The 48102-nt window shown below is 60.3% G+C and carries 47 protein-coding genes (1 of these 47 cut by a window edge); 27 read left to right on the forward strand and 20 right to left on the reverse strand.

Translation table 11 applies throughout. The features are described 5' to 3' along the window. A protein-coding gene (locus tag Q0859_RS17985; protein WP_299153808.1) for an error-prone DNA polymerase crosses the window boundary here: on the forward strand, window positions 1–748 show its 3' portion. Its footprint begins 2555 nt before the window's first position; 748 of the gene's 3303 nt are visible here — the last part of the coding sequence; the start codon falls outside the window, past its left edge; the stop codon is at window positions 746–748. Here the strand turns inward: Q0859_RS17985 and Q0859_RS17990 are convergent. Both Q0859_RS17990 and Q0859_RS17995 read right to left on the reverse strand, forming a co-directional pair. Beyond that, window positions 720–2186, reverse strand: a complete 1467-nt coding sequence (locus tag Q0859_RS17990; protein WP_299153810.1) for a UdgX family uracil-DNA binding protein — start codon at window positions 2184–2186, stop codon at window positions 720–722. The genes Q0859_RS17985 and Q0859_RS17990 overlap by 29 nt on opposite strands. Further along, the gene (locus Q0859_RS17995; RefSeq protein ID WP_299153812.1) at window positions 2186–3421 is read right to left on the reverse strand and encodes a putative DNA modification/repair radical SAM protein; all 1236 of its coding nucleotides are present in this window, start codon (window positions 3419–3421) and stop codon (window positions 2186–2188) included. Before Q0859_RS17995 ends, Q0859_RS17990 begins: the two co-directional genes overlap by 1 nt. Window positions 3422–3549: 128 nt before the next feature. Between Q0859_RS17995 and Q0859_RS18000 the strand changes: the two genes are divergently transcribed. Genes Q0859_RS18000 through Q0859_RS18020 form a run of 5 tightly spaced genes read left to right on the forward strand, consistent with a single transcriptional unit; the run spans window position 3550 to window position 9501 of the window. Continuing rightward, complete coding sequence (locus Q0859_RS18000; RefSeq protein ID WP_299153814.1) at window positions 3550–4881, forward strand: AarF/ABC1/UbiB kinase family protein; 1332 nt, start codon at window positions 3550–3552, stop codon at window positions 4879–4881. Continuing rightward, the gene (locus tag Q0859_RS18005) at window positions 4878–5549 is read left to right on the forward strand and encodes an ABC transporter ATP-binding protein (protein ID WP_299153816.1); all 672 of its coding nucleotides are present in this window, start codon (window positions 4878–4880) and stop codon (window positions 5547–5549) included. The genes Q0859_RS18000 and Q0859_RS18005 overlap by 4 nt, the downstream gene beginning before the upstream one ends. After that, window positions 5546–7924 (forward strand): ABC transporter permease, encoded by a 2379-nt coding sequence (locus tag Q0859_RS18010; RefSeq protein ID WP_299153817.1) that lies wholly within the window; start codon window positions 5546–5548, stop codon window positions 7922–7924. The genes Q0859_RS18005 and Q0859_RS18010 overlap by 4 nt, the downstream gene beginning before the upstream one ends. Next, entirely contained in the window at window positions 7914–8954 is a 1041-nt protein-coding gene (locus tag Q0859_RS18015; protein ID WP_299153818.1) for a lipocalin-like domain-containing protein, read from the forward strand. Before Q0859_RS18010 ends, Q0859_RS18015 begins: the two co-directional genes overlap by 11 nt. Beyond that, window positions 8947–9501, forward strand: a complete 555-nt coding sequence (locus Q0859_RS18020) for a pyridoxamine 5'-phosphate oxidase family protein (RefSeq protein ID WP_299153819.1) — start codon at window positions 8947–8949, stop codon at window positions 9499–9501. The genes Q0859_RS18015 and Q0859_RS18020 overlap by 8 nt, the downstream gene beginning before the upstream one ends. Window positions 9502–9578: 77 nt before the next feature. Here the strand turns inward: Q0859_RS18020 and pobA are convergent, their stop codons facing one another. The 5 genes from pobA to Q0859_RS18045 form a co-directional block, all read right to left on the reverse strand. After that, a complete protein-coding gene (gene pobA, locus Q0859_RS18025; protein WP_299153820.1) occupies window positions 9579–10748 on the reverse strand; it encodes a 4-hydroxybenzoate 3-monooxygenase in 1170 nt (389 codons plus the stop codon). Between the two features lie 50 nt (window positions 10749–10798). Continuing rightward, a complete protein-coding gene (locus tag Q0859_RS18030; protein ID WP_299153881.1) occupies window positions 10799–11464 on the reverse strand; it encodes a TetR/AcrR family transcriptional regulator in 666 nt (221 codons plus the stop codon). After that, entirely contained in the window at window positions 11461–12990 is a 1530-nt protein-coding gene (locus Q0859_RS18035; RefSeq protein ID WP_299153822.1) for a trimethylamine methyltransferase family protein, read from the reverse strand. The genes Q0859_RS18030 and Q0859_RS18035 overlap by 4 nt, the downstream gene beginning before the upstream one ends. Next, the gene (locus tag Q0859_RS18040) at window positions 12987–15389 is read right to left on the reverse strand and encodes an FAD-dependent oxidoreductase (RefSeq protein ID WP_299153824.1); all 2403 of its coding nucleotides are present in this window, start codon (window positions 15387–15389) and stop codon (window positions 12987–12989) included. The genes Q0859_RS18035 and Q0859_RS18040 overlap by 4 nt, the downstream gene beginning before the upstream one ends. A 103-nt stretch (window positions 15390–15492) precedes the next feature. Beyond that, window positions 15493–16191, reverse strand: a complete 699-nt coding sequence (locus Q0859_RS18045) for an IclR family transcriptional regulator (protein WP_299153826.1) — start codon at window positions 16189–16191, stop codon at window positions 15493–15495. Window positions 16192–16371: 180 nt separating this feature from the next. On the opposite strand from Q0859_RS18045, the gene Q0859_RS18050 reads away from it, so the two are divergent. The 10 genes from Q0859_RS18050 (at window position 16372) to Q0859_RS18095 (ending at window position 24940) form a co-directional block, all read left to right on the forward strand. Beyond that, window positions 16372–17211, forward strand: a complete 840-nt coding sequence (locus tag Q0859_RS18050) for a cyclase family protein (protein ID WP_299153827.1) — start codon at window positions 16372–16374, stop codon at window positions 17209–17211. Further along, window positions 17211–17561, forward strand: coding sequence for a cupin domain-containing protein (locus tag Q0859_RS18055; protein ID WP_299153831.1), 351 nt, complete (start codon window positions 17211–17213; stop codon window positions 17559–17561). Before Q0859_RS18050 ends, Q0859_RS18055 begins: the two co-directional genes overlap by 1 nt. Beyond that, window positions 17558–18343, forward strand: a complete 786-nt coding sequence (locus tag Q0859_RS18060; protein WP_299153847.1) for an SDR family oxidoreductase — start codon at window positions 17558–17560, stop codon at window positions 18341–18343. Before Q0859_RS18055 ends, Q0859_RS18060 begins: the two co-directional genes overlap by 4 nt. Next, a complete protein-coding gene (locus Q0859_RS18065) occupies window positions 18343–19287 on the forward strand; it encodes a 3-hydroxyacyl-CoA dehydrogenase family protein (RefSeq protein ID WP_299153849.1) in 945 nt (314 codons plus the stop codon). Before Q0859_RS18060 ends, Q0859_RS18065 begins: the two co-directional genes overlap by 1 nt. Before the next feature lie 139 nt (window positions 19288–19426). Then, window positions 19427–20698, forward strand: a complete 1272-nt coding sequence (locus Q0859_RS18070; protein ID WP_299153851.1) for an ABC transporter substrate-binding protein — start codon at window positions 19427–19429, stop codon at window positions 20696–20698. A 6-nt stretch (window positions 20699–20704) separates the two neighbouring features. Continuing rightward, a complete protein-coding gene (locus Q0859_RS18075; RefSeq protein WP_299153853.1) occupies window positions 20705–21433 on the forward strand; it encodes an ABC transporter ATP-binding protein in 729 nt (242 codons plus the stop codon). Further along, window positions 21426–22136, forward strand: a complete 711-nt coding sequence (locus Q0859_RS18080) for an ABC transporter ATP-binding protein (RefSeq protein WP_299153855.1) — start codon at window positions 21426–21428, stop codon at window positions 22134–22136. The genes Q0859_RS18075 and Q0859_RS18080 overlap by 8 nt, the downstream gene beginning before the upstream one ends. Next, a complete protein-coding gene (locus tag Q0859_RS18085; RefSeq protein WP_366523224.1) occupies window positions 22133–22999 on the forward strand; it encodes a branched-chain amino acid ABC transporter permease in 867 nt (288 codons plus the stop codon). Before Q0859_RS18080 ends, Q0859_RS18085 begins: the two co-directional genes overlap by 4 nt. Further along, on the forward strand, window positions 22996–24006 hold the full coding sequence (locus Q0859_RS18090; protein ID WP_299153856.1) for a branched-chain amino acid ABC transporter permease: 1011 nt from the start codon (window positions 22996–22998) through the stop codon (window positions 24004–24006). The genes Q0859_RS18085 and Q0859_RS18090 overlap by 4 nt, the downstream gene beginning before the upstream one ends. A gap of 4 nt (window positions 24007–24010) precedes the next feature. Next, on the forward strand, window positions 24011–24940 hold the full coding sequence (locus Q0859_RS18095; RefSeq protein ID WP_299153857.1) for a 3-keto-5-aminohexanoate cleavage protein: 930 nt from the start codon (window positions 24011–24013) through the stop codon (window positions 24938–24940). A 1-nt stretch (window position 24941) separates the two neighbouring features. On the opposite strand, the gene Q0859_RS18100 is transcribed toward Q0859_RS18095, so the two are convergent. From Q0859_RS18100 to leuC, 6 genes are all read right to left on the reverse strand, one after another. Beyond that, window positions 24942–25913, reverse strand: a complete 972-nt coding sequence (locus tag Q0859_RS18100) for a DMT family transporter (RefSeq protein ID WP_299153858.1) — start codon at window positions 25911–25913, stop codon at window positions 24942–24944. A gap of 17 nt (window positions 25914–25930) precedes the next feature. Further along, entirely contained in the window at window positions 25931–27037 is a 1107-nt protein-coding gene (gene leuB / locus Q0859_RS18105; RefSeq protein WP_299153859.1) for a 3-isopropylmalate dehydrogenase, read from the reverse strand. A gap of 33 nt (window positions 27038–27070) precedes the next feature. Next, window positions 27071–28075, reverse strand: a complete 1005-nt coding sequence (locus tag Q0859_RS18110; RefSeq protein ID WP_299153884.1) for an endonuclease/exonuclease/phosphatase family protein — start codon at window positions 28073–28075, stop codon at window positions 27071–27073. A gap of 29 nt (window positions 28076–28104) precedes the next feature. Then, window positions 28105–28941 (reverse strand): hypothetical protein, encoded by an 837-nt coding sequence (locus Q0859_RS18115; protein WP_299153860.1) that lies wholly within the window; start codon window positions 28939–28941, stop codon window positions 28105–28107. Between the two features lie 293 nt (window positions 28942–29234). Continuing rightward, window positions 29235–29840, reverse strand: a complete 606-nt coding sequence (gene leuD / locus Q0859_RS18120; protein ID WP_299153861.1) for a 3-isopropylmalate dehydratase small subunit — start codon at window positions 29838–29840, stop codon at window positions 29235–29237. A 247-nt stretch (window positions 29841–30087) separates the two neighbouring features. Then, entirely contained in the window at window positions 30088–31494 is a 1407-nt protein-coding gene (gene leuC, locus Q0859_RS18125) for a 3-isopropylmalate dehydratase large subunit (RefSeq protein ID WP_299153862.1), read from the reverse strand. Between the two features lie 399 nt (window positions 31495–31893). On the opposite strand from leuC, the gene Q0859_RS18130 reads away from it, so the two are divergent. From Q0859_RS18130 to rlmH, 3 genes are all read left to right on the forward strand, one after another. Continuing rightward, window positions 31894–33174 (forward strand): mechanosensitive ion channel domain-containing protein, encoded by a 1281-nt coding sequence (locus Q0859_RS18130; RefSeq protein WP_299153886.1) that lies wholly within the window; start codon window positions 31894–31896, stop codon window positions 33172–33174. A gap of 195 nt (window positions 33175–33369) precedes the next feature. Beyond that, complete coding sequence (rsfS, locus tag Q0859_RS18135; RefSeq protein ID WP_299153887.1) at window positions 33370–33729, forward strand: ribosome silencing factor; 360 nt, start codon at window positions 33370–33372, stop codon at window positions 33727–33729. Window positions 33730–33740: 11 nt separating this feature from the next. Further along, window positions 33741–34211 (forward strand): 23S rRNA (pseudouridine(1915)-N(3))-methyltransferase RlmH, encoded by a 471-nt coding sequence (rlmH, locus tag Q0859_RS18140; RefSeq protein WP_299153863.1) that lies wholly within the window; start codon window positions 33741–33743, stop codon window positions 34209–34211. 126 nt (window positions 34212–34337) lie between these two features. On the opposite strand, the gene Q0859_RS18145 is transcribed toward rlmH, so the two are convergent. Both Q0859_RS18145 and Q0859_RS18150 read right to left on the reverse strand, forming a co-directional pair. Next, the gene (locus Q0859_RS18145) at window positions 34338–34694 is read right to left on the reverse strand and encodes a hypothetical protein (protein ID WP_299153864.1); all 357 of its coding nucleotides are present in this window, start codon (window positions 34692–34694) and stop codon (window positions 34338–34340) included. Between the two features lie 37 nt (window positions 34695–34731). After that, the gene (locus tag Q0859_RS18150) at window positions 34732–35430 is read right to left on the reverse strand and encodes a DUF599 domain-containing protein (protein ID WP_299153865.1); all 699 of its coding nucleotides are present in this window, start codon (window positions 35428–35430) and stop codon (window positions 34732–34734) included. 84 nt (window positions 35431–35514) lie between these two features. Between Q0859_RS18150 and Q0859_RS18155 the strand changes: the two genes are divergently transcribed. From Q0859_RS18155 to Q0859_RS18180, 6 genes are all read left to right on the forward strand, one after another. Next, window positions 35515–36963: an FAD-linked oxidase C-terminal domain-containing protein gene (locus Q0859_RS18155; protein ID WP_299153866.1), complete on the forward strand. Its 1449-nt coding sequence runs from the start codon at window positions 35515–35517 to the stop codon at window positions 36961–36963. Between the two features lie 39 nt (window positions 36964–37002). After that, entirely contained in the window at window positions 37003–38121 is a 1119-nt protein-coding gene (glcE, locus tag Q0859_RS18160; RefSeq protein ID WP_299153867.1) for a glycolate oxidase subunit GlcE, read from the forward strand. A 1-nt stretch (window position 38122) separates the two neighbouring features. Further along, complete coding sequence (gene glcF, locus Q0859_RS18165) at window positions 38123–39436, forward strand: glycolate oxidase subunit GlcF (RefSeq protein ID WP_299153868.1); 1314 nt, start codon at window positions 38123–38125, stop codon at window positions 39434–39436. A 90-nt stretch (window positions 39437–39526) separates the two neighbouring features. Continuing rightward, the gene (locus tag Q0859_RS18170; protein ID WP_299153869.1) at window positions 39527–40309 is read left to right on the forward strand and encodes a trypsin-like serine protease; all 783 of its coding nucleotides are present in this window, start codon (window positions 39527–39529) and stop codon (window positions 40307–40309) included. Further along, window positions 40306–41109, forward strand: coding sequence for a trypsin-like peptidase domain-containing protein (locus Q0859_RS18175; RefSeq protein WP_299153870.1), 804 nt, complete (start codon window positions 40306–40308; stop codon window positions 41107–41109). The genes Q0859_RS18170 and Q0859_RS18175 overlap by 4 nt, the downstream gene beginning before the upstream one ends. A gap of 133 nt (window positions 41110–41242) precedes the next feature. Beyond that, entirely contained in the window at window positions 41243–41707 is a 465-nt protein-coding gene (locus Q0859_RS18180) for an Hsp20 family protein (RefSeq protein WP_299153871.1), read from the forward strand. A 120-nt stretch (window positions 41708–41827) separates the two neighbouring features. Here Q0859_RS18180 and Q0859_RS18185 read toward each other — a convergent pair whose 3' ends face one another. Genes Q0859_RS18185 through Q0859_RS18195 form a run of 3 tightly spaced genes read right to left on the reverse strand, consistent with a single transcriptional unit; the run spans window position 41828 to window position 45091 of the window. Beyond that, window positions 41828–42796, reverse strand: coding sequence for a threonine dehydratase (locus Q0859_RS18185; RefSeq protein ID WP_299153872.1), 969 nt, complete (start codon window positions 42794–42796; stop codon window positions 41828–41830). 19 nt (window positions 42797–42815) lie between these two features. After that, entirely contained in the window at window positions 42816–43616 is an 801-nt protein-coding gene (locus Q0859_RS18190; protein WP_299153873.1) for an endonuclease/exonuclease/phosphatase family protein, read from the reverse strand. Then, entirely contained in the window at window positions 43616–45091 is a 1476-nt protein-coding gene (locus Q0859_RS18195) for an NAD-dependent succinate-semialdehyde dehydrogenase (protein WP_299153874.1), read from the reverse strand. Before Q0859_RS18195 ends, Q0859_RS18190 begins: the two co-directional genes overlap by 1 nt. Window positions 45092–45179: 88 nt before the next feature. Between Q0859_RS18195 and Q0859_RS18200 the strand changes: the two genes are divergently transcribed. Next, window positions 45180–45962 (forward strand): alpha/beta hydrolase, encoded by a 783-nt coding sequence (locus tag Q0859_RS18200; RefSeq protein WP_299153889.1) that lies wholly within the window; start codon window positions 45180–45182, stop codon window positions 45960–45962. A gap of 100 nt (window positions 45963–46062) precedes the next feature. Continuing rightward, complete coding sequence (locus tag Q0859_RS18205) at window positions 46063–47271, forward strand: aminopeptidase P family protein (protein ID WP_299153875.1); 1209 nt, start codon at window positions 46063–46065, stop codon at window positions 47269–47271. A 39-nt stretch (window positions 47272–47310) separates the two neighbouring features. Here Q0859_RS18205 and Q0859_RS18210 read toward each other — a convergent pair whose 3' ends face one another. Both Q0859_RS18210 and Q0859_RS18215 read right to left on the reverse strand, forming a co-directional pair. Continuing rightward, on the reverse strand, window positions 47311–47538 hold the full coding sequence (locus Q0859_RS18210; RefSeq protein ID WP_299153891.1) for a hypothetical protein: 228 nt from the start codon (window positions 47536–47538) through the stop codon (window positions 47311–47313). Next, a complete protein-coding gene (locus tag Q0859_RS18215) occupies window positions 47451–47840 on the reverse strand; it encodes an MFS transporter (RefSeq protein ID WP_366523225.1) in 390 nt (129 codons plus the stop codon). Before Q0859_RS18215 ends, Q0859_RS18210 begins: the two co-directional genes overlap by 88 nt. Between the last annotated feature and the right edge of the window lie 262 nt (window positions 47841–48102).

Below are 48102 nucleotides of genomic sequence, written 5' to 3' on the forward strand. Positions count from 1 at the left end.
CATGGAGGCGCGGCTGACCCCCTATACCGATCTGGCAGACCTGAAAAAGCGTGCTCGTCTTGATGTCGGCACCTTGCGCAAACTGGCGGCGGCGGATGCCGTGCGCTCCATGGATCTGGATCGGCGGCAGGCGCTTTGGGATGCCCGTGCGTTGCGGGATGCGCCGGCATTGCCCCTATTTCAGGAAAACAGGGATGAGGGGCGCGAAGTGCAGTTTAACCTGCCGCAGATGCCCATGTGTGAACATGTCATTGCGGATTATCAAACCACACGGCTGTCCTTGAAAAAGCATCCAATGTCGTTTCTGCGTACAAGCATGACACGGCAGGGCTATCGCTCGACCGGGGCTCTCAATACGATGCGCAATGGCCAGTTGATCAAGCTGGCTGGGATTGTACTGATCCGCCAGCGCCCCGGCAGCGCCAAGGGGGTCTGCTTTATTACGCTTGAGGACGAGGTCGGCGTTGCCAATCTGGTCGTCTGGCCAAAAGTGATGGAGGCGTTTCGCAAGGTCATCATGCGCGCGCGGATCATTGATGTCACAGGTATGGTGCAGCGCAGCGATGATGTCATCCATGTTGTGGCCCATCATCTGTCCGATCGCAGCGATGCGCTTGATCGGTTGGCAAATGATGTGATGACCCCTCCGCTTGCCCGCGCCGATGAAGTCAGGAAAGCCCTCCCCAACGGCACCCACGGCCATCCGCGCAATGTGCGCGTCATCCCGAAATCGCGGGACTTTCATTAGAGGACACGGCACCGCCCGAGACGATCCGGCCCGCCAGCCCGAGATCCGCTTGAAAATCGTGCATGGCTGTTTGGGCAACCTCGGTCGGTTGTGCGCGCAGGATATAGGCAGGGTGAAATGTGATCAGCACTTTGCCCCCATGCAGCCCATCCTCGATCCTGCCGCGCCTGTTCACAATCGCTTGCCCGGACCCGGTTGTTGCCAACGCCGCCGTTGCGCCCATCGCGACGATCAGTTTGGGGGCAACCTGTTTGATCTCTGCGCTCAGCCACCATGCGCACCGGTCGATTTCAGATCGTGAGGGCCGCTGATGGATGCGCCTTTTGCCACGCGCCGTGAACTTGAAATGCTTGACTGCATTGGTGAGGTAAAGCGCCTCGTGCGTCAGACCTGCATGGGCCGCGGCCTGGTCGAAAAGCTGCCCGGCCGGTCCGATAAAGGGACGCCCGGCCAGATCCTCCTGATCGCCCGGTTGTTCCCCGACAATCATCAGGTCCGCATCCGCCGGGCCGCTGCCGGGCACCGCCTGGGTCGCCCTCTTGTGAAGATCGCAGCGTGTGCAGCCCTCAAGCGCGTCGCGTATGGCGCAGGCGGACCCAGTCCATTCAGAGACATTGCGCATCTGCATGGCTTGCGCTCCGGCGGCGTGCGCGGGTGGCAGGGTCGGGGCGGCCTCTGCCATGGCGCGTGCACGGGCAGGTGCCGTGGCGATCAGTTCGGGAATGGCGACCGCCTCGGGCATGTTTTTCCAGTATTTCTTGGGCATTTCCGACTGCATCGCCACCACTTTCAGCCGGGCGGGGTTAAAGATGTTGCGGAAATAGGTGACCCACAGCTCTTCGTGGGCATCATCGGGTAGGTCGGGGGCGTCGGTGCCGTCCTCCAGCCGCAACAGGCCATTTTCGAAATGGGCGCTGACATCAGGGGTCAGGATACGCCAATCCATATCGCCAAAGCGGCGGCAAAAGAACTGCGCGGTCGGCTCAACTGTGTGATGGGTCGGTTCAAACCACGCGGCAAAGGATCGCCGCGGCGCTATCGGGTCCCCGATCTCGCGAAATCGGACAAAGGCTTTCATCTTGTGCTGACAGCGGTGCACGCCTTTTTCCAGGCTGCGCAGCTTTGCAACTTCGGCGTCCCCCCGATCAGACATCAGCCAAGGCGCGCTTTGGACCCGCCACAGCAGTGCATAGAGCCGCGCAAAGCGCTGAGGGTCGGAATGCCAGACCACGCTGTTGGCCAATGCCACAAAGCTGCGCGGCACGGTGATGTCGCTGCGATTCCGAACTGGTGTGGGTGGGTTCGCAAACAACTCGGGCGGGGTATCATTGTCGCCCCAAATGACGTCGCTGGGCGGCACCTGTTCCCCCAACAACGCGCGCGCCGCATCGCGCCACGCCAACGCAGTGCCGATTTTGGGCAAAGCGACGTGTCGCATTACAGCAACGTCAATTGCTGGGGTGGGGGCGCGAACCGGGCGCGCAAATCCGCGCTGTCCGTCAACCCGCCGGGGGTCCATCCAAGGGCTGTGATGAACGCGCGCGCCTTTGTCATCGATCCGCCCATGCGGGCCAGATCCTCATAGCGCAACGTGCGATGCCGCCGTGTGCTGAGGATCCGTTGCACCGATTTGACGCCAAAGCCGGGGACCCGCAGCAACATGTCCTTGCTCGCAGTGTTCACATCCAGCGGAAACAGGCCGCGATGCTGCAAAGCCCACGCCAGTTTAGGGTCAATATCAAGGTCCAGGTTCCCGTCCGGGGTTACACCCGTAATTTCGTTCAGGTCGAACCCATAGAACCGCAACAGCCAGTCCGCCTGATAGAGCCGATGTTCCCTCTGCAACGGCGGGCGGATCAGCGGCAGCTTGCTGGAACTGTCTGGGATCGGCGAAAAGGCCGAGTAATAGACCCGCTTCAGCTTGTAACTGGAATAAAGCCGGGTGGATTGCGACAGCACCGCCGCATCGTTTGACGCATCCGCCCCCACAATCACCTGAGTGGATTGCCCTGCGGGGGCAAACCGGGGCGGGCGTTTGCCGGTGTGAGACCTGTCCTTGGCTACCTCTTTGCGCATGCGGACGTTGGCCATTGCCTTGCGGATTTGCGCGGGGTTCTTTTCCGGCGCGAAATTCTTGACCGACACATCCGTGGGGAGTTCGACGTTGATTGACAGCCGATCTGCCAGCAATCCCGCTTCTTCGATCAATTCGGGGGCCGCATCGGGGATCGTCTTGAGGTGAATATAGCCGCGAAAGTTTTCCTCATGGCGCAGCTTGCGTGCAATGCGCACCATGTCCGACATTGTCCGATCTGGCGACTGTATGATCCCGGACGACAGGAACAGCCCTTCAATGTAATTGCGGCGGTAGAAATTGATTGTCAGATCCACGACCTCGTCCACCGAAAACCGTGCGCGTGGTACGTTTGAGGACACCCGATTGACGCAATAGCTACAGTCATAGATGCAAAAATTTGTCATCAATATCTTGAGCAGGCTGATGCAGCGCCCATCCGGGGCATAGGCGTGACAAATCCCTGATCCCTCGTTCGACCCCAATCCCTTACCATCGCGTGAATCGTGTTTGGTCGACCCTGATGAGGCGCAAGAGGCGTCGTATTTGGCCGCATCACTGAGGATCGCGAGTTTGGAGTCGAGAGAGTGTCGGGGCATAATGTTCATGGTATGTTCTAATTCGCAGTGATGCAAGCAGATGTGATGCCGCGCTGGCCATGTATCGGCGAATTGATTTTATGCATCCGACACTTAGCTTACGAGGGAGCCGAGGGCATGAAACACTGATGAGCCAAAATAACCCCATATCGCGCCCGCTGGCGGTGCCGACAGGTCGCGTGTCGCGCATGATGCGCATGGGTGTGCTCGCCGCGGATGTGGCCGGACGCATGGCTGTTGACGGTGCGCGCCAGTGGGGCAAGGGCAGTCGCCCGACACCGCGCGAGTTGTTTATGACTCCGGGCAACCTGCGCCGCATGACGGATGAGTTGGCGCGCATGCGTGGGGCGGCGATGAAGGTCGGTCAGCTTGTCTCGATGGATGCTGGCGATGTGTTGCCCCCCGAACTGGCCGAGGTTATGGCCCGCCTGCGCGCCGATGCTGATTTCATGCCGCCCAAACAGTTGCGCGATGTGCTGGATACGGAGTGGGGTGCCGGCTGGCGTCAGCGCTTTGCCCAGTTTGATGTGCGCCCCATTGCGGCGGCCTCTATCGGGCAGGTTCACAGGGCGTGTTTGCCTGATGGCACCAAACTGGCGATCAAGGTGCAATATCCCGGCATCGCGCGCAGTATTGACAGTGACGTGTCAAACATTGGCAGTCTGATCCGCATGTCACGGCTGTTGCCCGAGGGCTTTGAATTGCGTCCCTATCTGGATGAGGCGCGCGCGCAACTGAAGGAAGAAGCGGATTACAACGCCGAGGCCGCTCATCTTGCGACCTTTGGCCGATTGCTGAAAGATGATGCGGATTTTATCGTGCCCGCGCTCCATGCGCCGCTGACCACGCGAAAAGTGCTCGCAATGACATACGTGAAGTCTGACAAGATCGAAACGGTCGCTGAGCAACCTCAGGATGTGCGTGACGGGGTGATGTATGTGCTGTGTATGTTGATGTTGCGAGAGTTGTTTGAGTTCGGCGTGATGCAGACCGATCCCAACTTTGCCAATTATCGCTTTGATCCGGACACGGGGCGGATCGCCTTGTTGGATTTTGGCGCGACGCGCCGCGTGCCTGCGGCCTTGCAGACCCATATGCGTGCACTCTTGCAGGCCGGGTTGGCAGATCAACGCACCGAGGTTGGCCATATCGTGATGCAGATGGGATTGGTGCCGGATACCGTCGAGGCCCCGTTTCGCGACCGCATCCTTGATATGATCATGCTTGTCTTTGATGAAATCCGGGTCGCGCCCCTGCTGGACCTTGGCACATCGGATTTGTCCCGGCGGTTGCAGCGCGAAGGTGAGGCGCTGGCCGCTGCCGGTTTTGTGCCGCCTCCGGTGCCCATGGATTTGCTCTATATCCAACGCAAGGTCGCGGGCATGTTTCTGCTGGCGACCCGTCTGAAGGCTCGTGTGCCCGTGACAGAGTTGATCGCGACGGGGTTGAACCGCGTATGACGCAAGCCGACCCGGCCCTTTTTCTATGCGGTGTTCAGAAGACATTTGCGGGGGCGGATGGGCCTGTGCGTGTGTTGGGTGGTGTGGACCTGACACTTGCGCCCGGTGAAACGCTTGCGCTGACCGGGGAATCCGGTAGCGGCAAAAGCACATTGCTCCATATTGCCGGTGGGCTTGAGGTCGCGGATGCTGGGACTGTGCGCGTGGCGGGTCACGATCTGACCGGCTTGTCCGACAGTGATCGGGCCGTTGTGCGGTGTCGGGATGTGGCTGTGATCTTTCAACAGTTCAATCTGATCCCATCGTTGAATGTGGCGGACAATATCGCGTTTCAGGCGCGGCTTGCAGGGCGTGCGGATATGGTCCTGATTGGCGATCTTGCCGCTCGGCTTGGGCTGTCTGATCAGATGCGCAAATACCCCGAGGCCCTGTCGGGCGGCCAGCAACAGCGTGTCGCCATCGCGCGGGCCATTGCGGCGCGTCCGCAAGTGTTGCTGGCTGATGAACCCACAGGTAATCTGGATGAAAGTACGGCCGTGCAGGTTCTGGACCAGTTGTTGACCCTCGTGGCGGATACGGGCGCTGCATTGCTGCTAGTGACACATTCACCCACCATCGCCGCCCGTATGGGTCGCCGGTTGCATCTTAGCCGTGGAGTGTTGGCGTGACGCGTGCGTGCCTTGCGGCCTTGGCGTCGCACTGGCGTCGCAATCCTTTGCAGTCGTTTGCTTTTTTGGTCGGTCTCGCCTTGGCCACCGCCCTGTGGTCCGGTGTTCAGGCCATCAACGCCGAGGCGCGCGCAAGCTATGATGCGGCGGTGGCTACCTTGGGTGACGGACAGTTTGACCAGATATTGCCGCGCGCGGGGGATCGTATTGCCCAACAGGATTTTGTGACCCTGCGGCGTGCGGGTTGGCTGGTGTCGCCCATCATCGAAGGGCGACTGGACGGCGTGCGCCTGCTTGGGTTTGATCCGCTGTCTTCTCCTGCAAGGTTCGGCGTTGAAGGGATGGCAGAGGCGGGCGACCCGGACAGCTTCCTGAGTCAGGGCCAGCTTTATGCAACGGCTGAAACTGCCCAGGCACTCGGTGATGGTGTCACTGTTTTGGTTGAGGACACGATCACGCCGGGCATCGCTGTCGGGGACGTCGGCGCGGTGCAACAACTGCTGAGGCGCGGTGACCTGTCCCGCCTGTTGGTGCAACCAGATCAGCCCCTGCGCCGCCCCGCCTTGGAAGACTTGGCCCCGCATCTGCGTCTGCAATCTGCCAGCCAGTCGGCAGATGTGGGTGAGTTGACCGAGAGTTTCCATCTGAACCTGACCGCCTTTGGTTTGCTCAGCTTTGCGGTGGGATTGTTCATTGTCTACAGCACCATCGGCCTTGCGTTCGAACAACGGCGGGGCATGGTGCGGACGCTGCGCGCCTTGGGTGTGCCCTTACCACATCTGATCACGTTGATGGTTGCTGAGGTCGTTGCGCTCGCACTTGTCGGCGCAGGTATCGGGGTGGTTCTGGGATATGTGATCGCCGCGCTGTTGCTACCGGACGTCGCTGGCACGCTGCGCGGCCTTTACGGCGCTGAAATGGCCGGAACGCTGCAATTCAGGGTCTCGTGGTGGGGGTCGGGCATGGCCATCGCGGTTCTCGGCGCTTTGGCGGCGGCGGGTGGACGGCTGTGGCAGATCGCGCGGATGCCGCTGCTGGCGAGCGCGCGACCCCGCGCATGGGCAATGACATTGGGCAATGCGCAGTTGGTTCAGGGTGTGGGCGCACTCGGCTTGCTGCTGTGTGCGGGTGCTTTGGCGGTATGGGGATCAGGGCTGGTTGCGGGTTTTGCACTGTTGGGCTGCTTCCTGATCGGGGCCGCACTCGCGCTGCCCCTTCTGGTGCGTCCGGTCCTGGCCTTGGCCGAGGGCACAGCCAAATCGCCGGTGGCGCGCTGGTTCTGGGCGGATACGCGCCAGCAATTGCCCGGTCTCAGCCTTGCGTTGATGGCGCTGCTGCTGGCCATTTCAGCCAATATCGGGGTGGCCACCATGGTGTCGAGCTTTCGGCTGACCTTTGTGGCGTTTCTGGACCAGCGTCTTGCGCCCGAGCTTTATGTCGAGGCGGAAACTGCCGGGCAAGCCGCCGCGATCGAAGCGGCAGCGCCACGTCTCGGGGCAACCGCTTTGCCGTTGCTTGTGCGTGACACGCAAGTGGCAGGCCAACCGACGCGCCTGTTTGGGGTGCGGGTCGGGCCGACCTATCGCGAGAACTGGCAGTTCCTGGCCGCAACCCCCTCTGCGTGGGACCAAGTTGCCGCGGGCACTGCGGCTGTGGCAAATGAACAACTGGCTCGCCGTGCGGGGCTTTGGATCGGGGACCTTGTTGAGGTGGCCCCGGATCGCATGCTGCCCTTGGCGGCGATTGTGGCCGACTACGGCAACCCACGCGGGCAGTTGGTGATTGGCGAGGCGCTGTTCCAAAGCCTTCACCCAGAGGTCAGCGCCCGTCAATTTGGTCTACGCACGGACGACGCCGCAACTCTGCGGCGCGCCCTGAGTGATGAGGTGGGGATCGCCGACAGCGCCATCACCGATCAAGTCGCGCTCAAGGCATTTTCGATGAGCGTTTTTGACCGGACCTTTACGGTGACCGCTGCGCTCAACGTACTGACGCTGGCCGTGGCCGGGTTTGCGATGTTGATGTGCCTCCTGACTCTTGCGGATTTGCGCGTGCCACAACTGGCTCCGGTCTGGGCGCTTGGGCTGACCCGTCGCCGCATTGGGCAGTTGGAGGTTATCCGCGCACTTGTTTTCGCTGGGGTTGTGTGCCTGTTCGCACTGCCTGTCGGGCTTGGTCTGGCATGGGTCCTTTTGGCGATTATCAACGTGGAGGCATTTGGCTGGCGTTTGCCGATGTATCTGTTTCCTGCGGATTATGCGCGGCTTGGGGCATATGCGATATTAGCTGCCGGTACAGCTGCGGCGTGGCCTGCGATCCGTCTGATGCGGGTGCCGCCCAATGCGTTGCTCAAGGTGTTTGCCCATGAGCATTAGGCTGGTCGTCTTTCTTCTTTTTTGGCCTGTCAGCGTGTTCGCGCAGGGTTTTGCGGGTCTTGGCACGGACGCCCAAGGGTTTGAAGTACCGCAGGCCGGTCCGCAATTCGACTTTCCCGCAGATCACGGCCCACACCCGGATTATCGTATCGAGTGGTGGTATCTGACGGCCAACCTGACAGATGTGGATGGGACGCCATATGGTCTGCAATGGACCTTGTTTCGCACGGCCCTCGCACCCGGAGAGGACGCCGGCTGGGCCTCTCCTCAGGTCTGGTTTGCTCATGCGGCGGTCACCACTCCGCAGGCGCATTTTGCCACGGAACGTTTCGCGCGGGGGGGCGTCGGAGTCGCGGGCGTCCAAGCCGAACCTTTCCGTGCCTGGATTGACGAATGGGCGATGGAGGGGCCGGACTTTGACACTCTGACTCTGACGGCCCAAGGCCCCGACTTCGCCTATGACATGGCGTTGCAGGCGCAGGGCCCACTGGTGTTTCACGGGCAGGATGGGTTTTCGGTCAAATCGGCCGAGGGGCAGGCGAGCTATTATTATTCTCAACCGTTCTACGAGATTGCGGGCACCCTGATGTTGCCAGACGGGCCAGTCGAGGTGACTGGCAATGCGTGGCTCGATCGGGAATGGTCGTCGCAACCACTGTCAGACAATCAGTCAGGTTGGGATTGGTTTTCACTGTCCTTTGATGATGGGACCAATTTGATGGGATTTCAGTTGCGCCAGCGCGACGGAACGCTTTACAGCGCCTCCACGTGGATCGAGGCGGATGGGCGCACCACAGCCTATCCCGACGGGGCGTTTGCCGCCCAACCCATGACCCAAAGCGAGGTGGGCGGGCGCGATGTGCCCACAACGTGGCAGGTACAGCTGCCGGGTCGCGGCGTTGATGTGCGTGTCGAGGCGCTTAACACCCAAGCGTGGATGCCGCTGAGCATCCCCTACTGGGAGGGGCCGGTGGTCATCGAAGGCTCCCATACAGGCGTCGGTTATCTGGAGATGACAGGATATGAGTGATCCAAACGATCTGGCGGCATTTCTGGAGGAAGGCTGGCAGTATTTGCGGCACGGTGTGGCTGACAGCAGGGCACCCGCGCGCTATCCGACTTTTGCGACCATCTCGCCTCGCGGGTTGCCCGAGGCGCGGACGGTGGCCCTGCGCCATGCAGGGCAGGTGGCGGGCGTGGTCGAAGTACACACAGATATCGCCACCCCGAAAGTCGCAGCGCTTGGGTCAAACCCTCATGCTGCGCTGCATGTGTGGGTTCCCAGATCCAACCTGCAAATCCGCCTGACCACCCATGTCACGATCCAGACTGGCGATGCAGTGCAGGCGGCCTGGGACAAGGTGCCCGCCGCCTCGCGGGTGTCCTACGGGACTGTGCCTGATCCCGGCACCCCGATTTCAGAGGTTTATGCCTATGATAAACCGGTGCGGCGGGATCGGTTTGCGGTGCTATACTGCGTCATCACGCACATTGATCTTGTGCACCTCGGGGCGCGGCACCGTCGCGCCGAATTCCTGCGGTCGGACGCGTGGAAAGGGCAATGGTTGGCCCCCTGACCCGCGCTATGTCGGCCGGGTGTGATGCTGACCTTCTCCGTGGCGGAACTGTGCGTCGCCGCCCTTCAGTCTGCCAATCAGTACGGCAACCCGACATAGTTTAGCGCCATGGCGGCTTGCGCTTCGGGGCTGTCGCGCAGCAGGGCCAGCTCGGCCAACTGCATCTTTTTGTCAAACTCGCTTTGACCGGGGTAGTGGTGCATGAGGTTTGAAAACCACCAGCTGAACCGCTCGGTCTTCCACACCCGCGCCAGCGCCTTTTCCGAATAGATATCGATGCCATGGGTGTCATTGTCGGCATAGAACTGGCGCAAACCCTGATTAAGATAGTGCACATCCGAAGCTGCGGTGTTCAGCCCCTTGGCCCCGGTGGGCGGGACGATATGCGCGGCATCCCCGCACAGGAACAAGCGCCCCCACCGCATCGGTTCGGTGACGAAACTGCGCAAGGGTGCGATGGATTTTTCGAGGGCTGGCCCTGTGGCGAGGGCCTCGGCGGCGCTGGGTGGAATGCGGCGGCGCAGCTCGTCCCAGAAGGCGTCATCGCTCCAGTTTCCGGCATCATCGCCCGCGTCGCATTGGATGTAATACCGGCTGAGATTGGTATTGCGCATCGAACATAAGGCAAAGCCGCGGTCGGAGTTGGCATAGATTAATTCGTCATTCACGGGCGGTGTTTCGGACAGCACGCCAAGCCAGCCGAACGGATATACCTTTTCATACTCGCGGCGGACAGATGCCGGGATTGTCTGGCGACTGACCCCGTGGAAGCCATCGCAGCCAGCCACGAAATCGCAGTCGATGCGGTGGTGCGTGCCGTCCTGGTCATAAGTCACGAACGGGGCGTCGGTGTCCGCGTCATGGATCACCACGTTGTCGACTTCGAACCGCGTGTCACCTCCGGTCTTGTCGCGCGCATCATAAAGGTCGCGTGTCACCTCCGTCTGTCCATAGACCATAACAGTCGCATCCGTATGCTGCGTGAAATCTACCCGGAACATGTCGTTGTCATAGCCGATCAGGGTGCCGTCATGGACAAACCCTTCGGCCTTCATCCGGGCATCCACACCCGCCTCGCCCATCAGTCCCACGAGGCCGCGTTCAAGCACCCCGGCGCGTATCCGGCCCAGCACGTAGGCGCGTGACTTGCGTTCGAGTACAATCGCTTCGATCCCGGCCTTGTGCAGCAACTGGCCAAGCAAAAGCCCGGATGGTCCACCACCGACAATGACAACTTGGGTGCGCATAGGCCCTCAATTCCTGAAAAGGCAATCTTTGAGGCGGTCGTGGTCGGGGGTCAAGCGTCGGTGACAGCACGCGCGTATTTGATAAAGGCGTTGATCTCTTTGGGGTGCGCAGATTTTCCGGTGAAGGCCACCAGATATCCGGGCACCATCGCCAGACGCTCTGCAAGGGTTTCGCCCAGGTTTGCGTCATCATATCCAAGCTGCATGTAGTAGAGGACCCGCGCGCGGGCCTTGGCCTCAAGCGGGTCATAGCTGAAACGGGCGAACATCGCGGTCAGGGCCGCCAATCGCGCGTCGTCCCCGGCCTTGAGCACCACGTTCACCCGATCAGACCGGCGTGCCCAATCCCGGATCGCAAAGTCGAGCCGATTGTCGAACAGGTCGGTGTTGATGTTGCAATGAAACACGTTGCAGCAGGCGGTAGTGATCGTATCAGCGGGCGCATTGGCCTGCGCGACCATGGCGGCGGTGTTGGTGTCCTGCCAATGTTGTAACAGGGCATCCAGCAGGTTGCTCCGGTTCTTGAAATACCAATAGAAACTGGATCGCGACACACCCAGCCTGGCGGCCAGATCGGCTACTTTGACTGTCTCGACCCCACCTTGTTTCAACACAGCGAGGGCCGCGTTCAGCCAATCCTGTCGGGTGACTTTGACATTGCCAATCAGTGGATTCTTGGCCGGGTTATCCCGGTGCAGCAGGGGGGCACCCATCAGTTTTCCGGCGCGCAGCCGCCTTCGGCGCTGCGTTTGCTGATATAGGTGCGCAAGTCTTCCAGGTTGTCTTCGTGGCTTGTGGGCGGGGTAAAGTCGCGCAGGATCCCTTTCCATATGCCGGTTGCGCGGGCAGTTGCATCGACACTGCCCCGCTCCTCCCAAGTGCCGATATTGGCAAAGTCCGCGACCAGCGGCTCGTAGAACTCGGTGCTGTAGCGTTCCATCGTGTGCGCTGCGCCGAAAAAGTGGCCGCCCGGTTGCACCTCTTGCAACGCGTCCAATGCGATCTCGGCCTCTTCTGCCGGAGTTTGCACGCACAGCTCGGCGACCATTTGCAGCACTTCGACATCGGTGATCAGCTTTTCATAGCTGACAGTCAGCCCCCCTTCGAGCCAGCCTGCCGCATGCAAAGTCACGGTTGCCCCCGCCATCAGGCAGCCCCACGTGCCGAACTGAGTTTCGTTTGCGGCCTGCACGTCGCCGAGGTTCGCCGCTGATCCGGATGCACAGCGCCATGGCAGCCCGATATGGCGCGCAAGTTGTCCGGCGGCGAGCGACGCCTTGAAGTGTTCGGGCGTGCCGAAGACGGGCGCGCCCGACTTCATGTCGACATTCGAGGTGAACGTGCCGTAGCACACGGGCGCACCTGGGCTGACCAACTGGCCGAGGGTAATGGCGGCCAACGCCTCGGCATGTGACAGCGTCATCGCCCCCGCCACCGTAATCGGTGCCATCGCCCCCATCAGCGTGAACGGCGTGATGACCGCCATCTGCCCGGCGCGTGCGAAATCCATGATCCCGAGCGCCATGGGAATGTCCAACTGGCGCGGCGAGTTGGTATTGATGATGGTGTAGCAATGCGCGTCCGCCCGGAACGCCTCATCTGACAGACCGCGCGCGATTTGCAGCATTTCGAAGGATTGATCGACCTGCCCAGTGCCACGCGAGTAGATGAACGGCACCTTGTCCGTCAGCTCCATCTGCCCTTGGGTCATCGCATAGTGGCGCAGGTGAATGGGCGCGTCCTGCGGTTCAACCAGCGGTGGGATCATGTGCAGCACGTCAAAATGTTGGGTCAGGGTGATGAGTTCGCGAAAGTCCTGTTCCGTGCCGGGGCGGCGTCCGCGCTCAAGGTCGGTGGCATGCGGGCAGCCCGCGCCCGGTTGAAAGATCATCGTGCCCAGTTCCATGATCTGATCGCGCTCGGGTGCGCCGCCTTTCAGCGCAAAGGACTTGGGCGCTGTATCGAGCGCGGCCTCGACCACCTCACGCCCGATATGGATCATTTGCGTGCTCTCATCAACGCGTGCGCCCGCCGCTTTGAAAACCGCACGCGCTTCCGGCAACAGCACCTTGATGCCAAGCCGTTCCAGCACGTCCAGTGCGGCGTTGTGCATTGCCGCGATCCGGTCGTCGGAAAACACATTCATTGCCGGGAACGGGTTGCGCAGTTGGCGGTAGTCCGTCTTGCGCGTCTTGGCAGGGGCCGCGCCGCGTCCCCGCCGTCGTCTGGGTTGATCGCTCATCCGCGCATCGCCCTGCCCTCGGGGTCATAGGGCGAAGCGGCAATGATTTTTGCGCTGCGTTCGACCCCGACAATGTGCACCTTCAGATCCGTACCCGCGCCGCTGTGATCCGCATCGACCAGTGCCATGGCCAGCGATTTCCCGGTCGTGTGCCCGTATCCGCCCGATGTGACAAAGCCGACCTTTTGTCCGTCTTTCCAGATTGGCTCATAGCCTGACGCGTCCGCGCCAGCGGCGTCTACCTCAAGCGTGACCTGTATTTGAGCGGGGCCATTGCCATCCCGTTCAGCGATCGCCGCCGCCTTGCCGACAAACTCCTTGTCCCAGTCGATCCAGCGATCCATGCCCGTCATGCCGGGGGTGTAGCCTTGGGTGAACTCTGCCGACCAGATGCCAAACGACTTTTCAAGGCGCAGGGACAACAGCGCGTTGAACCCGTATTCGATCATCCCGTGGTTCGCGCCTGCGGCCAGCAGCGTTTTGCGCAAGGTTGCATGATCACCCATACGGCAGTGGATTTCGTAACCCATCTCGCCGGTCACAGACAGCCGTCCGACCTTGCAGCGCAGCAACCCGATGTCGAAAGCGCGACATCCCATGAAGGGCAGCGTACTTGCCTTGCCATCGGTCAGCGCGTCGATGACCGCTTTCGACTTGGGGCCTGACAGCGAAAAGCCGGCCATTTCATCGCCAAGGTCCTTGAGCGTTACGCCGTCCATCATGTGATCGTCGAACCAGCGCTGATGCCATGTGCGCAGATAATAGCTGCCCATGATCCACCAGACGCCATCGCCCCAATTGAACACGGTCAGATCCCCCTTGAGCCGCCCGTCTTCGCCCAGCATCGGGGCCAGCCGCGCGCGTCCGGGGTTGGGCAGGCGGGATGCCATGATCGAATTCAGCCACTTTCCCGCATTCTTGCCCGTGACTTCGAAGCGGGAAAAGCCCGTGATATCCAGCAATCCGACCCGTTCGCGCACGCCCCTGCACTCGGCACCTACGATATCATGGGCGTTGCTGCGTTTGAGCGATGGTCTTTCCGTGAACCCTTGGGGTGCGAAATAAAGCGGCACTTCGAGGTCCCAGCTTTGGCTCCAGTGGCATCCGGCGGCTGTCATGTCCGCATAGGCGGGCGCGGTTTTCAGCGGGCGGCCCGCAGGCAGTTGTTCGTTGGGATAGGTCATCACAAACCGGCGGGAATAGAATTGGCCGGTTGTTTCCTTGATGTACTGCTTGTTCTCGGCCCAGACGCCATAGCGCGCGACGTCCATGCCGTAAACATCCGCCTCGGGCTCACCATGGATCATCCATTCGGCCAGCGATTTGCCGACACCGCCGCCTTGCAGGAACCCGGCCATGACCGCGCAGGCCGACCAATACCCACGTTTGCCCGGCACAGGCCCCACCAGCGGGTTGCCATCGGGTGAGAAGGTGAAGGCCCCGTTCACCCATGTTTTCACGCCCACGTCCTGAAGCGCGGGATAGCGTTCGAACCCCAGGATCAGCTCCTTTTCGATGCGGTCGGGGTCTTCTTGTTGCAGCTCGAACCCGTATTCCCACGGTGCGCCGTCCATCATCCAGTGCTGGTGGTCGACCTCGTAGATGCCCAGCAACACGCCCTTTTGGTCTTGGCGCAGATAGGTGAACCCCTCGAGATCCACAGTCATGGGCACCTCAAAGTCCAAATCCTCAAGCGCGGGGATCGTGTCGGAAATCAGATAGTGGTGGTTGAGCGGCGAGACGGGCAGTTCAACCCCCGCCATGCGGCCCACCTGCTTGGCCCAAAGGCCTGCGGCATTGACTACATGTTCGCAACTGATGGTACCCTTTTCGGTGACAACGTTCCAGCCTTGCAGGGTCTGGTTCAGTTCCAGCACCCGGTTGTGCTCCATCACCGTGGCACCGCGTTTCCTGGCGGCCCTGGCATAGGCATGCACAGTGCCTGTGGTGTCGATATACCCCTCGCGGTCGGCCCACATGCCGCCAAGCAGACCGTCACCCGACATGATCGGGTTCAGCCCGACCGCTTCTTCGACGGTGACAAGGCGGCAATCCTCAATCCCGATAGACTGGAACGTACGATAGGCCGATTGCAACCATTCCCACCGATCCGGCGTGCCCGCCATGGTCAGGCCACCTGTCATGTGCAGCCCGATGTTCTGACCGGATTCCTCCTGGATCTCCTCGAACAGATCGATTGTATAGGCTTGGAGTTGTGCAATGTTGGGGTCCGCATTCAGTGCGTGAAACCCACCAGCGGCATGCCAACTTGACCCAGCTGTCAGCACCGAGCGTTCGATCAGGCACACATCCGTCCAACCCATCTTGGCAAGGTGGTAGAGCACCGATGTGCCCACAACGCCGCCACCGATCACCATAACCCGGTAGTGTGAATCCATGTCTGTCCCCTGTCGCATCCGTCTGGTTGCATGGGACTGTCCGATAACTGGACAGACCTGTCCAGTTCTTTTGCGACACCAGTCGGTTGGATGCGACCGCGTGTCAGACGGGCCCGGACAGGTGGCGATGGATTGCGTCGGTCAGGCGATCCTTGATGCGAGTATAGCGGCTGGCGGGCACGGGTGTGGACAGCGCATAGATGTCGCCATTGCTGTCTTCGATGGCCAGCCCAAGGGCGCAGACCCCGTCGGTATGTTCGCTTTCATCGCGGGCAAGGGCACCCTGGCGGACGTCTTCGACTTCGCGCAGGATCGTGGCGAGCGGTTTGGAGCTGTCGCCTTCCAACTCTGCCAAAATCAACCGGGTCGCGCGGGCGGGGTCCATGCAGGCCAATGCGGCCTTTCCATTCGCGGTGGTCGTCAGGGGAAAGGATTCGCCGATACTGGACACAGCGCGCAGGCGTTGACGGCCCACGATTTGGTCGATGAACAGCATCTTGTCTCCGTCGAGAATAGCCAGATCAACCGTCTCTCCGGTCTCGTCCGAAATGCGTTTCATAATGGGGCGCAGACGGTCACGTATGCCAGAAGCGGCGGCTTGGGCGAGGCTTTGAATCTCTGGCCCCAACCTGATTCCCCCATACCCTTTATCGGTTGAAATGAACCCCTCGACCGTCAGTGCCGCGACAATCCGCTGTACCGTAGAGCGGGGCAATCCGACACGTGATGCGATTTGCCCAAGGCTGAGCCCATCCGTCTCCTGACCCAAAAGCCGTAAGATCGCCGCTGCACGCGATATCACCTGAATCCCTTGATTTTTAGAGGTTTCCTGCATGCTCATGTCCGGTTCCACCCTTGTATTTGTCCGTTTTTTCGACGTGCTCAACTTCGGAAATTGCGACCGTCAAATCAGTTCTTGACCGCTATATGATACATTTGCACCATATTGTGAAACACCTTTAACCGGTTTTGGGAGGAACGGATGGTCGTCAATATTCGCGGGATCGATTTTCAGGAGAACGACAACAACGATATGGGGCTGGAGTTCGTGAACCTCAGCCACCGCTATGGGTTCCAGTGCCCCAACTGGCCGTATTTCAAGGACGTGCAGATCGACCGCAAGCACTACATGGCCAAGTCCGGTGTGCTGAGCCAGACGATCACGACGACAATGCACGTCACAACCCATATCGACGCGCCGGCCCACGTGGTTCAGGGCACGCCCTTCATCGACGAGGTGCCGCTGCCGCATTTCTTTGGCTCGGGTCTGGTGGTCAGCATTCCCAAGAAAAAGTGGGAGTCGATTACGGGTGACGATCTGGAGAAAGCCTGCGGTCATGCGATTCGCAAGAATGATGTGTTGATCATCAACACCGGATGGCACAAGCAGTACGAAGATGGAGACTACTTTGCCTACTGCCCCGGACTGGTGCCCTCCGCCGCCGACTGGATGGTTGAAAAGGGCGTCAAGGTTGTCGGCCATGACACCCAGGCCAACGACCACCCGCTGGCCACAGCTATCGGCCCGCAGCGCAACGGCCCCATCCTGCCCCATCTGGAAAAGGAATACCTAGAATGGTCCGGCGGTACCCCTTGGGAAGAGGACTTCCCCGAATGGGAACCCGTCCACCAGAAGCTGTTCAGCAACGGCATCCTTGGCATCGAGAACGTCGGCGGCGATCTGGATCGAGTCACCGGCAAACGTGTCACCTTTGCCTTCTTCCCCTGGAATTGGGATCGGGGTGATGGCTGCATCATTCGTCTGGTCGCCATGATGGACAAGGATCAGGGCTATCGGATCGAGGCGGGCGAGGCGTTCTGATGCACCTCAAGCGCTTTGCCGATGCGACGACTTATGAGGCCCCGAACCATTGGGGTGTGACGGGGCTGCGCCTGCAGGGGTTCGAAGACGGCGGTCCCGAAAACCAGTGGGTCGGTCTTTCTCAATTCCTGCCCGGTGGCGGTGCGGGCCCGGACGCGACCCCGTTCGAAAAGGTTTATGTCGTGCTTGAAGGTGAGATGACGGTCCTTATCGACGACTCCGATACCGTTCTTGGCCCAATGGACAGTTGTACGATCCCACCGGGCGAAGTGCGCAAGATCGAGAACCGCAGCAATCACGTATGCAAGATGCTCGTGGTCATACCCTATCCCGAAGGAGGGCGGCCATGAGCCTCGATAATCCACTGTCGTTCTTTGATGTGTCGGACAAGGTTGTGCTGATCACCGGCGCATCCGGGGCCTTTGGCGCCGTGGCCGCGCGCTGTCTGTCGGGTGCTGGGGCCAAGGTGGTGCTGGCGGCAGGTAACGCCGGTGCGATGGCCGATGTTGCTGCCACCTGCACGGGCGACACGCATCAAATCAACGCCCGTCCCGACAGCGAGGCGGCATGTGCCGCGCTGATCGAGGAAACCGTTGCCACATTTGGACGGATCGACATTTTGGTGGTTGCCTCGGGCATGAACAAGGTCGCCAAGATCGGCGATATGGCACCCGCTGCGTTCGAAGGCGTTATGGACGCCAATGTGACACAAAGCTGGCTGATGGCGCGCGCGGCGGCAGGTCAGATGCAGATGCAAGGGACAGGGGGCAAGATCGTATTGATGTCCTCCGCCCGTGGATTGCTGGGCCATCCGGCGGGCTACACCGCCTATTGCGCGTCCAAGGCCGCTGTTGACGGGATGACCAAGGCTTTGGGATGCGAACTTGGGCCGACGGGCATCACCGTCAACGCGATTGCGCCGACCGTCTTCCGATCACCGCTTACCGCATGGATGTTCGAGGACACGCCCGAGGCTACGGCGGTGCGCGAGGGGTTCTTGTCACGGGTGCCAAAGGGGCGCTTGGGCGAGCCTGAGGACCTGGCTGGCCCGCTTCTGTTCCTGTCGTCGCGCGCGTCGGATTTCTACACCGGGCATATCCTCTATGCCGATGGCGGGTACACGGCAGGTTGATGGAATCAGTGTCGAATATCGCGGTCATCGGGGCCGGCTTGATGGGCCACGGCATCGCGCTGACCTTCGCCCGTGCAGGCCACAGTGTTTGTGTGACCGATCCCATGGCCGACACCTTGCGCAGTGTGCTTGAACGGGTGTCTACGAGTTTGGTGCTGCTCGGCGCGGAGGCGGGCGAAATTTCTGAGATATTGTCCCGGATCACCTTGTGCGATGCGATCCCTGATGCTGTTGGGGACGCCATGTTCGTGATCGAGGCGGCGCCGGAAAAACTGTCCCTGAAACAGGCGATCTTTGCTGAGGTTGAGGCCCACGCGCCCGCTGACGCCATCCTCGCCTCCAACACATCCGTCATTCCGATCACCAAGATCATGGAGGGCTTGTCGGGACGCCACCGCGCCCTTGGCACCCACTGGTGGAACCCGCCGCACATGATTCCGCTTGTTGAAGTGATCAAGACGGAATGGACGGACCCGGCCCTTGCGAACGCCATGGTCGCGCTGCTGAGCGGTGCAGGCAAGACCCCGGTGATGGTCGAAAAAGACGTGCCTGGCTTTATTGGCAACCGCTTGCAACACGCGCTGTGGCGCGAGGCGATTTCGCTGGTCGAAAACGGGATTTGCACCGCCGAAGCGGTTGATGATGTGGTCAAAGCGAGTTTCGGGCGGCGCATGGCGGTGCTCGGGCCGCTTGAGAACGCGGATCTGGTAGGGATCGAGCTCACGCAGGATATCCACAATCAGGTGCTGGGCGACCTTGATGTGACACCGCACGCTTTGCCCTATTTGCAGACCCTTCTGGATGAGGGGCGTACCGGCATGGCAGCACGGGCGGGGTTTCGGAACTGGGCCGCGACGGATCTGGAGGAAACCAAGGCGCGCGTTGCAGGACATCTGCGCGCGATTGACCGGCTCTTGGCCCACGAAGTGACGGAGGAAACATAACGGAAAGATATATTGTGAAAAGGAAGCCGCAATAAATTGCCCACCGGACCATGATAATCCGAAATGAAAGACACCAAAGGGTGCAGGCCTCGATCAATCGAAGGCCAAACCACGACATACATCTCAGGGAGGAGACGCTATGAAAACGGGAACAACCAGAAGACAGATGCTTGGCGGATTGGCGGCCACGGTCGCATCCCCGGCCATTTTGACGGCCACGCGCGCCTATGCCGATAATCCGACCATCCGGGTCGGGTTCGTCACGCCGTCCACTGGCCCATTGGCGGGCTTTGCCGAGGCGGACGACTATATCCTCGACGGGCTGCGCGCGCATTTCGCGGGCGGTGTGACCAACAACGGCAAGTCCTATAATATCGAGATCATCAAGAAGGACAGCCAGTCCAACCCCAACCGCGCCGCCGAAGTGGCAGCCGAGTTGATCCTGTCGGACGAGGTTGACATCATCACCGCCGCTGCGACGCCTGACACCACCAACCCGGTTGCGGATCAGGCCGAGATCAACGAGGTGCCCTGCGTCACCACTGACGCGCCATGGCAGCCCTATTTCTTTGGGCGGGGCGGCAATCCGGCGGAGGGGTTCCAATACACCTACCACTTCTTCTGGGGGCTTGAGGACGTCATCACGAACTTTACCGGCCTGTGGAGTGACGCAGGTGTGGCCAAAAAGGTTGGCGGATTGTTCCCCAATGATGCAGATGGCAACGCGTGGGGCGACCCTGAGCTTGGCTTTCCCAAGCCACTCGCGGCGCAAGGGTTTGAATTGATCGATCCGGGCCGGTTCCAGCCGCTCAATGACGACTTTTCGAACTATATCGCCGCGTTCAAGGATGCAGGCTGCGAGATCGTGACGGGTGTGATGATCCCACCGGATTTCGGCACCTTCTGGGCGCAGGCCGCACAGCAAGGGTTCAACCCCAAGGTCGCGACCATCGGCAAGGCGCTGTTGTTCCCCTCGGCCATCGAGGCGCTTGGGGATCGAGGCGTGGGCCTGACGACTGAAATCTGGTGGTCGCCGAACCATCCGTTTTCTTCGTCGCTGACAGGCACGTCGGCAGGCGAACTGGCCAATGGGTTCACCGCTGCGACCGGGCGGCCATGGACGCAGCCCATCGGGTTCAAACACGCGCTATTCGAAGTCGTGGCGGACGCTATCGCGCGGGCCGAGGATCTGGATGACCCGGACGCTATCGCCGCCGCGATCAAGGGCACGAATATGTCCACCATCGTGGGCGATGTGAACTGGTCGAACGGGCCTGTGCCGAACGTGTCCAAGACGCCGCTGGTGTCCGGCCAGTGGCAACGGCAGGGCGATGGGGTTGAATTGGTGATCACCAACAACGCCCATGCCCCCGACATCCCGGTGGGCGGCGAATTGCAGCTGCTTGGATAAGCCCACATGTCTGCCTTGTTATCTGTCGCAGGTCTGCGCAAGTCGTTCGGTGCCGTTGTGGTCGCCGACGACACCAGCTTTGATATCGCACAAGGCGAAGCTGTTGGCATTCTGGGGCCCAATGGGGCGGGCAAGACATCGCTGTTCAATCTGGTGACCGGGGCCCTCAGCCCTGATGCAGGGCGGATCACTTTTCAGGGGCAGGATATCTCGACCAGCTCCGCCGCGCGGCGCTGTAAGATAGGCATCGCGCGGTCGTTTCAGGTGCCCCAGCCCTTCGGTGGGATGACGGTGTTTGAAAACGCGCTGGTCGGTGCGGTCGAAGGGGCGGGGATGCGCAGCCATGAGGCTGAGGCGCATGTGCTGGCTGTTCTTGAGGACACCGGTTTGCTGGCCAAGGCCAATATCCGCGCCGGGGCCCTCACCCTGCTCGATCGCAAGCGGCTCGAGATGGCGCGTGCGCTGGCAGCCCGGCCCAAGCTGCTGCTGCTGGACGAGATCGCGGGTGGGTTGACCGAAGCCGAATGTACCGCCCTGATCGACACCATCAAGGCCGTGCATGCGGGCGGAACGACGATTATCTGGATCGAACATGTGGTGCATGCGCTGCTGGCGGTTGTTGAACGGCTGATCGTGATCGATTTTGGCAAGAAGATAGCCGAAGGGCCGCCCAAGACGATCATGGACAGTGCCGAGGTCAAGGAAATCTATCTGGGGGTCGATCCCGATGTCTGAGCCTGTGCTGCAACTTGTGGGCCTCGATGCTCATTACGGAGATTTTCAGGCGCTTTACGGTGTTGATATGGAGGTCAATGCTGGCGAGGTGATCGCGATTATCGGGGCCAACGGGGCGGGCAAGACCACGCTGATGCGCTCGATTTCGGGCCTGTTGCATAACGCGGGTGATCAGGTCCGGTTCAAGGGACAACCCATCGGGGCCTTGCGCGCCGATCAGGTCGCTTATGCGGGGGTGGCGCTGGTGCCTGAGGGGCGGCAGTTGTTTGCCTCGCTCTCGGTCGAAGAAAACCTCAGGCTTGGCAGCACCGTAGGGCGTGCGGGGCCATGGTCGCTTGAGGCCGTGTATGATCTGTTTCCGATCCTGCAAGAGCGACGCAACCAGCCTTCGACCTCACTGTCCGGCGGGCAGCAACAGATGGTGGCCATCGGGCGCGCACTGATGTCCAACCCCGAGGTGATCCTGTTTGACGAGATCAGTCTGGGTCTCGCCCCGGTGATCATCAAATCCATCTATGAGGCCCTGCCCGGCATCATCGGCGGGGGTATGACGGCCATGATCGTCGAACAGGATATTACCAAGGCGCTGTCGGTCTCGTCTCGCGTCTATTGCCTGCAGGAGGGGCGCGTGTCGCTGTCGGGCCGGGTCGGGGACATCACACGCGACCAGATCACCGCCGCCTATTTCGGAGTTGCCGCATGATCGAGTGGGTGAACGCCGTGGTGCAGGGTATCCTGCTGGGTGGGCTCTATGCGCTCTTTGCGGCCGGGTTGTCCCTGATTTTCGGGGTGATGCGGCTTGTCAATATCGCGCATGGTGATCTGATCATTCTGGCAGCCTATTTGGGATTAAGCACGACCGTGATGCTGGGCGTGCATCCGTTTGCGGCGCTTTTGGTGGTGATGCCTGCGATGGCGGGGATTGGATATGTGCTGCAACGCGGGCTTTTGAACCAGACCCTTGGGCCGGATATCCTGCCGCCTTTGCTGGTCACGTTCGGGCTGTCGGTGATTCTGCAAAATGCGCTGCTCGAAGGATATACCGCCGATCCGCAAAAGCTGTCTGCCGGGTCGATTGAAACGGCGAGCCTGTCGGTCGGGGGCCTATCTTTAGGAGTTTTGCCGCTGCTTACCTTCGGGCTGGCGGTGGCTGTGATCGCGGGGCTGCAATGGATATTCTATGCAACCGCCCTGGGCCGTCAGTTTCGCGCGGTGTCCGACAATCAGGATATTGCCCAACTGATGGGTCTGAACAAGGCGCATGTATTCGGGCTGGCCATGGCGCTGGCGCTGGCGGTCACGGCCATTGCGGGTGTGATGCTGGGCGTGCGCACCAGCTTTGATCCGTCCATCGGCGGGGGGCGGCTGATCTTTGGGTTCGAAGCGGTGATCATTGGCGGGCTTGGCAACATCTGGGGCACGCTTGCGGGCGGTGTTATTCTAGGCGTGGCCCAAACCATCGGGGCCAAGATTGACCCCGGTTGGCAAGTGCTGGCGGGTCATGTCGCGTTCCTCGTTGTATTGGCGGTGCGCCCCAATGGTCTGTTCCCGAGGGTCGAACATTGAGCGCCCCGGTTGTCACCCGCGCCACACGCGCCAGCCGCGTTGCGATGGTTATCGCTGCACTTGCGGTGATTGTGCTGGCTCTTGCGCCCTGGTGGGCGGGTCGGGCTGATCTGCGCCTGATGGGCGAGATTTTCCTCTACCTGTCGCTGGCCTGCCTGTGGAACCTGATGGCGGGCTATGCGGGCCTTGTGTCAGTGGGCCAGCAGGCGTTTGTCGGCTTTGGAGGCTACATGCTGTTCGCGCTCACGATCTTTGGGGGGTTGCACCCGATTGTCGCGATCCTTGGGTCGGGGGTGTTGGCAGCGATGCTTTCGGTTCCGGTTGCGGCGCTGATCTTTCGACTTAAAGGGGCCTATTTCGCAATCGGTACGTGGGTCATGGCGGAGGTTTTCCGCCTTACATTCGCGCAAGTATCCGCGCTTGGGGGTGGGTCGGGCACATCCTTGCCTGTCGGAGTGGTGAAATCGCTGGCGGCGTCACGGTCAGGGCGTGAGGCGCTTAGCTATTGGCTGGCTCTTGGGGCGGCCATCACCGTCATCACCTGTGTATACCTGTTCCTGCGGTCCCGCCGGGGGCTTGCATTGACGGCCATCCGCGACAGCGAAGTGGCCGCTTCGGGCCTTGGCATCGACATCTGGCGGACCAAGCTTGAGGTCTATGTCGTGACATCCGCCTTCACGGCAATCATCGGCGGGCTGATCTTTTTGCAAAAGCTGCGCATTTCCCCTGATGCGGCGTTCTCGGTCAATGACTGGACAGCCTTTGTGATCTTTATCGTGGTGATCGGTGGGATTGGCACGCTTGAGGGGCCGATTATCGGCACGCTTGTCTTTTTCCTTTTGCGTGAAACGCTGGCGGATTTCGGGACCATTTATCTGATGGTGTTGGGTGCGGTGGCCATTGTTGTCATGCTGAAGGCCCCCAAGGGGATATGGGGATTGGTCCGTGACCGCTACGACCTCGAACTGTTCCCGCTCAGTTATCGTGTACGTATCAAAGAGGACTAGGACCATGGCCAAACAACCCACCATCATCACCTGCGCGGTTACGGGGTCGATCCATACGCCCACGATGTCCGACACCTTGCCGCTGACCCAGAACCAGATCGCCGAACAGGCCATTGCCGCGGCCGAGGCGGGGGCTTCGATCCTGCATCTGCACACACGCGACCCCGACGATTTCCGCCCGTCGGTCGAACCGGATCACTATGCCCCGATCCTGGGCCGGGTCAAACAGTCCACAGATGCGGTGCTGAACATCACCACGGGTGGTGCGCCCACGATGTTGATCAAGGAGCGGATCAAGGCCGCCACCAAATTCTCGCCCGAGATGTGCAGCCTCAACATGGGGTCGATGAACTTTGCCTTTCACCCGCTGGCCAAACGCTATGACACATGGAAATACGACTGGGAAAAGGACTATGTCGAAGGGTCCGAGGCCAACATCTTTCGCAATACATTTGCCGATATTCGCGAGGCCGCCGAAACGCTGGTCCCCCACGACATCAAATTCGAGCATGAGTGCTATGATGTCGGGCACCTTTATAACCTGAAATACTGCATGGATGTGGGACTGTTCAAAGCCCCGGTGTTCATCCAGTTCATCTTTGGCATTCTGGGCGGGATCGGACCTGAAGTGGACAACCTGATCTTTATGAAACGCACGGCGGATCGGCTGTTTGGCGACGATTACCGTTGGTCGGTTCTGGGCGCGGGGGGCGCGCAGATGCCACTGGCGACCACTGCAAGTCAGATGGGCGGGAACGTGCGTGTCGGTATGGAGGACAGCCTGCTCATCAATCGTGGTGAGTTGGCAGAGTCCAACGCGCAACAGGTCACCAAGGTCCGGCGTATCATCGAGGATCTGGGCTGCGAAGTGGCCACACCTGATCAGGCGCGCGAGATCCTTGCGCTCAAAGGTGGGGACAGGGTCGCATTCTAACTCACTCGGGCAGCTTGTCCGGTTTGTCGCGGTACCGCCCGGACGTCATCATCCCACTCAGGCGGACCAGCCCCGGTGTACCGACGCGACTGCGGGTGCGCAGGACGGGTGTGTTGATCGAGCCACCCCGGCTTTCGCGGAACACGATGAACAGGCCGGAGGCGATGATGATACCTGCGCCGACTGCGGTGTAAATATCTGGTGTTTCATCGAAAAAGATCAGCCCATATCCCGTCGCCCACAGGATTTGGGAATACTGCATGGGTGCGACAATCGCCGCTTCACCGGTTTGATAGGCCGCAATGATAAACCGGGCCGCTATCCACGCCATGGTCGAGATCACGGCCAGCATTCCGAGATGTTCGATCGGCATGGGCTTATAAACAAAGGCCAGCGCCGCGCCCATCACCACAAAATTCGCCACCATGGGATAGAGCAACAGAACGGCGGTGCGTTCGTCGCTCCCGATCTTGCGCACTACAATGGATGCGAACGCGCCACTGAGGGCCGCCAGAATGGCCGCGCCGTGGCCCAGTGTGAGGTCCGTGGTGCCGGGGCGCAAGACAACCATCACCCCTGCCAACCCGACCAGCACAGCCATCCAACGCGGCAGCCGCACTTTTTCACCCAGGATCGGGATTGAAAGGACCGTGATCAGCAGTGGGGTTGCAAACAGTATCGCATATGTCTGCGTCAGGGGCAGGTTCGAAAAGGCATAGAACGCAGAGACACCGGTGATCACTGCCCCCACAGTCCGGACCGCCATCCACCACGGGCGAACGGGCAGCAACGTGCCCGGTTTGGAATCGCGCATGATCATAATGGTCGCCAAGGGGAACGACAGCAGAACGCTGAAAAATACGATCTGGATAGGGGAATAGGTCGCCCCCAGTGTCTTGATGAACACGTCGTGGGTCGAAAAGATGCCAAAGGCGATCAAGGCCAGCAGTGCGCCTTTGATGTTGGGGGACATATCGCGCCTCTTGGGGGTTACAGGCTCGCGTCCAGAGCGGCCAGAATGACGTCACCCATTTGCGTGGTCGAGATCGGTGTGCCGCCCTCGGGACCCATCAGATCAGCGGTGCGCGCGCCATCGGCCAGCACCCTTTCGATGGCGTCCTCAAGCCGGGTCGCCTCGTCCCCTTGGTCGAAGGAATAGCGCAGCGCCATGGCAAAGCTGAGGATACAGGCGATGGGGTTGGCTTTGCCTTGGCCTGTGATGTCAGGGGCCGAGCCGTGCACGGGTTCGTACATCGCCTTGGGCCGCCCATTCGCCATCGGAGCACCAAGGCTGGCGGACGGCAACATGCCAAGGCTGCCGGTCAGCATGGCCGCGCAATCCGACAGGATGTCACCAAACAGGTTGTCGGTCACGATGACGTCGAACTGTTTGGGCGCGCGCACCAGCTGCATCGCGCCATTGTCGGCGTACATATGGCTGAGTTCCACATCCGGATAGTCGGTATCGTGGACCTTCTGGACAACTTCCCGCCACAGGATCCCGCTTTCCATTACGTTGGCCTTTTCCATCGAGCAGACCTTGTTGTTCCGACGCCGCGCCAGCTCAAAGGCGGAGCGGGCCACCCGGTCAATCTCGGACTCGGTGTAGCGTTGCGTGTTGATCCCGACGCGCTCGTTGCCTTCCTCAAAGATGCCACGCGGTTCACCGAAATAAACGCCAGAGGTCAACTCGCGCACGATCATTATGTCGAGGCCCGCAACTAGGTCCGGCTTGAGCGACGAGAAGTCCGCCAGCGCGTCAAAGCATTGTGCCGGGCGCAGGTTCGAAAACAGGTCCATCTCTTTGCGCAGGCGCAGCAGGCCACGTTCAGGTTTGACCGAAAAATCCAGGTCGTCGTATTTTGGCCCGCCCACAGCACCCAGCAAAACCGCATCCGCGGCCAGCGCCTTGGCCATTGTGTCGTCGTGCAGCGGTGTGCCGTGCGCGTCATAGGCGGCTCCGCCCACAAGGTCGGTTTCCACGTCAAAAGGCAGGTTCCGCTTGGCCGCGAACCAGTCAATGATCCGCGTGACCTGATCCATCACTTCGGGGCCAATGCCGTCTCCGGGCAGGATCAAAAGGGATGGGTTGGACATGGGCGAAACTCCTGTGAATGCGTGGTGTTTCGCCTATCCATCCGGGGGTGCGGGGTCAAGGGTGAGGTCCACCCAGACAAGGTGGTGGCGGCTGGCCGTGGCGGCTGTTTCAGCCAGTGGATCGTCGGGGGTGGGCCACATCACGCCGCTGTCGATGATGCGCCAGTGGATTGAGGGCAGCACGTAATCCACCCGCAGATTCCCCGGTACGGGCTCTGCCCAATCTGCGGTGTCTGTGCCGTGGGTCCCTTTGGGGGCCGGATCCTGAAGGCGCGGGTCGGTCAGCAGAGTGGTGATGGCCGCTTTGATGCCTTGCCCGTCGATGGGGTCCAGATTGGCATCCCCCGCAATGACAAAGGGGCCGGCGGGTGCTATGCCCACCGTCCCGTCAAGCACCTGTTGCAACAGTCGGATTTCATCGTGATTGCGCTTGCCGTTGCGATCTTCGGGCCCGTCAAACACCGGGGGACTGGCGTGAAAGGTCATCAGGTCGATCACACCCGCAGGCGTGTCGATCGGGACAATCCAATGGGCGGTGGTTGAAAGACGTTGTGCGGCTTGGGCGGCGTCACTGGGGAACGGTGCGCCGTTGACCATGGGCAGTGTCGGGTCGGGCACGTCACGCCATAAAAGGGCTGAGAGGTCCTGCACCTGTGTGTCCAGAATGGGAAAGTGCGACAGGATTGCCATCCCCCCCTGACCTGAAAAGCGGCCATAACCCTGCGCATCGCGCGGGCCACCGCGCCGCCGGTCGCCGTCCATATCAAGGCCGGTGGGCATGCCGGTGTTGGGGCGTTGCGCAAAGTGGTAAGCATAACCTGCGGCCTTTGACAGCTGCGACAGCGCCTCGCCTGTCAGGTCATAGTCGATCCCCTGAAGGGCGAGAATGTCGGCATCGGCCGCCTTGATGATCGCAAGCACGGCATTGATTTGATCGTCAGCGCCGCGCGCCAGATCGCGCAGCAGCAGCCCGGGACCATCCCGGCTGAGTTCAGTGTTGTAGGTCGCAACGCGCAATGTGTCCGCCTGCGCAGCCATGCCGATCAACAGGGCGGCGAGCGTGGTAATCAGGCGGTCAGCATATCGCCTTCCGCGTTGGCATAGGCGCGTTTGCGCTGGTCGCGGATCATCTCGGCAATCCGCTGCATCGCAATACCGCGCATGATCATGCTGGCAGGAAGAAAGGCCCATGCGCTCATTGTCCAGATCAGGGTTTGCGGGTTCTCCAGAGAGATCGGGTTCAAAAGGTCTGCCGCCAGTTTGACCACCGCAGGGATAACAAAAGGTAAAAGAAAGCCGAGCGCGATGTTGATGCGCGCATCGCGGTTCAGGCGATGCAGCACATCGCCGCCTGCTGTCGGGTCAAACAGGGGCAGGTTGACCCAGACGTTGAAGGCCCCCGACCGTGCGGGCCATCCCAGCACCCGGACGAGGAACAGGAACGCTGTCATCGCGGTCAGCGAAATAAGGTAGGCAAGGCCCGCAGCCGTCCGTACGGACTGTACAATGTCTGGCTCAGCATTGCTTGGCAGCATCAGCACGACAAGGCGCACGGGGCTGTAGGGAAAATCGATACTGCTGCCCACAATTGTGCCGATGGACGTCAGCGCGCCTGTCAGCAGTGTGGGGTCGGTCTTGCCCTTGCAAATCACGCTGAGCAGGAAAACGGTCAGGAAAAGCGCGATGAACCGCAGCCGGTTGAACGGGGCTGCATCGCGAAACTCGACGATGCTGGGGCTTTTGGAGCTATATTCGACAAAGGTCATAAAGGCCGCAAAAAGGGCAACCAAAACAGTTGCTTGAGACGAGTCAATAGACGCGCCGGGCACAATAAGTGCCGGAGTGGCGACGACCAATGCCACCAAAAAGCCGCGCATTGCTGCGCCAGACAGTCGTGCTATCACGTTTCGATCCCTTCAAACTGGCCAGCCGCGATACGTTGCCGCGAACTTGTTCCAACTTGATCCCACCGGGTCGGGCGGGTGTGCCTCATTCTTGCCGCATTGTTGCCTTGATCGACCCTGTGGCTCAAGTGTGTTGGTTAACGAAACGCAAAACCTTGGGCATTTTGAGGGAGGGTGTGGTGCGTTTGTGCATCATTTCTGAGGCAGGAATTTGGCACGGCCCAGATGTTGTGTACGGGCCGTGCGAGAGCCATACCAGAGCACCGTCTGATAGGTTTTTGGTTAACGCGGCCTTAAACCCAAGGGCGTGCCTGGCTCGCCTCGGCTTCGAACGCGGTGATGCTGTCGGCTTTGGCCATGGTGAGTCCGATATCGTCCAACCCTTCCATCAGGCAGTGTTTCTTGAACGCGTCCACCTCAAAGCGGAACACCTCGCCATCTGACGTGGTCACCGTCTGTGCTTCAAGATCGACGGTCATGCGGGCATTGGCCCCTTTTTCGGCGTCCCTCATCAAAACATCGACAGCCTCGGCAGGCAGCGCGATGGGCAGAATGCCGTTCTTGAAGCAGTTGTTGTAGAAGATGTCGGCAAACGAGGTCGAGATCACACAGCGGATGCCGAAATCCTTGATCGCCCATGGCGCATGCTCGCGGGATGAGCCGCAGCCGAAATTGTCGCCCGCAACCAGTATCTCGGCATTGCGATAGGCGTCCTGGTTCAACACGAAATCGGGAATTTCGTTGCCTTGGCGATCAAAGCGCATCTCGTCAAACAGATTGGCCCCAAGACCCGAGCGTTTGATCGTTTTGAGGAACTGTTTGGGGATGATCATGTCGGTGTCGATATTGACCAGCGGCATGGGGGCCGCAATCCCGGTCAGTGTTTCGAATTTATCCATTGGGTGTTTCCTTTGGCTTGTGGCGCGTCGGGAACCGATCCGATGCGCGCTGTGTTTGCCCTGCAAGACAAACAGATATGGAAAGACGTGATGTCATATAGCGAAGGGACGAAGGTCGAATCGGACTGGGGCACCGGGAAGGTGACCAGGGTCTGCACCCGGATTACGGCCCGCAGACTCAGGGGCAGTGAAGTGCGCAAGGCATCCTGAACCGCGGTCCGAGGTAAGGTGGGCAGTATTGCCCACCTTACATCATATCCCGCACATCGGTCAGTTTCCCGGTGATCGCCGCCGCAGCTGCCATGCCGGGCGACACAAGATGGGTGCGCCCCTTATAGCCCTGCCGTCCTTCGAAGTTGCGGTTTGAGGTCGAGGCGCAGCGTTCCCCTTCGGCCAGTTGGTCGGGGTTCATGGCCAGACACATGGAACAACCCGCAAGACGCCATTCAAACCCGGCCTCCTTGAAGATGTCGGCCAGCCCTTCCTCTTCGGCCTGAGCCCGCACAAGGCCGGAGCCCGGCACGATCATGGCCCGCAGACCTTCCTTGATCTTTTTGCCCTTCAGGATTTCGGCGGCGGCGCGAAGGTCTTCGATCCGGCCATTGGTGCAGGACCCGATAAACACGGTGTCGATTTCGATCTCGGACAGTGGCGTGCCGGGCGTGAGGCCCATATAGTCGAGCGAACGTTGCGCCGCGCCGACCTTGCCACCTTCGAAATCATCCGCCGAGGGCACGTTTGCGGTGATCGGCAGCACGTCCTCGGGCGAAGTGCCCCATGTCACGACGGGTGCGATGTCTTCGCCCTTGATCGTGACAACCTTGTCCCAATGGGCGTCATCGTCGGAGTAGAGGGTTTTCCACCATGCGACGGCGGCTTCCCATTGTGCGCCCTTGGGGGCGTGGGGGCGGCCCATGCAGTATTCGAACGTCTTTGCATCGGGTGCGATCAGGCCTGCGCGTGCGCCGCCTTCGATTGCCATGTTGCAGACGGTCATCCGCCCTTCCATGCTGAGATCGCGGATCGCTTCGCCGCAATACTCAATGACATAGCCGGTACCGCCTGCGGTCCCGGTTTCACCGATGACTGACAGGGTGATGTCCTTGGCGGTGACGCCGGGGCGCAGTTTGCCGGTGATCTCGACCTTCATGTTTTTGCCCTTGCGCTGGATCAGCGTCTGAGTGGCCAGCACATGTTCCACCTCGGACGTGCCGATGCCGTGCGCCAGTGCGCCAAAGGCCCCGTGGGTGGCGGTGTGACTGTCACCGCAGACCACGGTCATGCCGGGCAGAGTCCAGCCCTGTTCGGGGCCGACGATATGCACGATGCCCTGACGTACATCGCTGACAGGATAGTAGTGGATCCCGAAATCCTTGGCGTTCTTGTCAAGGGCGTCGACCTGCACGCGGCTGTCTTCGGTCATGGTTGCCGCGTTGGCGCGGTCCAGCGTCGTGGGCACGTTGTGGTCGGGCACCGCGATGGTCTTGTCGGGCGCATGGACGGGACGGTTGGCCATGCGCAGCCCTTCAAAGGCCTGCGGGCTTGTCACTTCGTGGACCAGATGGCGGTCAATATAAAGCAGGCAGGTGCCATCGTCGGCTTCATGCGCGACATGGGCATCCCAGATTTTATCATAGAGTGTTTTGGGGGACATATGGTCCTCTCCCTTGATCAGATGTGCGGATTTTGAGCGGATGAATGCGGTTGAGTGCGCTCAGGGCCTGGCCAGCACCGTGTGCGTCGCCCCAAAAAAGCGTTCGCGCAGGCGCGCGCGGTCATCCATGTCAAACAAACGGGTCATAAACGGGTCACTAGCCGGATTCCCCGTGCCGATCAAGCAAGCGTGCAGTCCCGATATGCAGACGGACGATTGCCTGCCCCGGCGGGGCGTTGCATGTTGGGGCGAACCAAGAGGGGCGATATGGCCAACCACACGGGCGGTGAGTCCACCAACAACATTGCGGATGCGCTGAATTCGGCGGCTGAGGCGGCGGCTACTGGCAACAGCGGCGACGGCGAGGCCCTCGTTGATACCCTCCTGTCGCTGGGTGAAATGATCCTGATCGAGATCGACGGGATGTTTCATTCGCTGATGCGGCCTTGGGTTGGCTATCAGGTTGCCATCGTCGTGGGTGTGTTCCTTGCCTCGTATGTGTTGCGCCTGTGGCTGGGGCCGCCGATCCGGGCATGGATGGGTACGCGCGAAGGCTGGCCCAAATGGCGCATGCGCGTGCTTGTGGTGGTGCATCAACGCCTGCGCGCAATCTTTTTTGTTGCGATCATGTGGGCCGTTGTGCTGGCCATGCGCGAGTTCACATGGCCATCGCGATCCTACATCCTGAGCCTTGTGGCGACGCTTGCCATGGCGTGGTTACTGGTGGTGTTTGCAACCCGGCTGATCCGCTCGATGCTGCTGCGCCGTGTGGTGCGGATTGGGGCCTTTATATATGTTACCCTCTATATCTTGGGGATCGTTGATGAAACCGCCGAGGTGCTGGATGCCGCCGCGCTGAGCATTGGTGATGTGCGCTTGTCCTTGTTGCTGATGGTGCAGGGGGCGGTGGTCATCGGGGTGTTGTTCGCGCTGGCGCGGTTCATCACGACCACCACGTCGGCCCGGATCAATTCGAACGAGGATATCTCGCCCTCAATGCGGGTGCTGATCGTCAAGGTGGTGCAGATCGTGCTTTACGCCATCGCATTTTTTGCGGGGGTGCGTGCACTTGGGATCGACCTGACAGGGCTTGCGGTGTTGTCGGGGGCCATTGGTGTGGGCCTTGGCTTTGGTCTGCAAAAGGTGGTGTCGAACCTTGTGTCGGGGGTGATCATCCTGCTCGACAAGTCGATCAAACCCGGTGACGTGATCAGCCTTGGCGACACGTTCGGGTGGATTCAGACGCTTGGGGCGCGCTACGCATCCGTGGTGACCCGCGACGGGCGCGAATACCTGATCCCGAACGAGGATCTAATCACCGGGCAGGTCGTGAACTGGTCGCACTCGGACGAGTTTGTCCGCCTCGATATCTACTTTGGCACAGCTTATGACGATGATCCGCATCAGGTGCGTAAACTTGCGATTGCGGCCGCTATGGGGGTTGAACGTGTTTTGTCGAGCCGCCCGCCCGTGTGCCACATGGTTGGATTCGGGGACAGCTCGGTCGATTATATCCTGCGGTTCTGGATCACTGATCCGACGGGCGGGCTGACCAATATCCGGGGCAATGTGTATCTGGCGCTTTGGGACATGTTTCAGGAACACAACATCTCGTTTCCGTTCCCGCAACGTGAGGTTCGGATGCTGGGTAAGACGCAGGTGGATATTGCCCCGGACTGAGACTGGCTGCCTGTTGATTGAGCGCAATCGTGCGACGTCGCGGCGGGGCCGCATGCGGTTCATTGAAATGTCACGTTTGCGTTGTTACGATAAAGCATATCCCAGCGTCGGGGATTCCGGCGACGCGATGAAAAGGAGGACAATGTCCTGTCAATTTCTGCCGAAGCGGTGCGCGCCGCTGATGGGGCGGCGGCCATGACGGCCAACGCCAAAACGAAAGCCACAAGCGATTTGCTCCTTGAGGCCGTTCTTTCCTCACTTTCCGATGACAAAGCCGAAGACGTGGTGCAGATCAACCTGCGCGGCAAGACCGAGATTGGCGATTACATGGTCGTGTGCTCGGGGCGGTCTTCGCGGCAGGTTACTGCGATTTCGGAGAAGCTGGTGCAGCGGATCAAGGATGAGTTTGGTCACGCCTCGCGGATCGAAGGTAAGGATACCGGCGATTGGGTCCTGATCGACACGGGTGACGTGATTGTCCACGTGTTCCGCCCCGAAGTGCGGGAGTTCTATCAGCTCGAGAAGATGTGGCAGCCCAGCCCGGCTGCGAACTGACCGCGCCTTAGATGCGCGTTCATATCTGTGCGGTGGGCCGCCTGCGTGGGGGCGGCGAGGCCGAGCTGATTTCCGACTATGTCACCCGATTTGACCGCACGGGCCGGGCCTTGGGCCTTAGCCCTTTGTCCATCGTCGAGGTCGAGGACCGCAAAGGCGGGGGCATGCCCGGCGAGGCAGAGATTTTGCGCCGTGCGATCCCCAAAGGTGCGCTGATCTGTTGTCTGGATGAACGTGGCAAGGTCGAACCCTCGCCTGCCTTTGCGCGCCGCCTTGCAGGTTGGCGTGATGCGGGTCGATCTGATGTGGCATTTGTGATTGGTGGTGCGGATGGGATTGATCCGACCTTGCGCGCGGATGCGGATCACGGGCTGTCATTTGGTGCGATGGTGTGGCCGCATATGCTGGTGCGGGTGATGTTGGCGGAACAATTGTACCGCGCGGCGTCCATCCTTGCCGGATCACCTTATCACCGGACCTGATCCCAAGGCCGCTGCGCGACACGATGTTTCAGGGGCTTTGCCCCGTCGCTTGCGCGACTCCCCAAGGTATTTTTGGCGAAAGGAAGCAGCGGGGCTGTGGGTTGAGCCCGCTCTGACCGTTTCAGGTCAGGGCAGGTTTACAATTGTTGTGCCGTCGTTCCAGCCGCCGGGCAGGTCGCGTGCTTGTATTTGCACCTGTGTCGTGCCTGCAGGTATTTTGACCTCATCGAGGCTGCGTGTGAAAGGTTGTTCGTTGACATGTGGGTGGAACAGGACGCGAACACCCAGTTCATTGCCATTCATGTCCAGCACGCGCCAGCCATCTGCGTAGTGGTCCCAACCTGTATCGGGGTGCCGGATCGTGACTGAGAACCGGTATGTGTCTGTTCCGGTTCCGACCGCCATGACATTTTCGATCACGGGTTCTTCGGCCAGCGCGAAGGAGGGAATCATAGCGAGTATGAGGGCGAATATCTTGTTCATGGGGCGCAGTTTACAGGTGTTTGAAAGGCTTGTCCCGTTATGTCTTTGAGCGGAGCAAAATGGTACGTGATTGTGATGCAAATTCGCGTCGCCATATCACTGCCAAAGTGAATAATGTGGCCAATAACAGCGGAATTGGCCCGGCGAGCCACGCAGCACATGCCAAGGCGAAATAGACGGACCGCAATCCCCGGTTGAAAGACCTTGCCGCTGTTACGTTTAATTCGCCTGCCTGGGTTGCGCGAGGGCCGCAATTGGCGTCTGTGACATCATTGGGGACCGAGGCCATGACGACGGCGGTGTATCCAAACAGCCGGTTCGCCCAGACGAACTTCAGGAATGCGTTGGTCAGGAACAGGGCGAGGATGACAAGTTTGACCTCCCACACGAAGGCCGGCGCGTCCATCAGCACCAAATCATTGGCGATACCGGTCAGCCGTTCGGCGTTGCCGATCACCGCCAGTGTCCCGCCGATTGCAATCATTGAGGTCGATGCAAAGAAGGCCGTGCCCTGACGCAGGTTCGATACGATCTGTGCATCGAAAATCCGCGGTTCACGCGTGATCATCTGCTGCATCCACTCGCGCCGAAACTCGGCCATGATCAATGAGGTCGAGGGGTGTTTGGCCCCGGGATGTTCGATCCGCCAGCCAATCAGTGCCCACCCGGCGATCAACAGTCCAAGGGCTGCAAAATCCAGCGGTTCAAAAAACGCAAGTCGGTCAATCCAGGTCATGGGTGTGCACATACACCGCACCGATAAGGATTGCATCCCGTACAAATTGGTCATATTATTTTACCAATCCTGAGGAGATCGCCTATGGAAATGCCAGTTCCTGATTCTGATGTTTTGTCCCGCAAGGCGCGTGTGGTTGAACGGCTCCGCAGTGTGTTGCCTGCTGATGCGGTCATTGATGACCCTATGGAGACCCGCGCCTATGAGTGTGATGCGTTGACGGCTTACCGCTGTCCGCCGATGGTTGCGGTGTTGCCCGGCACCACGGCGCAAGTGTCTGACGTCTTGCGCATTTGTCACGCCGAAGGGGTGCCCGTTGTTCCCCGTGGTTCGGGCACATCGCTGGCGGGGGGGGCTTTGCCGACAGCAGATTGTGTGATTCTGGGCGTGGCGCGCATGAACGAGGTGCTTGAGACCGACTATGACAACCGTTTTGTCCGGGTGCAGACGGGCCGTACCAACCTGAGTGTGACGGGGGCGGTTGAATCGGACGGGTTTTTTTACGCTCCGGACCCGTCGAGCCAGTTGGCTTGTGCGATTGCTGGCAACATCGCCATGAATTCCGGCGGTGCCCATTGTCTGAAATATGGTGTGACCACCAACAATCTGATGGGCGTCACGCTGGTTCAGATGGATGGCGCGGTTGTCGAGATTGGCGGCGCGCATCTGGATTCTGGTGGTTTGGATCTGCTCGGTGTCATCTGTGGCTCAGAAGGGCAGTTGGGTGTCGTGACCGAGGCCACCTTGCGCATCCTGCACAAACCCGAAGGGGCCCGTCCCGTCTTGATGGGTTTTGACAGTGCCGAGATCGCGGGCGCTTGCGTTGGTGACATTATCAAGGCTGGTGTTCTGCCTGTCGCCATTGAGTTCATGGACAAGATGCTGATCGAAGTCTGCGAGGATTTTGCCAAGGCTGACTATCCCATGTGCGAAGCCTTGCTGATTGTCGAGGTCGAAGGATCGGATGCCGAGATTGACGACCAACTCGCCCTGATCACCGAGATTGCCCGTCGCCATAATCCCGTTGCGCTGCGCGAAAGTGCGTCACCTGAAGAAAGTGCGCGGATCTGGGCGGGTCGGAAGGCGGCGTTTTCGGCCATTGGCCGTGTCAGTGACTACATGTGTCTGGATGGCACCATCCCAGTCAGCGAGCTGCCCTATGTTCTGCGTCGCATTGGTGAGATGTCTCAGAAATACGGGTTGCCCGTGGGCAATGTGTTCCATGCTGGCGACGGCAATATGCACCCGCTGATCTGCTATGATGCCAACAAACCCGGCGACCTTGAGATCTGCGAAGAGTTCGGGGCGGAAGTTCTGAAGCTGTGCGTCGAGGTGGGCGGTTGCCTGACGGGCGAGCATGGGGTTGGCATCGAAAAGCGTGATCTTATGACCTATCAATATGCGCCCTCCGATCTGGAAGCGCAGATGGCGATCAAGGACGTGTTTGATCCCAGGTGGCTGCTGAACCCTGCAAAGGTGTTTCCGCTTGCCGTTTCACAGCCACGCCGCAGTGCGCTTTTGGCCGCCGAGTAAGCGGCCAGCCCTTTTCGGATTATTGGGAACAAATAACATATGACCCTTTTGACAAGTGAAGCGGATGTGGCCGAGGAGGTATCGGGCGCGACAGGCCCGTTGATTGTGCGCGGCGGTGGCACCCGCGCTGTGGGCCGTCCGGTGACAGGCGAAGTGCTGGAGGTGTCAGGCTTGTCCGGCATCACGTTGTACGAACCCGGTGCCCTGACAATCGTGGCGCAAGCCGGGACGCCTCTGGCGGAGATTGAGGCTGCATTGGCCGCTGAGAACCAGCGCCTTGCTTTTGAACCTTATGATATGACCGGGCTTTTGGGCACGGCAGGTGCCTCGACCATCGGCGGTGTGATTGCCACCAACGCCAGCGGTCCGCGTCGCATTCAGGCGGGTGCTGCGCGCGACTTTGCTCTGGGGGTGCGTTTTGTGGACGGTGCCGGGCATGTGGTCAAGAATGGTGGTCGTGTGATGAAGAATGTCACCGGCTATGATCTGGTTAAGTTGATGTCAGGTTCGTGGGGCACATTGGGTGTCTTGACCGAGGTCAGCCTCAAAGTGCTTCCGGCGGTTGAGGCGACGACCACACTCGTGATCAGAAACCTGAGCCCTGAGCGCGCTGTCGCTGCGATGAGTGCGGCGCTTGGATCGCCTTTTGAGGTGTCCGGGGCGGCGTGGATTGACGGTGCCGTGTGGCTGCGCCTTGAGGGGTTTGCGAGTTCGGTGGCGTACCGGGCGACGTCTTTGCAAGATGTCTTGCGTGGGTTTGGCGATGTGACGCGGACGGATGATGCGGATTGGACCCGGGTGCGGGATGCAGTGCCTTTGCATGGCCTGCCCACCGTTTGGCGCGTTTCGGTCAAACCGGGGGACGGGCCGGATGTTATCGCGGCCTTGCCCGAAGGGTGTCAGAGCATGATGGACTGGGGGGGTGGTTTGATCTGGGTCGGTCAGGGTGAGGGAGATGGCGCGGCCACGCACCGTATTGTGCAAGATGTGGTGGCCCGTCTGGGTGGTCATGCCACGCTGATGAAGGGTGCGGATGACTTGCGCGCCGCCGTGCCGGTCTTTCAACCAGAAGCGCCGGGGGTAGCCGTATTGAGCGCCGCCTTGCGTGCCCGGTTTGATCCGCGCGGTATTTTGAACCCCGGTTTGATGGTGGCCTGACATGCAAACAAAATTTAGCCCCGAGCAACTGAAACAGCCCGCGATCCAGCGCTCAAATGAAATTCTGCGCAATTGCGTGCATTGCGGGTTTTGCACAGCGACCTGCCCCACCTATCAGGTGCTGGGCGATGAGTTGGACAGTCCCCGTGGCCGCATCTATCTGATCAAGGACATGCTCGAAAATGACCGTGAGCCGGACGAGAAAGTCGTCAAGCATATTGATCGCTGTCTGAGTTGTCTGGCCTGCATGACCACCTGCCCGTCCGGGGTTCACTACATGCATCTGGTTGATCACGCGCGCGAGTATATTGAAGACCGTTACAAACGCCCGCTCACGGACCGGGTGTTGCGATGGGTGCTGGCACAGATCCTGCCCTATCCGATGCGGTTCCGGGTGGCATTGCTGGGGGCCAAGATTGGCCGCCCGTTCGCACGGCTGATGCCCGACGCCCGTCTGCGCGCGATGCTTGAGATGGCCCCTGATCACATCCCGCCGGTCAGCCGCAATGATGACCCGCAGACATTCGCGCCCAAGGCGGCGAAAAAGATGCGCGTGGCGCTGATGACGGGTTGCGCGCAAAAGGCGCTCAACACAGACATCAACGATGCGACCATCCGGCTTCTGACCCGGTTGGGCTGTGAGGTTGTCGTGGCCGAAGGGGCGGGATGTTGCGGGGCGCTGACGCACCACATGGGCAAGACAGCGGAAAGCCACGCAACAGCGGCCAAGAACATCACCGCATGGGCGCGCGAGATGGATGGCGACGGGTTGGATGCGATTGTGATCAACACATCCGGCTGCGGCACGACGGTGAAGGATTACGGTCATATGTTCCGCAATGAACCACTGGCCGAGGATGCAGCCCGCGTGGCCGGAATTGCCATGGATGTCAGCGAAGTCCTGATGAAACTGGACCTGCCAGGTGGTGCACCTCAGGACATGACCATCGCCTATCACGCGGCCTGTTCGCTACAACACGGCCAGCAGATCAAGACCTATCCCAAGGACCTGCTCAAGAAGGCTGGGTTCAAGGTCGTCGAACCAGCGGACAGCCACCTGTGCTGTGGATCGGCGGGCACGTACAACCTGATGCAACCCGAAATTTCGGGCCAGTTGAAGGAACGCAAGGTGCGCACACTCGAGGCCAAGAATCCCGACATTATCGCCGCTGGCAACATCGGATGCATGATGCAGATCGGGTCGGCTGCGGGGGTGCCGGTGGTGCACACGGTTGAGTTGCTGGACTGGGCCACGGGCGGGCCACGGCCTGCGGCCCTTGACCGGTCTCAATCGGATGTTCCCATTTTGCGCTAAATTTAAGGACTGCCCTAATTTCGCCTCCTTTGCTTCCTAGACCTGAGGCCCAAGCCTCGGGACTGAGTTAGGTAGTGTATGCGCCGTTGGATGGCACTTTCGATTATGGCGGTGGTGGTGACATCGGCGGCCTTTGCGCAGGACGCACATCTGCGCCGCTTATCCACGGGAGAAGACGCCAAAGCGTGGGAAGCGGTTGGGCGGCTCAATATCGGCGGCACCGGGTTTTGCACGGGCGCGTTGATTGCGCCGAACATGGTGCTGACGGCTGCGCATTGCCTGTTCGACAAAGAGACCCGCGCACGCATTGATCACACCGATGTTGAATTCCTGGCCGGATGGCGCGATGGCCATGCCTCGGCCTATCGGACAGTGCGCCGCGCCGTGGTGCATCCCGACTATTCCTATGCGGGCCACGTCAACCCTGAAGGGGTGCGCAATGATCTGGCTCTGCTTGAGCTGGACCACCCCATTCGCGATGGCAAAATCCGCCCCTTCGCAACCACCGCACGGCCCCGTCGCGGATCGCAGGTGGCTGTGGTGAGTTATGGAAAGGGGCGCTCGGAAGCCCCATCATTGCAGGAATTGTGCACTGTGATGGCGCAGCAAGAGGGCGTGCTTGTGACCTCGTGCAGCGTGGATTCGGGCAGTTCCGGTGCCCCAATCTTTTTGATGCAGGACGGGCAGGTGCACATCGTGTCCGTGGTGTCGGCCAAGGCCGAGTTCGAGGGCGAGGCGGTATCCCTTGGCACCTCGCTTGGTGCGCCACTTGCGAAGTTGCAGGCCGAGATGACGGCCCGTAAGGACACATTATCCTCGCGCGTTCTGGTCGGCAAACGGCATCAAACCGGCGCAAAGTTCGTGACGCCATGATCCGCTTTCTTCTGATATTTTGCATGGCCCTGGGCACGGGTGCGACTGCGCAAACGACGGATTTGCGCACGCTGGACACTGATTATGCGGCGGCCAGCTGGAAGGCTGTGGGCCGCCTTGATTTCGGACGTGGTGCGTTTTGTTCGGGCACCCTGATTGCGCCTGATCTTGTGCTGACGGCGGCGCATTGTCTTTACCGCGCCAACAGCGCAGACGTCTGGGAGGCGCAGGATATCCGCTTTAGCGCCGGTTTGCGCAACGGAGAGGCGGTGGCGGTGCGCCGTGCCTCAGCCGCTGCGGCCCATGTCAAATTCGACCCCATCGGCCCGTTGACGGACACAAACGTCGCCTATGACGTTGCGCTGATCCGGTTGGCTGAGCCGATCTCCACATTCGAGGTGCCGCCATTCTACGTCCATAACGACCGGATTGCGCCCGGCCCTGTGAGCGTCGTGTCTTATGGGCGGGGCCGTGCGAATGCGCAGTCGCGCCAGAAGGAATGTCAGATGCTGGAACGCTATGGCGATGCGATGGTGTTTGACTGCGATGTCACCTATGGCTCGTCCGGCAGTCCGGTGTTTTCGCACCTTAACGGGCGCGGTCGGATCATTGCGGTTGTTTCCGGCATGTTCGACCACAAAGGTCAGAAACGCGCGATCGGTATGGTGTTGCCTGACCGGGTTACCGAGCTGAAATCCCAGCTTGGTATGTCCATCGCGACCCCGACCGCCAAGATCCGTCGGATCACTGTTGGTGGCGGTGCGCGCAGCAATATCGGGGCCAAGTTCGTCAAACCCTGACAGGGTCTTGAACAGCTGAAAATCTTTCCCACATCATGTTCGTCGGATGCCCAACCGGGGTCCGAAACATAGCAACCCTGGGCTGCCTGTCCGACTGGAAGGGGCCCTGTCATCGCTCAAATGAGGATAAGACATGCGTACATATGATTTTGCACCGCTTTACCGCGCAACTGTTGGTTTTGATCAGATCGCGGATTTGATGGACCGGGTCACTGCGACTGAAGCGACCACGAACAGCTACCCCCCTTACAACATCGAAAAGACTGACGAGGATGCATATCGTATTTCAATCGCCGTTGCCGGATTTTCGGAAACTGACCTGAGTGTCGAGGTCAAGGAAAAGAGCCTGATCGTGTCGGCCAAGAAGGTTGAGGATGAGGGGCACACATACCTGCATCGCGGCATCGCCACGCGCGCCTTTGACCGTAAATTCCACCTGGCGGACCATGTGGTTGTCACTGGTGCGTCCCATGCCGACGGTATGCTGCACATTGATCTGGTCAAGGAAGTGCCCGAGGCGCTGAAGCCCCGCCAGATCCGGATTTCGAGCCAAAAGGCCATCGAAACAGATGTGGTTGACGCCAAGGCCGTGAACTGAACCAAACGGAGGCCCGGAGTGCTTGCGCACCCCGGGCCATTTTTATTTTTCAGGGGGCTTTGCCCCCGTCCTTGCGGACTCCCCCAAGGTATTTTGGGCGAAAGGAAGTTCTGACTGGCTTCAGAGTTTTGGCGTGTTGCCGTCGAGTACTGTCTTGAACCATCCGGTGTCGATATTGCCGCCGCACAGAATAACGCCGGCTTTTTTCCCCTGCATTTGAGCCCTCTCTTGCATCAACCCTGCCAATGGTGCGGCACCTGCCCCTTCGGCCACGTTATGTGTCGCGGTGAAGTAAAGCCGGATCGCGTCTGCGACCTCATTATCGCTGACGGTGATGATCCGCTCCGCGCCGGGTCCGTAGATGTCCAATGCGGCCTGCACCGGCACCCGAACGGCCATTCCGTCGGCAAAGGTGTCCGCCGCGTTGGTTTCGACCAATCGGCCTGCCTCGACCGACAGTTTTGCCGTTTGCGCCTTGTCTGACACCACGCCCACGATTTTGGTATCCAGCCCCAAGGCATCCCGTGCGATGATCGTGCCGCAAATGCCTGACCCGCAGCCGATGGGGACGTAGACCGTGTCGAGGTCGGGTTGTGCGGTGAACAGCTCATAGGCATATGTGGCAACGCCGCGCACCAGTTCGGGGTGAAAAGCGGGTACAACAAACAGCCCTTCTGCCTTTGCCACCTGCAATGCCTCGACCCGGGCGGTGTCGAAGTCATCGCCATGTTCGATCAACTCTGCCCCGAAGGCCTGCATCGCGGCGTTCTTTTCCACCGAATTGCCGCGCGGCACATAGACTTTGGCTGTCAGCCCTGCCTTGGTCGCCGCCCATGCTTGCCCTTGCCCGTGATTGCCGCGCGTTGCGGTGCAAATGCCCGTCACATCGGGGCGGGTCCGCGTGAGCCAGTCGATGAAGGTGAGCGCACCGCGCACCTTGAACGCCCCTGTCGGTGTGTGGTTTTCGTGTTTGACCCAGACCTGTGCGCCGGTGGCTGCGCTGAGCAGGGGCCAGTGATGCTGCGCTGTGGGGGCCATGCGTGCGTGGACAAATGCTGCGGCATCTTCGAGGTCGTGGGCGGTGAACATCGGCAGGCTCCGGGCGTTGTCAAATTGTCAGGTTGAGCGGGCAGTGGTCGGACACGATCGGGGTCTGCACCACGTCGAAATCGCGCACTGCACCGGGGTCGTTGATCAGCATGTAATCCGCGAATTTACCCGGCTTCGTGTACTGAGCAGTGCGCGTGCTGGTGAAACCGCATGTGGTAACAAGGTCGGTCAGCCCGGCCTGTCCCAATATCTGCAAGGTGTCGCTGTCAGGTTCGACGTTGAAGTCCCCGCAGACGATCCTCAGATCGCCGGGTTCGCTGAGTTGCGTTGAGAGTGCGGTCAGTTTGTGGGCCTGCGTGGTCCGCTCGGCGGTGTCCATTTTGCCTGCCAGATCGCGCAGCCCGTGCATGTGCGTGACGCTGATCGCGTGGCCCGCGTCGTGGTCAAACACTCGCACCCCATGCGCGCTGCGCGAGCGGGGGTGATCGCCGTACCCGTCAGGTTCGTAGGATTTGTGGACGAACCCCTGGGCCTGCCCGACAATAGGCAGCGATCGGTGTACAAAAGTGGCAAGCCCCCAGTAGGAAGGCACCGACGTGTCGCCATCCCACAGCACGCCGCGCGCCGCCGGGCAGAAGGTGGCGATGTGGTCCGGCAACGCGGCGCAGACATCCGCAAAGAAGTTCGCGCGCTGGGCCAAGACATGATCCCCGTCGCGATAGGTCAGCCAATCCTTGTCGCTGTCGGGGCTGTGCACCACTTCTTGCAGACACAGGATGTCAGCTGCGGTTTGGGTCAGATAAGGCAGCAGACTGTCATGCAGCTTGCCGCCCCACCCATTGAGGCACATGATCAGCATCAGACGCTCATGCAGATGTATTTCATCTCCATGAAATCCTCGATCCCGTGATGGGATCCTTCGCGGCCCAGGCCCGATTGCTTGACCCCTCCAAAGGGGGCCACTTCGGTCGAGATGATGCCGGTGTTGACGCCCACGATTCCATATTCCAAAGCCTCGGCGACTTTGTAGACCCGGGACAGATCCCTCGCGTAAAAATACGAGGCCAGCCCAAAGATCGTGTCATTGGCCATGGCAATCACCTCGTCTTCGTCGTGGAACTTGAACAGAGGGGCGAGGGGGCCAAAGGTTTCCTCTTGGGCCACGGTCATGTTCTGGGTCACATCCGTGATGATGGTGGGTGCAAAGAAGTTGCCGCTCATATCGTCCTGCGCCTCCCCGAGGATGATCTTGCCGCCCTTTTCTTTGGCGTCCTCGATATGGCTGACCACCTTGGCGGAGGCTTTGGGGTTGATCAGCGGGCCAAGGTCGGTGCCGTCCTCAAGCCCGTCGCCCACCTTCATCTGGGCCACGCGGGTTTTCAGTTTATCGGCAAAGGCATCATAGACCCCGGCCTGCACATAGATCCGGTTGGCGCAGACGCATGTCTGCCCGTTGTTGCGGAACTTGCACAGGATCGCGCCTTCGACCGCTGCGTCAATGTCTGCGTCTTCAAATACGATGAAAGGGGCGTTGCCCCCCAATTCCATCGAACATTTCATCACCTGATCGGCGGCCTGTTTCAACAGGATGCGACCAACGCCGGTGGATCCTGTAAAGGTCAGTTTGCGCACGGCAGCGTTTTGGCAAAACTCCTTGCCGATCTCGGACGCGGACGAGGATGTGACCACGTTGAACACGCCGGCCGGGATGCCCGCGCGCTCGGCCAAGACGCCCATCACAATCGCAGACAGCGGTGTTTCTTCGGCGGGGCGCGCGACAAAGGCACACCCGGCAGCCAGCGCCGGTGCCGCCTTGCGGGTGATCATTGCGTTGGGAAAATTCCATGGGGTAATGGATGCGACGACCCCGATGGGTTGCTTGATCACGGTGATCCGCTTATCACGCTGGTGGCCCGGTATCGTCTCGCCGTAGATGCGTTTGGCCTCTTCACCAAAGAATTCGATAAAGCTGGCCCCGTAGGCGATCTCGCCTTTGGCTTCGGCCAGCGGTTTTCCTTGTTCGGCTGTCAGGATGGTCCCCAGATCATCCTGATTTTCCATCATCAGATCGAACCATCTGCGCAGGACGGCGGCCCGTTCCTTGCCGGTCCATTTCGCCCATTCTCTTTGCGCCGCTTCGGCGCCGGTGATGGCATTGCCCACCTGTGCGCGGCTCAGGTCCGCGACTTCCGCAATCACATCGCCGCGTGCAGGGTTGGTGACATCATATGTGCCGTCATCGCCGTCAATCCATGCGCCGTTCACATAAGCGCGTGTTTCCAGCAAGGTAGGATCCTTGAGCAGGGATTTCAGGTCGGTTTTCTGATCAGACATTGGGCGTTCTCTTGTTACGGGCTGGTGCATGTGAACCAAGCCGGGCTAGCATTGTCCAGTTCCAAAGGAGGGCAGTGCAGTGACGGATATGGACGACGCTTATGCCAACGGGGCCTATATCAAGGGCGCTGCCGACTATGTGCCGCGGTGGGCGCAGGCCGCGGAGGCGTTTCGTGACAGTCTGGGCGCGCGTGCACGATTGGGTCTGTCCTATGGTCCGTCCGAGCGGATGGCGCTGGATATGTTCCGTCCCGAAGGGGTCGAACAGGGTACCCTGATTTTTGTGCACGGGGGCTATTGGCTGAAATTTGACCGCTCCTATTGGTCACATCTGGCTGCGGGTGCCTTGGCGCGGGGGTGGGCGGTCGCGATGCCGTCCTACGATCTGTGCCCAAGCGTGCGGATCGCGGGGATCACCCAGCAAATTTGCCAAGCAGTGATCGAAGTTGCCGGTGGCAGCACGGGGCCGATCAGCCTTGCGGGTCATTCCGCGGGCGGGCATCTGGTGTCGCGGATGCTTGCGCCGGGGATGTTGCCCGAGGTGGTGCGCGCCCGGCTGACGCATGTGGTGCCAATCTCGCCCGTGGCGGATCTGGAACCGTTGTTGCGCACCAGTATGAACGCTGAATTCGGGATGGATGCGGGGATGGCACGCGCCGAAAGCCCGGTGCATCAGCCCAAGCCCGAGGTGCCAGTCACCGTCTGGGTCGGCGGTGCTGAGCGGCCCGCCTTTCTGGACCAGGCGCAGATGCTGGCGGATGCGTGGGGCTGCGCACATGTCGTCACGCCGGATGAACACCATTTCAACGTGATAGACGCTTTGGTCGACCCGGATAGTGATCTCATCGCACGCTTGACGAACGCCGCCTGAACCGTCAAAGCCTGCGACAGGCTGCGGACGATGGCGTCGCCCGCGCGCATATGCCGTTTCGTCCTGGACGCCGGGACCTTTCTGAAAAGGAGGGTCATCCATGACCGCTCGCCCCGACTTTTACCGCTTTCACAATGGGCCCCAAGGCGTTCTGCCCTTTGAGGATGCCGAATATCAGGCCCGCCTGTCCGAGCTGCGCGACCGGATGGAGGCGTCGGGGGCCACCGCCGCCGTGTTCACCTCAATGCACAACATCGCCTACTATTCCGGCTTTCTTTATTGTGCCTTTGGCCGCCCTTACGGGTTGGTTGTGACCGAGGATGCTTGTGTGACCATCAGTGCAGGCATTGATGCGGGCCAGCCGTGGCGGCGCTGTTATGGCGACAACATCACCTACACCGACTGGCAGCGCGACAACTTCTGGCGTGCCGTGCGTGAGGTGACGGGTGAAGGGGCCGTGATCGGCGTCGAATCCGACCATCTGACCCTCATGCAGCAGGCCAAGATGGAGGATTTCCTGAAACCTGTCGCCACCGTTGACCTCTTTGAGACGACAATGAACCAGCGCATGCACAAGTCTGAAGCCGAGATTGCCTTGATCCGGCAGGGTGCACAGGTGGCGGATGTGGGCGGCTACGCGATCCGTGAGGCGATCAAGGTCGGCACGCGCGAGATTGACGTGGCCATGGCGGGCCGCGATGCGATGGAGCTGGAGATCGCCGCACGCTTTCCCGATGCCGAATATCGCGACACGTGGGTGTGGTTCCAGTCGGGGCTGAATACGGATGGGGCGCACAATCCGGTCACGGCGCGGGCACTGAAGCGTGGTGATATCCTGTCACTCAACACCTTCCCGATGATCTCGGGTTACTACACCGCGCTGGAACGCACCCTGTTCGTGGAAACGGTAGACGACGCCAGCCTGAAACTGTGGGAGGCGAACGTGGGCGCGCATGAATTGGGCATGTCCCTGCTGAAACCCGGTGCGAGCTGTGCTGACGTGACAGCGGGCGTGAATGCGTTTTTCGAAGACCGCGACCTGCTGCAATACCGGACCTTCGGCTATGGCCATTCGTTCGGGGTGCTGTCGCATTTCTATGGGCGCGAGGCTGGGCTGGAACTGCGCGAGGACGTGGACACCGTGCTGGAGCCGGGCATGGTCATTTCGATGGAGCCGATGCTGACGATCCCCGAAGGACAGCCGGGTGCAGGGGGATACCGCGAGCACGACATTCTGGTCATCACCGAGGATGGGGCCGAGAATATCACCGGGTTCCCATACGGGCCGGACCACAACGTCGTGGTATAAATAAATGGGCCGCCCCACGACAGGGCGGCCCGGTTTTGATCAGGCGACGTCTTTGATTTCGCCCACGTAGTCTTCAAGCAGCTTTTCGTTCCGTGCCTCTTCGATCCGGTTGATCCGGTCCACGCGTTGCTGATTGTCGAAGCGGTATTTGACAAAATTCACGAGGCTCAGCGTCAGCATCAGGATGCCGATGCCCCAAAACCCCTTGGTCGACAGCGGCACGTCGGTGGATAGCCACCAATGATCCCACCCTGGAGCATGCGGCAGGTCAGAAAGACTGCGACGTTCGGAGCAAAGGTGCAGCCGACGGATGCGATTACAAAAACGAGCAACGCAACCAGAAGCACCGGTCGCCTGCCGATCCGATCTGACAAGGGACCGATGATGAGTTGGATGACGGTTGTGATTGCCAGATACCCAGAGACTGCCCAACTCACAGTGCTGTAGTCGGTTTCAAGATCGACAGCGATGTTGGCCAAAGAGGGCAGAAACATGTTGAGCGACATGGGCGAAAACCCGGTCAACAGGATCAATGTGATCAAATGCGGAGGTGTTCTTGTGCGGTTCATCTTGGTTCTCTGAGCCCTAAAAACGAAAAAGCCCCCGAGAATGTCGGGGGCGCATGGAAACGGATATGGCGAACCTTATCGGACCATGCACCTCTTGGTTACTACGACGACGAAATTGAGGGTCATGGTCTTACTCCTTTAGTTTAAGCGTAGTCAGCCCGACGAAGGGTGGCAATACGCAAAGGTGATGGGGTGGATGGCTCCTGCTCCAACCGGCGTCGCAATGCGCCATACTGCAGATGTCCACATCTGCTTTTGAGAG

Origin of the sequence: uncultured Tateyamaria sp., from assembly GCF_947497045.1 — a bacterium.
GTDB lineage: Bacteria > Pseudomonadota > Alphaproteobacteria > Rhodobacterales > Rhodobacteraceae > Tateyamaria.

Excerpts from the sequence above, each read along its gene's own strand:
- Q0859_RS17990 (WP_299153810.1), bottom strand. The coding sequence starts at position 2,186 with ATGCGACACGTCGCTTTGCCCAAAATCGGCACTGCGTTGGCGTGGCGC.
- Q0859_RS17995 (WP_299153812.1), bottom strand. The coding sequence starts at position 3,421 with ATGCCCCGACACTCTCTCGACTCCAAACTCGCGATCCTCAGTGATGCG.
- Q0859_RS18000 (WP_299153814.1), top strand. The coding sequence starts at position 3,550 with ATGAGCCAAAATAACCCCATATCGCGCCCGCTGGCGGTGCCGACAGGT.
- Q0859_RS18005 (WP_299153816.1), top strand. The coding sequence starts at position 4,878 with ATGACGCAAGCCGACCCGGCCCTTTTTCTATGCGGTGTTCAGAAGACA.
- Q0859_RS18015 (WP_299153818.1), top strand. The coding sequence starts at position 7,914 with ATGAGCATTAGGCTGGTCGTCTTTCTTCTTTTTTGGCCTGTCAGCGTG.
- Q0859_RS18020 (WP_299153819.1), top strand. The coding sequence starts at position 8,947 with ATGAGTGATCCAAACGATCTGGCGGCATTTCTGGAGGAAGGCTGGCAG.
- pobA (WP_299153820.1), bottom strand. The coding sequence starts at position 10,748 with ATGCGCACCCAAGTTGTCATTGTCGGTGGTGGACCATCCGGGCTTTTG.
- Q0859_RS18035 (WP_299153822.1), bottom strand. The coding sequence starts at position 12,990 with ATGAGCGATCAACCCAGACGACGGCGGGGACGCGGCGCGGCCCCTGCC.
- Q0859_RS18040 (WP_299153824.1), bottom strand. The coding sequence starts at position 15,389 with ATGGATTCACACTACCGGGTTATGGTGATCGGTGGCGGCGTTGTGGGC.
- Q0859_RS18050 (WP_299153827.1), top strand. The coding sequence starts at position 16,372 with ATGGTCGTCAATATTCGCGGGATCGATTTTCAGGAGAACGACAACAAC.
- Q0859_RS18055 (WP_299153831.1), top strand. The coding sequence starts at position 17,211 with ATGCACCTCAAGCGCTTTGCCGATGCGACGACTTATGAGGCCCCGAAC.
- Q0859_RS18060 (WP_299153847.1), top strand. The coding sequence starts at position 17,558 with ATGAGCCTCGATAATCCACTGTCGTTCTTTGATGTGTCGGACAAGGTT.
- Q0859_RS18065 (WP_299153849.1), top strand. The coding sequence starts at position 18,343 with ATGGAATCAGTGTCGAATATCGCGGTCATCGGGGCCGGCTTGATGGGC.
- Q0859_RS18070 (WP_299153851.1), top strand. The coding sequence starts at position 19,427 with ATGAAAACGGGAACAACCAGAAGACAGATGCTTGGCGGATTGGCGGCC.
- Q0859_RS18075 (WP_299153853.1), top strand. The coding sequence starts at position 20,705 with ATGTCTGCCTTGTTATCTGTCGCAGGTCTGCGCAAGTCGTTCGGTGCC.
- Q0859_RS18080 (WP_299153855.1), top strand. The coding sequence starts at position 21,426 with ATGTCTGAGCCTGTGCTGCAACTTGTGGGCCTCGATGCTCATTACGGA.
- Q0859_RS18085 (WP_366523224.1), top strand. The coding sequence starts at position 22,133 with ATGATCGAGTGGGTGAACGCCGTGGTGCAGGGTATCCTGCTGGGTGGG.
- Q0859_RS18095 (WP_299153857.1), top strand. The coding sequence starts at position 24,011 with ATGGCCAAACAACCCACCATCATCACCTGCGCGGTTACGGGGTCGATC.
- Q0859_RS18100 (WP_299153858.1), bottom strand. The coding sequence starts at position 25,913 with ATGTCCCCCAACATCAAAGGCGCACTGCTGGCCTTGATCGCCTTTGGC.
- leuB (WP_299153859.1), bottom strand. The coding sequence starts at position 27,037 with ATGTCCAACCCATCCCTTTTGATCCTGCCCGGAGACGGCATTGGCCCC.
- Q0859_RS18110 (WP_299153884.1), bottom strand. The coding sequence starts at position 28,075 with ATGGCTGCGCAGGCGGACACATTGCGCGTTGCGACCTACAACACTGAA.
- leuD (WP_299153861.1), bottom strand. The coding sequence starts at position 29,840 with ATGGATAAATTCGAAACACTGACCGGGATTGCGGCCCCCATGCCGCTG.
- leuC (WP_299153862.1), bottom strand. The coding sequence starts at position 31,494 with ATGTCCCCCAAAACACTCTATGATAAAATCTGGGATGCCCATGTCGCG.
- Q0859_RS18130 (WP_299153886.1), top strand. The coding sequence starts at position 31,894 with ATGATCCTGATCGAGATCGACGGGATGTTTCATTCGCTGATGCGGCCT.
- rsfS (WP_299153887.1), top strand. The coding sequence starts at position 33,370 with ATGACGGCCAACGCCAAAACGAAAGCCACAAGCGATTTGCTCCTTGAG.
- rlmH (WP_299153863.1), top strand. The coding sequence starts at position 33,741 with ATGCGCGTTCATATCTGTGCGGTGGGCCGCCTGCGTGGGGGCGGCGAG.
- Q0859_RS18145 (WP_299153864.1), bottom strand. The coding sequence starts at position 34,694 with ATGAACAAGATATTCGCCCTCATACTCGCTATGATTCCCTCCTTCGCG.
- Q0859_RS18150 (WP_299153865.1), bottom strand. The coding sequence starts at position 35,430 with ATGACCTGGATTGACCGACTTGCGTTTTTTGAACCGCTGGATTTTGCA.
- Q0859_RS18155 (WP_299153866.1), top strand. The coding sequence starts at position 35,515 with ATGGAAATGCCAGTTCCTGATTCTGATGTTTTGTCCCGCAAGGCGCGT.
- glcE (WP_299153867.1), top strand. The coding sequence starts at position 37,003 with ATGACCCTTTTGACAAGTGAAGCGGATGTGGCCGAGGAGGTATCGGGC.
- glcF (WP_299153868.1), top strand. The coding sequence starts at position 38,123 with ATGCAAACAAAATTTAGCCCCGAGCAACTGAAACAGCCCGCGATCCAG.
- Q0859_RS18170 (WP_299153869.1), top strand. The coding sequence starts at position 39,527 with ATGGCACTTTCGATTATGGCGGTGGTGGTGACATCGGCGGCCTTTGCG.
- Q0859_RS18175 (WP_299153870.1), top strand. The coding sequence starts at position 40,306 with ATGATCCGCTTTCTTCTGATATTTTGCATGGCCCTGGGCACGGGTGCG.
- Q0859_RS18180 (WP_299153871.1), top strand. The coding sequence starts at position 41,243 with ATGCGTACATATGATTTTGCACCGCTTTACCGCGCAACTGTTGGTTTT.
- Q0859_RS18185 (WP_299153872.1), bottom strand. The coding sequence starts at position 42,796 with ATGTTCACCGCCCACGACCTCGAAGATGCCGCAGCATTTGTCCACGCA.
- Q0859_RS18190 (WP_299153873.1), bottom strand. The coding sequence starts at position 43,616 with ATGCTGATCATGTGCCTCAATGGGTGGGGCGGCAAGCTGCATGACAGT.
- Q0859_RS18195 (WP_299153874.1), bottom strand. The coding sequence starts at position 45,091 with ATGTCTGATCAGAAAACCGACCTGAAATCCCTGCTCAAGGATCCTACC.
- Q0859_RS18200 (WP_299153889.1), top strand. The coding sequence starts at position 45,180 with ATGGACGACGCTTATGCCAACGGGGCCTATATCAAGGGCGCTGCCGAC.
- Q0859_RS18205 (WP_299153875.1), top strand. The coding sequence starts at position 46,063 with ATGACCGCTCGCCCCGACTTTTACCGCTTTCACAATGGGCCCCAAGGC.
- Q0859_RS18215 (WP_366523225.1), bottom strand. The coding sequence starts at position 47,840 with ATGAACCGCACAAGAACACCTCCGCATTTGATCACATTGATCCTGTTG.